We start from the raw sequence: 57671 nt of genomic DNA, 5'->3' as shown, positions 1-57671 counted from the left end.
TGTGATAAATCTTCGATTGAGTAGATGTCGTGATGCGGCGGCGGAGAAATTAATGTCACACCCGGTACTGAGTAACGTAAACGTGCAATTAAGCCATTCACTTTACCGCCCGGCAACTGACCACCTTCACCTGGTTTTGCACCCTGAGCCACTTTAATTTGAAGGACTTCTGCAGAAGTTAGATATGCAGGGGTCACACCAAAACGGCCAGATGCAATTTGTTTGATTTTCGAGTTACGGATAGTGCCGTAACGCGCTGGGTCTTCGCCGCCCTCACCTGAGTTCGAGCGACCACCAATGGTATTCATTGCGATTGCAATAGCTTCGTGTGCTTCAGGTGACAAAGCACCTAAAGACATCCCAGCCGAGTCAAAACGTGGCAGAATTTCTTCAACGGATTCAACTTGATCGAGTGCAATCGATTGATCTGTTTTCAGCTTAAATAAGTCACGAATCGTCGCGATTGGACGGTTATTCACTAGCTCTGCGTATTCTTTAAAGTCCGCATAATTACCAGAACGCACAGATTTATGCAGTGCATTGATCACGTCTGGGTTAAATGCGTGATATTCCTTACCGAATACAAATTTCAGCATACCGCCTTGATCGATTGGCTTACGTGATTTCCACGCCAAATCTGCCAATTTTTTCAAGTCATTTTCTAGATCAGAGAATGTTGCGCCTTTAATACGGCTCGGTACACCAGTAAAGCATTTTGCAACCACTTCATCAGAGAGGCCGACCGCTTCAAACAACTGACCGCCACGGTAAGAGGCAACAGTAGAAATACCCATCTTAGAAAGGACTTTCAATAAGCCTTTTTCAATGCCTTTACGGAAGTTCGCTTGCGCATGGATTGGGTCACCCAACAACTCACCTTTGGCGATCAAGTCATTGATCACGTCATAAGCTAGGTACGGATAAATCGCAGTTGCACCAAAACCAAGAATCACCGCAAACTGATGTGCATCACGCGCCAAACCAGTTTCCACAATGATGTTGGCATCTGTACGTAGACCCACATTGATTAAATAGTGGTGAACCGCGCCTGTTGCCATTAATGCATTTGCAGGTAAGAAGCCTTGACGGATTTTCTTATCAGACAATACAAGTAATGTCTTTCCATCGCGAATCGCTTGCGCAGATTCTTCACAAATACGTGCGATGGCAGCTTCTAAGCCTTCATCTTCTACATAGTTCAGGTCGATATCTGCAATCTCGTAACCTTTACGACCAAGGGTACGGATTTGATGCATTTTCGAATTTGACAGTACTGGGCTTGAAATGATCAGACGATCTGCATGCTCTGGACCTTGTTCAAATACATTTTGTTCACGGCCGAGGCATGTCTCTAACGACATTACGATCGATTCACGCAATGGATCGATTGGCGGATTCGTAACCTGAGCGAACTGCTGACGGAAGTAGTCAGACACATGGCGCACCTGACGAGACAATACTGCCATTGGCGTATCGTCACCCATTGAGCCCACGGCTTCCTGACCGCTTTCAGCGATTGGACGAAGCAATTGGTCACGTTCTTCAAATGTCACCATGAACATTTTTTGTGAAGCTTTCAGGTCATCACCTTTTAAGCCTTGATCACATAAATATTCTTCTAGCTCTGGACTACCTTGCACACGTACTGAGTTTTCACGTAACCACTGACGGTACGGACGCATACGTTTGAGGTGATTACTCACATCTTGAGTATCGAGCATTTTGCCGGTAAAGGTATCGATCACCAAGATTTGACCCGGACCGACACGACCTTTAGATACAACGTCTTCTGGTTCATAACCCCAAACACCAATTTCGGATGCCAAAGTAATGTAACCATTTTTGGTAATCACCCAACGTGCTGGACGTAAACCATTACGGTCAAGCATACAAATCGCATGACGACCATCTTGAATTACCAGACCTGCTGGACCATCCCAAGCTTCCATATGTTTTGAGTTGAATTCATAGAATGCACGTAAATCCGCATCTAAAGTTTCAACGTTTTGCCAAGCTGGTGGAACCAACATGCGCAGCGCACGGAACAAATCCATACCGCCACCAACAAGGATTTCCAGCATATTGTCTAAGCTTGAAGAATCCGAACCTGTACGGTTTACAATTGGATTCAGCTCAGTTAAACCCGGCAATAATGGGTTTTCAAATTTTGGTGTACGCGCCATCGCCCAGTTACGGTTTGCGGTAATGGTGTTAATTTCACCATTGTGCGCCAAGTAACGGAACGGCTGTGCCAAAGGCCAACGCGGCAAGGTATTGGTTGAGAAGCGCTGATGGAATACCACGATGTGTGACTTTAAACGCTCATCAGCAAGATCGGTATAGAAGTCAGCAATGGCTGCTGGCATCATCAAACCTTTATAGCTGATCACAGTTGAGCATAAAGTGGTTACATAGAAGTATGGGTCAGCAGTCAGTTGTTGTTCTGCACGACGACGTGCCATCACCAACTTACGGTTGAATTCAACCTCTGAAACACCCATTGGGCAATTCACGATAATTTGTTCAAAGGCAGGCAATGACTGCATCGCGATTGAACCCAATGCATCGTTATTGGTTGGCACAACACGCCAAGCGATGACTTTACAGCCTTCGTCTTCGATTTCTTTGGTTAAAATTTGTTTTGCATGTGCGGCTAATGCAGGGTCTAGATTTAGAAATACCGTACCCACAGCAAAAATTTCACTCAATGTAATGTCACTGAGTTTTTTCGCTTCTTCACGGAAAAATTCTTTGGGCATAGCAAGGAGTAGACCACAACCGTCACCGGTTTTGCCATCTGCGGCAATACCACCACGGTGGGTCATACAACTTAAACTATGCATTGCGGTTTTGACGAGATCATGGCTTGCATCACCCTGCATATGGGCGATTAAACCGAAACCACAGTTATCTTTAAACTCATCCGGTTGGTATAAACCTTGAGCGGGAGCTACAGTATTAGGCGATGGCATGTGCATAGCGTACCCTTCTTTTCTTTACAGCTCTTTCGAGCACTTAACAAACTAATTTCTTGTTGCGATTCGTCTTAACTTACTCACATGAATTGTTCTGTCGAGCAAAATTATTTCTTATTCACACCCTTAAGATAAACCGAATTCATCTTTGATGCATGAATAAAAAGTCAAATTTTCTGCTTTTGCAGTTCAGATCAGGGATAACGACTGGATTAATGACTTCGCACTTTTATCGAATCATTTTCGCGCCAAAACAGGGAGAAAAGTTCAATTTACGCACCAATTAAGCAATTTATATGCCAACTTGATGCATTTTCTCCTAAGATGGCTGATTACAAGCATTTTTTAGTTATAACAAATAATTCAAATTGTTCTTTTTTTATTTTATGCACTTTTTCTGTGCAGTTTAAGCTTTCCCTAAGACGTCTTGCGCTATTTTAGAACTAATTAAAAGGATCGGTTACTTCTTGTTCTACCGGTGCAGGTTTTGGACGTGGTGCATCTACACTACTTTGTGATTTTTGCACATCAATCACATTTCCTTCAGCATCTCGACGTGTCACCGTAGTACTTGTCGTTGCATTAGTTGGTGTTGTTACCGTCGTTGCAGCCGCTGCTTTTCGTGCGGCGATTTGAGCTTCATCAATTTTCGGTAAAGGTACAGATTTTAATTTAACAGCATATAACTTTTGACTCGACGACATTTCTTCCGTGCCTAAGTCATTCACATATGCTTGATATTGTTTAAATTCAACAACCTCAGGTTTGATTGAAGCAGGCATAGCGATGTTGAGGCTCGACATTGCAGCTTTGGCATCATTTTGCGACGAATATGGTCCTGTTAAAATGACGTATTGCTCAGGATGGTCTTCACCAGAAAGACGTAGATAAATAAATTTGTGACGCTCAGGCTGCTTACGTAAGAAGCTTTTTAAAATATCTTCTTCAGAAACCCGAAATAATTCAACACCATAAAGCTTGGCAGAGTCATTAATAAATTTAGTGCCGCGAAATTCTGGCTCATGTTGAGCTGTAGCAACCACACGGGTCGTCATATCAAGTGGACGTACTTCTTCATTTAATGCACCAAGATGGGACATTGCTGCCACTTTCTCTGGCTGAATTTGCAAATCCACTTCGGTTTCAGCTTGCTTTTCAACTTCAACCAATTCTTTGGTATCTGTAATCGCCCAGAAAACCAATGCAGCGAACAGACACACAGCTCCACCCACCAACCATGCGTAGTGATGAACTTTTTGCCATTGAGACTGCCGCGCTGCCATGATGTACCTACTCTGCCTGATTTGTCAAAATTGCCTGTTTCATTAACTCAACATCAAACTCTTTGGTGATGATGGCCTGACCTAATGATTTCAGTAAAATAAGTCGTAATTGCCCATTCAATACTTTTTTATCATGAGACATATACGCCAAAAAATCCTCTAGCGGAATTTTAGGGCAAACTATCGGTAATTGTGCACGTAAAATGATTTTTTTTGTACGCTCTAAATCTTCAACTGTGATCCAGCCCATGCGCTGCGATAAATCAGCTGCCATCACCATCCCTGTTGCAACTGCTTCACCATGCAGCCAGACACCATAGCCCAGATAAGACTCAATCGCATGACCAAAAGTATGACCCAAGTTCAGTAATGCACGTTCACCTTGTTCTTTTTCATCATTCGCGACAATCCGGGCTTTATGCGCACATGAACGGTAAACTGCCTCAGCCAATAATGTGGCATCGCCTGCAACTAAAGCGTCCATATGCTGTTCAAGCCAAGTTAAAAACTCTACATCGCCTAAAAGTGCATATTTAATCACTTCGGCTAAACCAGCAGAAAGTTCACGTGGAGGTAAGGTTTTTAACTGTGCCATATCCGCCAATACCACTTGGGGTTGTTGGAAAGCGCCAATCATATTTTTACCTAGTGGGTGGTTAATCCCTGTTTTCCCTCCAACGCTCGAATCCACTTGTGAGAGTAAAGTCGTTGGAACTTGAATAAAATACACACCGCGCTGGAAACATGCCGATGCAAAACCGGCCATATCTCCAATCACTCCCCCCCCCAAGGCAAGTACGGTGCAATCTCGGTTAAAACCTGATTCAAGCAACGCATCAAAAATTAGATTTAAGTGTTCACTGTTTTTGAATTTTTCACCATCGGGCAAAATACATGTCGCAACGGTTTTACCCAAACCCTCAATAGCACGTACATAATGCTGTAAATACAAAGGTGCGACTGTTGTATTTGATACGATCATCACCTGCTTACCGTGAATATAAGGTTCAAGTAAGCTTTCTGGGTTTAAATCACTGCCAATAAAAATGGGGTAACGACGTTCACCAAGTTCAACATGTAAGGTTTGCATGAATTTAACCTTTTCTAACGAGATATATTTTGTGAAACAATTAAATTAAAAATTTTTTGCGCAAGATCTCGCGCGGCACCTTGATTGGTTTCAATAATATAGTGCGCGACTTCACGATAAAGTGGATCACGTACAGCCAATAAATCTCGAAGCTTCTGTTCAGGATTTTCGACTTGAAGAAGTGGACGATTTTTGTCGCGGTAGGTTCGTTGTAACTGAATTTCCACCGGAGTATACAGATAAACAACAATACCCCGTTGTTTTAAAAATTCACGATTGGGAGCCTGAGTGACCGCACCACCACCAGTGGCAAGCACCAGCTGCTTTTTTGCAGTTAACTCATCAATTACATTCGTTTCACGACTTCGAAAACCAACTTCCCCTTCTTTTTCAAAAATCCAAGGAATCGTTGCACCTGTTTTACGTTCTATTTCATGATCACTGTCAAGAAATTCACGTCCTAACAACTCTGCTAAATGTCGTCCTACAGTTGTTTTTCCTGCCCCCATTGGCCCTACCAAATAAATATTTGGTAGGGTTTCAAACTCTTTGCTTGGCAAGGAGTCACCTATTTCTTTTGTTAAATTGAAAATATATTAATGATTTCTGGTAACACTGTCATTAACAATTCGTGGTGTAACAAAAATCAGGAGTTCTGTCTGTGCACTAGTTTTCACATTATTTTTAAATAAGTTTCCAACAACTGGCAAATCTCCTAAAAAAGGGACTTTGGTATACTGGTTTTGTTGAATGTCATCAAAAATACCACCAAGGACTACTGTTTCACCATCACCGACTAAAACATTAGTCTCAAGTTTATTGGTATTAATTAAATAGCCAGCTGCTGTTAATCGACCAACAGTATCCTTGTTAACTTTTAGATCCATTTGTACTTTCCCATCAGGTGTAATACTTGGAGTCACTTCCAGTTTCAGATTCGCATCAACAAAACTCGTTGTCGTACCGCCCTCAGCACTCCAGCTTTGATAAGGAATTTGATCTCCCCTCAAAATTGTTGCTTTTTGCTTATCTCCCGTTAAAACTTTAGGCGCTGCTAAAACTTCACCATGACCATCCGTTTGTAAAGCTGTAAGTTGTAGATCAAGCATAAAGTCTGAAATTTTAAGCAACCCAAAACTAAAGTTTCCTGCCGATGCCGTCCCCAAATCTACCGCTAAATCCAACTTTGGAGAATAATCTCCCCCCCAAACATTTGATCCATTAGCACCCGCACTTAAACTTGGATTATTACGCTGTATACCCCAATTAACACCAAGCTCTCTCGAGAACTCTGTTTGAGCAGTCACAATTCTTGTTTCAACCATAACCTGCTTCACAGCAACATCTAATAGATCAATCATCTTACGAACTTTATCAATATTCTCAGATGTATCATTAACAATAAGTGTATTTGTCCTATTATCAGAAACAACACTACCTCTTGGGCTCAGTACACTTTCTAATGCAAGTGATGTACCTCCTGCTGTACCATTTGACTCTGCCCCTTTTCCATCTCGGGAATCTTCTAATAATTTTAAAATATCTGAAGATTTCGCATAACTCAGTTGAATATATTCCGTTTGAATTGGTGCTAATTTTATTCGCTGTGCAATTGCTTTCGCTTCATCATCTTCCGCTTTAATCAGCTCAGAAACTGGTGCAATCCAAATCACATTACCGTTACGACGTTTATCCAAGTTTTTGGTTTTTAACACAATATCCAATGCTTGATCCCAAGGCACATCTTTTAAACGCAGGGTAATATTGCCTTGGACGGTATCAGCCGCAACCATATTGATTTCAGTAAAATCTGCCAATAACTGCAAGACACGACGAACTTCAATATCCTGAAAATCTAAAGAGATTTTTTTACCCGTGTAATGATTGGCTGCTTTTGGACGTAATGGATTTTTATCTTCTGGACGCTTCAGACTAACCGTCAACTTATTGTCCGATTGATACGCCATGTACTCATAGCTGCCTGAAGATTGAATGGTAATAGTCCCATTACCGCCATCATTATGTGCATCTACGGTTGATACAGGCGTTGCAAAGTCATTCACATTTAAACGGCGTGTCAAATGTGTAGGAATTTTATTTCCTAATGTACGAATAACAATTTTACTGCCTTGTTGTTGCACATCAATAGGGGTATTTCCACCCAGTAAATCAACAACCACTTGGCCTTCACCATTCGACCCACGATGGAAACCAATATTTGAAATCCCTTGTTGCTGACGCTGAGCAACTGGTTCAGCAACACTCGCAGCTTGTGCTGAATTGATTTTTAAAATAAAGGTATTGCCTTCAACACGTGTGGTAAATGCACCTGCATTGGCCAAGTTTACAGTCAAACGTGCACGCTGTGCATCTGAAGTTACATCCACTGAACTTGCTTCAGCGGTTGCGACAGCAATTGAACTTTGCTTTAAATTTTGCTGTGCTTTATCAAAATCCAACACCAAACGTGAAGGTTGATCCAACTGGTATGCCTGTGGTTGTGGTGGTAAACCATTAAACATCACCCGAATTTCAGTTCCCTGACCTGGAATCTGCATCGGCACAATATTGGTTACACTGACCTGTGCACTGGCAACTTGCATCATCGCCATTGCAACAGCACCCATCGAAAACTGACGAAACACCTGCTTCATTGTATTGCCATCCCCAAAAATAAAATCTTGTACAGTATTTTTCATTTTTTATTCCTTTAAGCTTATGGCGCTGGCCCAATTAAAATGAGACTTCTCGGACGTTCGACATACCCTTCTCGACCATCTGGAATAATCTCAATCAAATCAATTTGTGTCGGGGTAATATTGACCACTCGACCATGATTGAGCCCCATATAACTGCCACGTTGAATACGCTCAACCTCACCATCTGGTGTTTGAATTAAGGCCAAAGTCTGACCTGATTGATTACGCATGCTGCCTTTCATATTTAAGGTTTCAAGGGCATAGCTTTCCAAAGGTTGTGGCTGACGATTCAAGTTCGGATAAACGCGTTTACCCGCCATAATTTTCAGTTCTGCCGCGAGTGAGCTTGGTAAAAACGGACTCTTTAATGAATGCGCAGCATAATTAAAGGTCTCAACCGGTACAAAATCTGGCGCTGGCTCAATCGCCATCGGTTCCTGATTTCGAATATTGGCCATTTCCTGATTTACGACATCAATACGTGATTCACAACCTGCTAACAACATTACTGCAACAACAGAAAGTACCAATTTATTCATTTTCATTTTGGAGCCTCCCCTGTACTAGCTGCAGCTGTATCAGCAGCTTCAGTATTTCCAACATAGCGATATGTTTTGGCATTCAACACATAGTCAACTTTTGGAATATCTGAATTTTTTTCTTTATTTGCTGTCGCAATAATTGTGAAATTATGCAAAGTCACAATACGCGATAAACCGGCGATACCACTGACAAATGAACCAAAGGCATGATAATCCCCTGTTGCCTCAATACTGATCGGCTGTTCAATAAAGAATTCTTGTTTCACTTCTGGTTCAAGTCGAATAATTTTAAATTTCAACCCTGAATTCACACCAGTCAGGTTAATGTCTTCAACCAAGCCCGGAATTTCAGTTTCTTTCGGTAATTGTTCCAATTGCTGATTAAAACGCGCTTCCATATCTTGCAATTGCATTTCATATTGCTTCAAGTTACGCAGTTTTGAATCTTTTTCACGAAATTCATTTAATAAATTTTGTTCTTGCGCATTGGCATTGGAAATTGCATCAATCTTATTTTTAATCGCTAAAAAATAGCCCAAAATCGCCACAAGAATAATAATAAAGATCCAACAGGTGATTTTGACCGACAATGGCCAACTGCCATAGTTATTTGGATCTAAGGTATTAAACTGCTGCATGAACTTTTCAAGTGTCATTTTCTTTTTAGGCACGACGACAGCATCTTGATTCAATTGTTCAAATTCATCACGACTCATTTTGCAGCCTCCGGAGTTGGTGTTGCTGCAGTTTGTGCGTCAGATGTTTGCGCCGATGAAGCTGACTGTCCTGCATTTGCTGCTGGATCATTAATGGTCGGCTGCGCAATTTGCTCCAAATCAGCAGTCACAGTAAATGCACCATAAGATTCTTCTACGCGAGGAACCACTGACGTCGGCGCTTTGTCTTTTTTCTCTTCAGCCACAAGGAATGAGCTCATGAAGGCATTACGATACCAAGGTGATGCTTCCAAATTACGCAGTAAATCTGCAACAGTATTTGGACTTTCCGCACGCCCTTCGATCATAAATTTGTCGCCATTACGCTCAAATTTTGTGATGTACATATTGGCAGGTGTCACACGAACCAATTCATCTACAAGATGTACCGCGATTGGACGTTGACCTTGTAAGCCTTGAATCAGCTTCATGCGTTCAATAATGGCATTACGTTGTTCTTGCAAACCATCTAAAGACTTTAATTGAACATCTAAATTTTGGTTATGACTGATAATCAATTGGTTCGCTTGTTCTTGATCTTTTAATTTGTGATCAAAGTACAACCATGTTAAACCAACCCCAATTACCCCAATTAAGAAAGCCCCAATACAAAGTGCAATAAATTCTTTTTTTCGTTTCTCTCTTAGCTCATCACGCCAAGGGAGCAAGTTAATTTTTGCCATTAATCAAAACTCCTCAATGCTAGACCGCATGCCACCATGAGTGATGAGGCATCATTTTCAATTTTTTTAATATCAATTTGAGGTGAAAAACCCATTTGTAAGAATGGATTGGCAATCGTGACGCGGTAACCCAATTTTTGTTGAAGTAGTTTTGCAAGCCCCGGAATATTGGCATTCCCCCCTGCCAATAAAATATGGTCAATTTCGTTGAACTGTGAAGATGAGAAGAAGAACTGTAAAGAACGCGCTGCTTGTTGAACGACTGCTTCTAAGAAGGGTTCTAAGACTTCAACATCATAATCATCTGGCAAGGCACGTGTTTTTTTCGCACGACCCGCTTCTTCGAAAGACAATGCATAGCGATTTTGAATTTCCTGTGTCAACTGCTTGCCACCAAACACTTGCTCACGGGTATAAATCACTTTGTTATTCTGCATAACAGATAAGGTCGTCATACTATGACCAATATCTAAAATACCCACGGTATTTACACCCATTGGCAAAGTATCTGAGAAAACTTTAAATGCATTTTCAATTGCAAAGCTTTCTACATCGCCAATTTTTGGTGTCAGACCCGCAAGCTGAATGACTTCCGCACGCGCTTCAACATTTTCAATACGCGTAGCGACAAGTAAAACATTGACACGATTTGGATTAGATAGACGATCCGGCAAGACCTCAAAATCAAGGCTCGCTTCATCCAATGGGAAAGGAATATATTGCTCAGCATCATCACGAATCTGAATTTCACGTTCATCATCGTTCATATCTGCGTCCATTTCGATGATTTTTGTAATCACCATCGATGTTGGAACCGCTAAAGCTGCATTAGTGGTCTGCGTATTGGCCAAATTAATTGCGCGCTCTAAACAGTCACCGACAGCTTCCGGATTCAATATGTTCTTTTCAACAACACTTCCTTCTGGTAATGGGACCAAAGCATAGCTTTCTACCCAATACCGCCCACTCTTTACAGAAAGTTCCAAAACCTTAACAGAAGTCGAACTAATATCTACTCCTATTAACCCCTTATTTGGCTTACGATATAACCTGAGCACAATATAATTCCTATTATTTTTTTATCCCCAAAAAAATTAACCCACTAATTAGCATTGGTCTATAATTTTATACAGATACAATAACTCATCTAACAATCCGTATATCGAAAGGATATACTGACCACCAATTAGTTTGCCATTAGCTCTTATTAAAACTTACTTGTTATGAAAAAGCTATCTTGTTCAGGCCTTGTTCATCCATTTTTTTTGGCCATTATTATTATTTTGGTCGCAATTCCAATGGGTTTCTATGGCATGTATCTCTATATTGCCCCGTCTTTGCCTGAAATGTCCATCTTAAAAAAGGCTCCATTATTAAAACCCTTGCAAGTTTATAGTGCTGATAATGAGCTGATTGCAGAATATGGTGGCAAACTTTCGGTTCCTGTAGAGTACGACCAAATCCCGTCTCATTTCATTCATGGCTTTTTAGCTGCGGAAGATTCTTCGTTTTTTGAGCACAGCGGAATTAGTTTCAAAGGATTGGGACGTGCTGTCAGTGAAAGTATTACGGGTTCAGATGTGCAAACCGGTGGTTCAACCATTACCATGCAGGTTGCAAAAAACTATTATCTGACTCCAGAACGTACTTTAAAACGTAAACTGACTGAAGTTTTCCTTGCTCGAAAAATTGAACAGAATCTAAGCAAAGAAGAAATTTTAACGCTGTATGTCAACAAAATCTTTTTGGGCAAAAATGCTTACGGGATCGCTGCAGCTGCAAAAATTTATTATAACAAGAGCTTGCAAGATTTGAGTTTGGCTCAAATGGCAATGATTTCAGGCTTACCCAAAGCACCATCAAAATATAATCCTGTAGCCAACCCAAAACGTGCTTTAGAGCGTCGTAATTGGATTTTAGGACGTATGTTGCAATTGGGGTATATCAATCAATCTGAATATCAAAAAGCGATTGCTGAACCGATTAATCTCGATATGCCTGACCGCGGGGTCAGCAACAAATTCCCCTACGTCGGGGAAATGGTTCGCTCTGAGCTCGTAGAAAAGTTTGGCGAACAAGCGACAGATTCTGGCTATAAAGTCTATACCACCATCAACAGCCAACGCCAAGCCTATGCTGAGCAAGCTGTGCAAGATGGTCTTGAAGCTTACGATAGACGACATGGTTGGCGTGGTGCAGAAGCACATGATGAGCCATTAAAAAACTTTATTCCATATGCTAACACTTATCCTGCCCAAGTCACTAAAGTCAACAACACCAGTATCGAAGTGTTGATGCAAGATGGCAGTAGTGTGACTGTTCCATGGTCAGGTCTGTCTTGGGCACGTCCCTATCGCAATGCCAATAGTGTAGGCAATGCGCCAAGCAAAGCCTCACAAATTGTTAAAGTAAAAGATATTATTCGCCTACGTCCGAATGCTGATAAAAGCTCATGGGCTTTAGTGCAAATTCCAAAAGCGCAAGGTCAATTGATCGCACTCAACCCCAATAATGGTGGCATTGAAGCCATTGTCGGTGGTTATAATTTTTATCAATCTAAATTTAACCGTGCCTTACAAGGCTGGCGTCAGCCGGGTTCAACCATTAAACCCTTTGTTTATGCTTTAGCACTTGAACGTGGCATGACTCCGTATTCCATGGTCAATGACAATCCAATTACGATTGGCAAGTGGACGCCTAAAAACTCTGACGGTCGCTATTTAGGGATGATACCTCTACGCCGTGCCCTCTATTTATCACGTAACACAGTTTCAGTACGCTTATTACAAGTCGTCGGGATTGAACGTACTCGCCAATTATTTATGGATTTTGGCTTACAAGAAAACCAAATTCCAAGTAACTACACCATTGCTTTAGGTACCCCACAGGTGTTGCCGATTCAAATGGCGACAGGTTATGCGACTTTTGCCAACGGTGGATATCGTATTCAACCCCATTTTATTAGCCGTATTGAAGATGCTTATGGCAAAGTCATTTATCAAGCCAATCCTGAATATGCATGTATTCAATGTATCAATCAAAAGGACGAAGTTGAATCTGCAGATCCGACCACGCCGGATGATGAAGTGATTGAAGTCACCAATCAGGATAACAAGCCCGCTGAATCAAAAATTTCCGATACTGAAGCAGCAAACTATAAACAAGCTCAGCGGATTTTGAAGTCAAGTTCAGCCTTTGATATGGCGAACATCTTGCGTGACGTGATCCAACACGGTACAGGTCGTGCGGCATTAAAAATTGGTCGCGGTGATTTAGGCGGTAAAACCGGTACAACCAATGATGCAAAAGACGCGTGGTTTGCTGGATTTAATGGAAAATTGGTCACTGTGGCTTGGGTCGGTTTTGACCAACCCTCTACTTTAGGTCGCCGTGAATATGGTGGTGTTGCAGCATTGCCTATTTGGTCAGATTTTATGGCGAAATCACTTAAAGGCACACCTGAAGCTTGGGTGCGTTTAGACACCCATGCCAAGAATCCAATCAACCGTAATTCGGCTAAAGCGACTCAAGGTCAACCTGAACAAGATCGTGCAGCAACGCCACCAATGGCTCAACCGCTGTATCGTCCTGCTCCTGTTGCACCGAAGCCTCAGGCTTCGCAAAATGATTTTGACGACCTTCCTGGGTCTACTGAAACCAATCTTGCACCGACTCGAACTGCGCCTCCGCCAATGCAGCCTAAACCACAAGGTGCAGAGCATAAAACGGACGCACTTGATCATCTCATCGATCAAGTTCAGTAAATACTGCATAAAAAAAGCCCTCAAACGAGGGCTTTTTTATCACTTCCAATGCATTATTTCTTTTTAAAGAGATAAATTTGATACTGCGCTTGCAACTCAAATTGTTCATTTTTTTCTAGAGCTTCTCGACGCTCAGCTTTCACTTTATAGGCATAAGGCGTCATTGCAATTAAGTTTTTGAGATCCTGCTGAGAAAGTGACATTTTCGCTTGAACCACTTGTTCACTTTCCAATTCAAAATCATTCGCCAGTTGTTCCACAAATTTATGCGGTTCATGTAGTTTTACTTCTTCAAACAGGGCTTCACGCATTGCATAAAGATGCTCTGGCGCAGGTGTGACCACCATCAAGTGCCCTTCAGGCTTTAACACACGAAGGATTTCTTCTTGAGGAATAGGACTAAATAAACTCGTACACAAGTCAATCGAATGATCTAATACAGGTAAGGTTGCCCCTGTCCCAACCACCCAAGTCACCTCTTTATTCAGTTTAGCGGCCACTTGTACTGCATTTTTAGCGATATCGACACCCACACACTGTAATACTTCAGCTTGCATCGCATTGGTGTAATAGCCTTCACCACAGCCAATATCCAACAAGTTTTCAACCCTTAATTTTTGAATCAAAGCCACTACTGCCTGTTGCAAAGGTGCATAGTGACCTGCACTTAAAAATGCTCGACGCGCCTGTACAGATTCAGGCGTATCACCCGGGTTTTTACTGTGTTTATGTTGAACCACATGTAAATTGACATAACCTTGTTTTGCAACATCATAGCTATGATTATTTTCACAGCGCCATGTCCGCTCTGTGAGTTTCAATGCTTCACGGCATACAGGACACATCAACAGGTTCATCATTTACTCCACTATATTTTTGAAATAAAAAAACCGGCATCTGTGGGAGCAAATGCCGGTTTCGTTTATTTATTTGCTTAACGTAATTTTAAAGTCATTAGACCCAAAACTACCAGCATAATTGTGATAATCCAAAAACGAATCACCACCTGAGTTTCACGCCATCCCTTTTTCTCATAGTGATGGTGCAGCGGTGCCATTAAGAATACACGCTTGTTCCGCATACGCAGTGAGCCAATTTGCAAGAAAACAGAAATAGCTTCAACCACAAAGACACCGCCCATAATGGCAAAAACGATTTCTTGACGAACCATGACTGCGATCGTACCGAGCATCGCACCTAGAGATAAGGCACCGACATCACCCATAAACACTTGAGCTGGATGCGCGTTAAACCATAAGAATGCCAAACCAGCACCGATCATTGCCGCACAGATCACGACAAGTTCAGATGCGTATTTCACATAAGGGATATGTAAATAATCGGCAAAACGAACATCACCAGCCAGATAAGCAAATACACCTAAACCTGCGGCAACCAGAACAATTGGCATAATTGCTAGGCCATCTAAACCATCCGTTAAGTTCACAGCGTTAGATGCGCCGTTAATCACCAAATAAGTAAAGACAATAAAGCCAATACCGAGTGGAATAATAGACAACGGAATGCTAATTTCTTTAAAGAATGGAATCAGCAGATCCAACATATTTGAGGTATGTACTGGGTTTGCTTGCTGTGTCGCAATCACATAGAGCGCAATACCGGCGCCTAACGATGCTACAGAAGTCCAAAAGAATTTCTTCTTCGCAGGTAGACCGGCATTGTCTTTATAACGGATTTTAATCCAGTCATCGGCCCAGCCAACAGCACCAAAGATCACCATAACGCCAAGTACAATCCATACATAAGGGTTTGAAAGATCGGCCCAAAGTAAGGTTGAAATCCCAATAGACAGTAAAATCAACACACCGCCCATAGTCGGTGTGCCCATTTTTTTGGCATGATTTTCAGGTGCAAATGAACTGACTGCCTGACCATATTTGAGAGCTTGCAATTTGCGGATCATCACAGGTCCAAGCAACAGACCAATGGCCAATGCCGTTAAGACACTGAGTAGCGAACGAAGCGTTAAATAACGAACAACCTGAAACGAGCTGTGATAACCCGCAAGCTGCTCAAATAACCATAACAGCATTAAAGTTTCTCCATCAATTCAGCCATCAAAGTTTCCATGTGGGTATAACGAGAACCTTTAAACAGGAAACTCATGGACTGAGGCTGATGTGTTTTGACTAGACTAATTAATAACGGTAAAGCCTGTTCTTGAGTAAGAAAGGCCTGTAATTTTTTACCATATTGTGTACTGCGCGCGCCTTCTTGCACAGCAGGTGAAAACTCACCGACAGCAACGACAAATTGAAGACCAGAGTGTGAGACAAGATCACGTCCCAACATGTAGTGCTGCTGTGCAGCAGATGAACCTAACTCACCAATATCCCCAATGACCATGACTTTGATGCCATCTTGCTGCGCAAGTACATCAGCAGCAGCACGCATTGAGGTTGGATTTGCATTGTAAGTATCATCAATAAACAAATAATCTTTATGTTGAATAAAGTTTAGACGACCTTTGGCACCAGTTGCATGTTCAAGACCCACAACGATGTCATCTAAACTCACGCCAATCGATAACGCGAAAGCTGCGGCTGCAGTGGCATTTTGCACATTATGCTCACCCGCAAATGGCAGTTGAACAGAACGCGAACCTTGTGGCGTATTTAAGATAAAACGTGAAGATTGAGCCTGAAGCTCCGTCTCAGTCGCAAAGACATCCCCACCCTGACCAAAACTCATTACTTGCTCAGTTTGCACAGCTTGACGAATGGCATCTGTAAAATCATCTGCCGCAGGCACAATCGAAGTTCCTGTTTTCGCTATATGTGCATAAATTTCAGACTTGGCACGACAGATGCCATCACGCCCACCAAATTCACCCATATGAGCGGTGCCAATATTTAAAATTCCGGCAACCTGAGGCTGTACCAAATTTGAGGTGTAATCAATTTCACCTTTATGACTGGCACCAAGCTCCATCACGGCATACTGATGTTCTGGACGCAACTCAAGTAACATCATCGGCACACCAAGGTCATTATTTAAATTACCGCGCGTAATTAATGTTGGTGCAAGACGAGAAAGGATACTCCCGAGCATCTCTTTGGTTGTGGTTTTACCACTGCTTCCTGTCAAGGCAATGACTTTTAAAGCTGGGTTTTGGGCACGACGAAATGCACCCAAATGTCCAAGCGCCAAACGTGTATCTGCAACCACCAACTGACAAATATCCACATCGACCGGATGACTCACAATGGCAATTTCACAACCCTTTTCAGCCACTTGAGCAAGGAAGTCATGCGCATCAAAGCGTTCACCTTTCAGGGCAAGAAAAGCATCGCCTTGCTCTGCATGACGTGAATCGGTCAAAATTCGTTTCACAGGACCTGTCGGCGCTTGATTATTATGCCAGTGACCTTGTGTCGCTTGAACCAACTGTTCGGCAGTCCATGGTTCTAATGGAACCGTACTGGTCGTTGAAGTATGCATATCTGTTTCCTATTGCGCTGGATAAGCCGAGTCAGTGTTGTGATGCTGTGAATCAATCGCTGATTTCACTTCCACCACATCATCAAACCAATGTCGAACTCCATCAATTTCTTGATAGTTTTCATGGCCTTTACCAGCAATCACCACAATATCACCCGCTTGCGCATGGTTGACTGCGAATTTAATCGCTTCACGGCGGTCATGGATTTCATGGACAGTTTTTCCAGTGAAATCAATACCAGCCTTCATATCTGCAAAAATTTGTTCTGGGTTTTCAGTACGTGGATTATCTGAGGTAATCAACGCAATATCTGCATGGTTTAATGCCGCTTGTGTCATCAATGGACGCTTACCACGGTCACGATCACCACCACAGCCAAACACCGCCCATAGCTGTTGCGATACATGACGTTTTAAAGTCTGTAACACTTGAACTAAGGCATCTGGTGTATGTGCATAATCCACCACAAACAGGCGCTCATCATCACGGATCACTTGCATACGACCCGGCGCACCTTTTAACTCAGGCGCAGTTGCGATCAAGGCAGATAAGTCAAAACCCGCTTGCTCCGCTGAAATTAAGCTCGCCACAATATTTTCAATATTGAAGTGTCCCAATAATGGACTTTGCACCACAAATTCAGCTTGAGCAGTACGCAATTTAAATTGTGCGCCCGTTAAGCTGTATTGAATATCCGTCACTTGATAATCCGCAGCCTGACGCGTTGAATAAGTCAAAATTTTAGGCTGAGCCGGGTTTTGGCGCGCGGCATTCAGCATCACTTCGGCATGTTTATCATCGAGATTGATGACTGCAACTTTGAGCGATGGAAACTGAAACAAACGTGATTTCGCTTCAGCATAGGCTTCAAGGGTTTTATGATAATCCAAATGGTCACGACTTAAATTGCTATATGCGGCAATTTCAATTGCACAGCCATTTAATCGACCTTGTTCTAATCCGTGCGAACTTGCCTCAATGGCAGCAAACTCTGCCCCCTCAAGTGCATAGGTATGCAACGCATTTTGCATATGCAACGCATCTAAAGTGGTGTGAGAAGAGGCTTCTAAATTCGGTAAAATTCCGTTACCAGTGGTTCCCATCACTGCACATTTTTTGCCTTGCAGCATGAGTAATTCAGCGATTAAACGAGAGATCGTGGTTTTACCATTGGTACCCGTCACTGCCAAAATTCGTGCAGCTTGAGCTGGTTGGGTCGCCTGTAAATATTGCTTTTGCCACTGCCCCATCAATTGACGCACATCCGCGATCACGACACTTTGATCCAAGCCCAAATCAGTTTCTGAAATGACTGCCAACGCGCCATTCTCTAACGCTGCACGTGCAAATTGTGCTGTTTTTTCAGGTTGCGAAAACGAAGTCAGGGCAATAAATATTTGCCCTGCTGTAATTTTGCGACTATCCAGATTGAAGCCCTGAAAGGATTGCGACATCCATTCAGCGGGCTGTTCAACGGTGTATAGATCTTGAAACGTAATTTTCATTCATCACCTATTACTGGATCTTAGGAGTGTCTAAAGGTTTATCTAAAGGTACGTTCATTAAACGTAAAGATTCTTGCATTACACGAGCAAAAACGGGTGCAGCCACCAGGCCACCGTAATACTGACCTGTTGGGTTTTCCACCACAACAATCATGGCCAAACGTGGATCACTCACTGGTGCGACACCAGCAAAGAGTGCACGATATTCTGAAGTCGAATAACCTTTACGGTCTGCACGTAATTTATGTGCTGTACCAGTTTTACCTGCCACGCGATAACCCGGAATATTGGCTTGACGTGCCGTACCACCCGGTAAGGTCACCGCTTCCATCATTAAAAGCACTTGATCAGCAATTTTAGGGTCAACCATCTGCTCACCTTTCGGCTTTTCCTCAAGCTTGTACAAGCTCAGTGGCATTTTGACGCCTTTGTTGGCAATCATGGCATAAGCATCAGCCAGTTGGAGCACTGTAGCGTTCAAACCATAACCATAAGCCATGGTTGCTACTTCTGACACATTCCATTTGCTCTTCGGCAAAATCAGACCAGCACTTTCACCGGGGAATTTCACTGCTGAACGTTGACCAAAGCCAAGACGTTGATAGAAGGTCGGCAATGTTTCATAAGGGAGAGATAAAGCGATTTTTGCCACACCAACGTTAGACGATTTTTGAATAATGCCGCCCAAAGTCAAAGGACCATAGTTATGCGTATCTCGAATAGTATGATTCCCAACGCGCATTGAACCCGGTGTGGTATTTACAACTGTATTTGCCGTGTATTTGCCGCTTTCCAACGCCATTGCCACGGTCATTGGCTTCATGGTTGAACCTGGCTCAAAAGAGTCAATCGCACCACGGTTACGCATGGCATCTTTATTTAAAACGCCTTTTTTATCGTTCGGGTTGTACGACGGCCAAGAGGTCATCGCCAAAATTTCACCTGTTTTGACATCCACGGCAATCGCGGTTGCAGAACGTGCGTTATTGGCTACGCCGGCTGCAGTCAACTCACGATACATAATGTATTGCAAACGTGAATCAATACTCAGCGTGATATTTTCACCCGACTCAACCTCTTTCACGATCTCAGGGTCTTTAACGCGGTTGCCTTTTTTATCTCGGACAATTTGCTGCGCACCATCTACGCCTGCAAGACGTTCATTCAATTGCATCTCTAAACCTTCGATGCCCATACCCTCACTATTGGTTAAACCAATAATTTGTGAGTTTGGCTGAGGCTGTGGATAGTAGCGCTTATAGTTTTTCTCGGTATATACCCCCTGAAAGTCACGTTTCATGATCAATTCAGCTTGTTGTGGTGGCACTTCTTTCTTTAAAACTAAATAACGTGAACGTGGACGCTCATTCATTTTGCGTCTCAATTCAGCACGATCCATCCCTACAGCATCAGCGAGTTCATCTAAATTCAGATTTTTATCTGGTAATTGACGTTTTAACTTACGATTGTTTGGATCTTTAGCCAATTCGGCCGTAATTTCTTCAAAGAGTTTTTTATTGTCAAAATAATCACGTGGATCGATCACGATTTTCATGATCGGAGTACTAATGGCTAAAGGAACGCCGTGACGGTCATAGATTACACCGCGCATGGCTTTTAAGGTTTCAGTTCTTAAAATTTTGGCATTGGCTTTATTTTGTAAAAAGTCTTTATTGATGATTTGTACATAAAAAGCCCGCCCGACCAATGCAATAAAGCACAGTAAAACCACTGCCCACATCAAGTGATAGCGCCACATCTCCACCGAAATGGCTGTACGACCAGTAACAGACTGCTGTTTTTTACGCGGAGTTTGTTTGTTTCTCTTTTCAACCATGTGACCGGCAGCCTATTTTTTCTGTTCTGGAGTTTGTGGCAATGAAATAACAACGGTTTGTGCAATAGGAGGCGAATACATCCGTAATTGGGTAACTGCACGTGTCCCAATTTGGGCTGTTGCACCAAAAGTTTGTTGTTCGATCAGCAAACGTCCCCATTCTGCATTGAGGTCATCCCTTTCACGCATATAGGTACTCAATTGACGATAATCTTGTCGATATTCAAAGACTTGAAATACAACCATAATCGCACTCACAAAAACCAAGAGCAATAAAATGCCGTATGTAATGATTTTCTTCGACTGCGATTGATCAGAGTTTTTTTCGATTGCTTCGGTTTTCATTCTTTGCCTTTTAAGCTAAACGCTCTGCCACACGAAGCCAAGCACTACGAGATCGTGGATTGGCTTTAACTTCTTCTTCACTTGCTTTAATTCGTGACACTTTTTTTAAGCGGCGGGTATCTTCGCGTTTTTGTGGCAAACCCCAGCCTGTGTCTTCTGCAAGTGTAGATTCTTTTTGAATAAATTGTTTAATTAAACGATCCTCTAAAGAATGGAAACTGATCACTGCCAGAGTGCCTTCAGGTTTCAGCATCTCCACCGCTTGAGGTAAGAAGATATCAATATCGTCGAGTTCTTTGTTAATAGCAATACGAATTGCTTGGAAAGTTCGTGTCGCTGCATGTTTATTTTTTTCCCATTTCGGGTGGGCAACTTTTACGATTTCTGCCAATTGAGCTGTAGTTTCAATATACCCTGCCGCTTTAATCGCTTTGGCAATACGGCGGCTATAACGCTCTTCACCATATTTAAAAATAATATTGGCCAAATCTTCTTCTTCAATATCAACCAACCACTCTGCGGCTGTTGGACCTTGTGAATTGTCCATACGCATATCAAGTGGGCCATCTTTCATAAAGCTAAAGCCACGCTCTGCTTGGTCTAGCTGCGGAGATGATACCCCTAAATCCGCCATAATACCGTCTACCAAGTCGATACCACGACTACGCAGTTCCTCTTTTAAATCGGCAAAACTAGCGTGAATGATTTTAAAACGCGCATCTTCTTGTTCTAATTCTGCTGCAACAGCCAACGCTTGCGGATCTTTATCAAAGGCATAAACACGTGCGTTTTCATCTAATTTAGACAGTAATAAACGCGTATGACCACCACGCCCAAATGTGCCATCTACGAAAATTCCTGTATTGCGATCTGCCAGTAAAGCATCAACAGTTTCATGAAGTAATACAGAAATATGCGACATAAGGGTTCGTTCAACACAGCTAAAAATGTAACTGCACATTATTACCTTGTTTTAGCAAAGCTCCAAACGTCTTTTTGTACAGAAATATTACTTTCCATAGAGAAAACCGTTTTTATTTTTTGCCATCCATTAAAAAACCTCCCGAAGGAGGTCCTTGTACATCTCAAATCATAGATTTCGATGCATTAACGCTTGTTATTGTAGATCTGATCGAAGATCGCACCATTCACAAAATGTGTTTTTTGTGCTTTTGCCCAGCCACCAAAGACTTCATCAATAGTAAAAGTTTTTAAAGGTGGGAATTGAGTTTTATATTTTGCTAAAACTGCTGCATTACGTGGACGATAGAAATGACGAGCAGCCATCTCTTGACCTAATGGAGAATAAAGATAATTGATATAGCCTTGAGCTAACCATTTATTACCATTCTTATCGACAGTTTTGTCTACGATCGCCACTGAAGGCTCAGTCAAAATCGACATCGATGGATATACGATATCAAATTTATTTTTACCCAAAGTTTTTTGAGTAACTAAAGCTTCGTTTTCCCAAGTCAATAACACATCACCAATACCACGTTCTGCAAATGTAGTCATCGATGCACGTGCCGCAGAGTCCATTACTTTTACGTTATGGTACATCTTACCCACGAAATCTTTGGCTTTCGCTTCATTACCACCCGGCTGTTTCAAAGCATAACCCCAAGCTGACAAGTAAACCCAACGTGGGAGACCGCCAGTTTTTGGGTTTGGGGTAATAATTTGTACGCCCGGTTTGGTTAAATCAGACCAATCTTTAATATGTTTCGGGTTGCCCTTACGCACCATGAAGACAATCGTTGACGTATATGGCGCTGAGTTATGTGGAAACTCTTTTTGCCAACCCGGCTGAATCTGACCAGACTTTACAATTTCTTCGATGTCATTGGCCAAGGCCAAAGTCACGACATCACCTTTTAAACCATCAACCACGGATCGGGCTTGTTTACCTGAACCACCATGTGATTGTTTAAATGCAACCGTTTTACCGGTACGCTCTTTCCAATATGCACCAAATGACTTATTAAATTCGTCATAAAATTCACGCGTTGCATCATAAGAAACGTTTAAAAATTCACGATCAGCGGCCTGAGCAGACGCTGAGAAAGCAACACCAGTGGCAAGCAACGCGGCACTGAGCCACGCCTTAAATTGAGTTTTCATAACAGCCAGCATAAAGTTATATTCAATACTGCTAAATATATGAAATAAAGTCATAAATCGCAATTGCAGCAAGTTTAGACCCTTTTGCTGAATACAGCTAACGCAGCGAATTTAATTGTCTGTTTTTCATATTAAAATACACAAAAACAATCTACTTATTGCCTATATATAGATTTTTATGCATTACATATGCAAAAAACGGATAATCTAGATTATCCGTTTTTACAGCGCACATTATAGTGGGTCGTTTTACTCTTTATTCTTTTCACTATAGATTTGATCAAAAATCGCACCATTCACAAAATGTGTCTTTTGCGCTTTAGCCCAACCGCCAAACACTTTATCAATGGTAAAGGTTTGAACTTTCGGGAACTGAGCAGCATATTTTGCAGTGGCTTTTGCATCGCGAGGGCGGAAGAAATATTTACCTGCCAGCTTTTGGCCATTAGGTGAATATAGATAGTTCAAATAACCCTTCGCCAAATTTCGATTACCATTTTTGTCGACAGTTTTATCTACTACAGCTACTGAAGGTTCAGCTAAAATTGAAATAGACGGACAAACAATGTCATATTTATCTTTGCCTAAGCCCTGAGTTGCTAACAGTGCCTCATTTTCCCAAGACAGCAAGACATCTCCAATGCCACGCTCAGCAAAGGTCGTGAGTGATCCACGTGCGCCAGAATCCAATACTTTAACATTACTATAGAGTTTTTTCACCAATTCTTTGGCTTTGGCGTCATTGCCACCCGGTTGTTTTAAAGCATATCCCCATGCTGATAAATAGATCCAACGCGGTGCCCCACCAGTTTTTGGATTTGGCGTAATAATTTCAACACCCGGTTTGGTCAGATCATTCCAATCTTTAATTTTTTTCGGGTTGCCCTTACGCACCAAAAATACGATTGTTGAGGTATACGGTGCAGAATTATGTGGAAATTGTTTTTGCCAATTTTTATTGATTTGTCCGGTCGCCACAATTTCATCAATATCATTAGCCAATGCCAAAGTGACAACGTCTGCTTGCAAACCTGTTGCCACTGCACGAGCTTGTTTGCCAGAGCCACCGTGAGATTGTTTAAAATTAATCTCTTGCCCTGTATGTTTTTTCCAATATTGTCCAAATTCTTGGTTATATTCCTGATAAAACTCACGTGTTGGATCATATGAGACTTTTAGAAATCTTTTGCGGCATACACCTGTACCGCTACCCCACCCAACAATGCGAAAATGCCCGATGCTATTATTTTTTTCATCTGCTCAAACTCAAATTGATCTTGAGAGCACTATATAAATCAAAAATAACTTTAACAATCAGCTATCTATAATATAAATTCAAATCTATTTCTTTTTTAAAGATATCTAAAAATAACGTATTTAAAGCTTTAATTCTGCTAATACAGCAACAATCAGAAGCGATCTCCATGCTATCTTCATAGTTGTTTGCTAAAACATCCGAAAATCTGGAGAAAACAGTCTATTTAGGTAATCCCAGTACAGACTTTTTAGTTTTTTTGTAAAAATTGTGACGTAGTTCTACTTTTTAATTACGAAAGATGGTTAAATCGTAGTCTAAATATTAAAACTATTTTGCAAATAAAAAGTTCCATCACCAAAACTAGGGGGAGATTTGGACATGAAATTTTCATACGCGCTATGCCTAGGCTTAAGTTTAAGCGTGACTGCACAGACTGGATTTTGTGCTGCAACCAGCACCGCATCGAATAACAAACTTACGATGCCTGCTGAACGTACCTCATTGATCGAAAAAGCGATTAATCAGCAAAAATCTGAAGGTAAAGGCCGTACAGACGATAATTTAAAAGTACTTACGTCTATTAAAGCTGCACCGACTCAAAGTTTCTTTGCATCACAAAACCAAAGTTTTTCTCGTTTTGTTCAAGCCATTTTTTCTGGTAGCAACTCATAACGACATCAGCATACTGATGCTGTCCAAGCTATTGTTTTAGACGAGTTCCCCTACTGTCGTCTAAAAAATACTAAAAAACGCCTGATCATTCAATGTTGAATTAAGCATTAAGTGATCAGGCTTTTTCGTTATAATAGATCCCAATTTACATTCTGATTAAAAGCTGATTATGACTGTTCGTACTCGTATCGCACCTTCTCCTACTGGTTTCCCGCATGTTGGGACTGCTTATATTGCATTGTTTAACTTATGTTTTGCGAAGCAACATGGCGGTGAATTTATTCTTCGTATTGAAGATACAGACCAACTGCGCTCTACCCCAGAATCTGAGAAAATGATTTTAGATTCATTGCGTTGGTTAGGTTTGAACTGGTCAGAAGGTCCAGATGTAGGTGGCCCTCATGCGCCATACCGTCAATCTGAACGTATGGACATTTATAAACAATATGCTTTGGAACTGGTTGAAAAAGGTCATGCATTCTACTGCTTCGCAACAGCAGAAGAACTCGATCAAATGCGTGCGGAACAACAAGCGCGTGGTGAATCACCGCGTTATGACGGTCGTGGCTTAAAACACACTGCAGAAGAAGTGGCACAGCGTTTGGCTGCTGGTGAACCGCATGTCATTCGTATGAAAGTGCCTGAAGAAGGGATTTGTAAATTTAATGACTTACTGCGTGGTGAAGTCGAAATTCCTTGGGCGCAAGTTGACATGCAAATTCTACTGAAAACCGATGGTTTACCGACGTATCACTTGGCAAACGTGGTTGATGACCATTTAATGGAAATCACTCACGTAATTCGTGGTGAAGAATGGATTCCATCTGCGCCTAAACACCAATTGTTGTACAAATATTTTGGTTGGGACATGCCTGTACTTTGCCACATGCCGCTGTTACGTAACCCAGATAAATCAAAACTGTCTAAGCGTAAAAACCCAACCTCAATTAACTACTACAAAGACATCGGCGTTTTACCTGAAGCATTATTGAACTACTTAGGCCGTATGGGTTGGTCAATGCCAGATGAAAGTGAAAAATTCACTTTGGCTGAAATGATTGAACACTTTGACATTCAACGTGTATCACTAGGCGGTCCAATCTTTGATGTTGAAAAGTTGAACTGGTTAAATGGTCAATGGATTAAAGGTTTAACACCAGGTCAATTGCTCGACACCCTGCTTGCTTGGAAATCAGATCGTAATACCTTGGAAGAAATTGCGGCTGCGATTCAACCGCGTATTAATTTATTGTCTGAAGCAGTGAATTGGGCAGGTTTTTATTTTAACCAATTCCCAACACTCAGCAAAGAACAGTTTGAAAGCAAAAAATTGACCGAAGAACAAGTTCGTCAAAGCCTTCAATTTGCCATTTGGCGTCTAGAAAGCATGTTCACTTGGAACAATGACACCGTCAGCCAAACTTTGATGGATTTGGCGAACCAAATGGACATTAAACTTCGTGACTTCATGCCAACCTTCTTTATTGCTATTGCTGGTTCGACATCTTCGACACCGGTTATGCAATCAATGGTAACCATTGGTCCTGATTTAACCTTTGCTCGCTTACGTCATGCACTTGAAATTGTGGGCAGCCCGAGTAAAAAAGAAACAAAAGCATGGGAAAAACTCAATGAAAGCTTAAAACTGCCGAAAAATGATGCAGTTGATGAAGCTTAATTGATTTTTTAGTTGACGGATGGGCGTTATCCCCCTAATATAGCGCCCATACCGAGAGATGGTGTCAACCAACTCTAAGTTGCCTCAAATTGTCCCTATCGTCTAGAGGCCTAGGACATCGCCCTTTCACGGCGGTAACCGGGGTTCGAATCCCCGTAGGGACGCCATATTCAAGGTGATGCAAATCATCTTATAAAAAACCCAAGCATTATGACTTGGGTTTTTTATTGCCTAAATTTTATCTGATTTAAATTTACGGTATTTTTGCTTTCTGCGTCATTCTGATTAAAATAAACCATAGATTAAAATTATGGAGTTGCAATGCAATACCGTTGCCCTAAATGTCAAAGCCCTAAAATTATGCCTCTTGCGCAAGCAGGCCAGCCTGTTGCTCGTCCTGTCGTGCCTAAAAGCCTGATTATCCTCATCCCTGCGGTATTTATTCTTTTACTGTTGGTGATTATCAGCATCGCAATGTGGATTTTTGGTGACGGTGCAGGTACTACATTACAAACTGCGACTGTTGTTGTATTTATTGCTTGCTTGATTGCTGGCTTCATGTTCTATCGCGACCTGCCAGATTTCAAAATTTCAATGCAAGGTTTTATGCAATCACAGAAAAAATGGAAATGCCGCGAATGTAATCATGAGTGGGAAATCTAAGCCGGCCATTTAAATTACATCAGCATTAGTGCTGATGTGATTCATCATGAGAATGCGCGTGATCATCTTGATGATGCCCATGTGCATGATCAGACTTTTGGGTATGTTGGTGTACCACACATTCATCTTCTTCGATTTGTAATGTCATCTCCGTGATTCCATGTTCATGTTGCAACATTTCAATCGCCTCAAAATACAAGGCATTACGATCGGCTTCAGGTGCAAAGAGATGAACTGTCAAATGCACATTCTTTGATGTTATTGCCCAGACCTTTAACTGGTGAATACTCTCTACCCCATTGAGTGCCAATAAATCATTGCGTAACTTTTCTATGTCAATTTCTTCAGGCACGCCTTCTAATAAAATATTGATACTTTGTTTGAGTAAAATCCAAGTCCTTGGTAAAACCCAAAAGCCAATGAGCACCGCAATTAGTGTATCGACCCACATCCAGCCCGTAAAATAAATAATCGCTGCACCAATAATTACACCAACCGAACCTAGGGCATCACTCAACACTTCTAGATACGCCCCCTTCACATTCAAGCTTTCTTGTGAACTGGAAAATAAAATACGCATCGAGATTAAGTTAATGATCAAACCAATAACGGCGACCATCATCATGCCCATACTTTGAATTTCTGGCGGTGTTGAAAAGCGCTGATAGGCCTCATACAAAATATAAATCGCCACCACAAATAGCATCAAGGCATTAAACAAGGCTGCCAAAATTTCAAAACGCTGATAGCCAAAGGTGCGTTTGTTGTCAGCAGGAAGCTTGCCAATTTTGATCGCGACCAATGCTATGGCAAGGGCTGCGGCATCGGTGAACATATGTGCCGCATCTGACAATAGCGCCAAACTTTGCGTCATAAATCCTGCAATGACTTCAATAATCAAAAACGTCGTGGTCAGTGCTAAGGCAAAACTTAATTTTTTGACATTCCCTTCCGTCACAACGGCATGGCTGTGGTCATGCCCATGATGCTCACTCATTATTTTCTGACCTTTATAAATTATATATTCTTCAGTCTTGAGCTTAACAGGTGCAGTAAACGTAATAAAATTACATTATTCAACCTTCAGTACTACGTTTTACCTTCAAACTTTAAAACTGCTTTTTTCAGCATCTACTTTCAATTTATTAAAAATAATTTTTCGCGATCTAGATGACTGAAATCACTTATAAATATTTTTCAATACCTATTCACATATCATGACAAGCATGCTAATTTTCATCTTAAGTGTGATCTGTTTAAAACAATTAAATCATTCATCGCAGCGCACGAATGACTGCAATTAATATTTTTATTAATCAAGTGGTTATATTTAGAAACAAGGAGTTTAACAATGATGATACAAGCTCTGAAAAAAATCTATGCACTGTTGTCACAACAGATGAATCCAAAGTTGCAAGGAATGCATCTTTCGATTCCAGAAGCCGAAGGTGATTACGCCCAAGGGACTTATTTTGAAATTCTTGCGGCTCAACACCATCAAGACTTTCTCAGTCACCATACTATGGATTCAGCAGACCAATCCCCTACTGACTATCGCAATGCCATGTGGAATTTTTTAAGTGCCGCATTAAAAGGTCATAAAGATGCCCAATATCGCTTAGGTCTCGGTTATTTACGTGGAGAACTCGGCTTAGACCGCAATTATGAACTTGCAGAGCTTTGGCTCAGTAAAGCGGCTGCACAAGGCCATGAACAAGCAGACTACGTCTTACATCATGCCTATGAAGACATTGTCGTATAGTCATTGCATTCTAAGTAATAAAAAACCAGCCCGCAGGCTGGTTTTTTTATTTTAAAACTGGAACTTAGTTGCCAATTTTGCGGTATTTTTGACGCTTTGCAACTAGGTCATCACCATCACGTTTACGACGGTATTCTTCAAATTCATGGTAGTTACCTGTGAAGAATTCAGGGGTTTCACCTTCAAATGACAAGATGTGCGTTGCAATACGGTCGAGGAACCAACGGTCATGCGAGATCACCATTACAGTCCCTGGGAATACCAGAATGGCATCTTCAAGCGCACGTAAAGTTTCGATATCCAAGTCGTTTGATGGTTCATCGAGTAAGATAACGTTTGCGCCCATTTGCAGGATTTTCGCAAGTTGTAAACGGTTACGTTCACCACCTGACAATTGACCTACACGTTTTTGCTGATCTTGACCTTTGAAGTTAAAGCGACCGATATACGCACGAGATGCGATTTCGTATTCACCAATTTTCAAGATATCTAAACCGCCAGAAACTTCTTCCCAAACAGTTTTGTTGTCATCTAAGGTGTCACGAATCTGACCAACATAAGCCACTTTAACAGACTCACCCAGTGTAACTGTACCTGTATCTGGTTGTTGTTCGCCTGTCATCATACGGAATAATGTGGTTTTACCCGCACCGTTTTCGCCCACAATACCTACAATTGCAGCAGGTGGTACAACGAACGATAAATCTTTATAAAGTGTACGGTCACCAAAGGATTTACTAATACCTTCAACTTCTACAACCTTGTTACCTAAACGTGGACCAGGTGGAATGTAGATTTCAGACGTTTCGTTACGCTGTTGGAATTCGCGTGAGTTAAGCTCTTCAAAACGCTCCATACGCGCTTTGTTTTTCTTTTGCTGACCTTTGGCATTTGAACGAACCCATTCAAGTTCTTTTTTCAATGCTTTAGCAAAAGATTCTTCTTGCTTCTGTTCTTGCTCTAAACGAGCATTTTTCTGCTCTAACCAAGAAGAGTAGTTGCCTTGGTATGGAATACCCATGCCGCGGTCAAGCTCAAGAATCCACTCTGCCACATTATCCAAGAAGTAACGGTCATGGGTAATCGCAACGATCGTACCTGGGAAATCTTTCAAGAAACGTTCTAACCAAGATACTGATGAAGCATCCAAATGGTTCGTCGGTTCATCTAGAAGTAGCATGTCTGGTTTAGACAATAACAAACGGCAAAGTGCAACACGACGGCGCTCACCACCAGACAACTTAGATACATCTGCATCCCAAGCTGGAAGATTCAACGCTGCAGCAGCCTGATCCATTTGGTTGACAATGTTATGTGCATCCCATGAATGGATAATCGCTTCTAACTTCTCTTGTTCTTTTGCAAGTGCATCAAAGTCAGCATCTTCTGCTGCATATTCTGCAAACACTTCATCAAGACGCGCCAAAGCATCCAACGGTTCACGTAAACCGTCTTCAACGTTACCACGAACGTCTTTGCTTTCATCCAATGGCGGCTCTTGTTCAAGGTAACCAATTTTGATACCCGGTTGAGCACGTGCTTCACCTGAGAAATCTTTATCTACGCCCGCCATAATACGAAGCAAGGTAGATTTACCTGCACCGTTTAGACCAAGCACACCAATTTTTGCGCCTGGGAAAAATGATAAAGAGATGTCTTTCAGGATTTCGCGCTTAGGCGGAACCATCTTCGACACACGGTTCATCGTGTAAATATATTGGGCCACTTAGGACTCCTCAATAGTCAAAACATATACGGAACAACACAAAGTTGCCCCTGCTCAATTGAGCGAAAAAATAATCGGCTATTATACGCATAAAGTCGTGAAAAAATAAGGTTTCGCACACGCCTTCAATGCATTGTTACAAGTTTAATGGCGAACAAAATTTAAACATGCGTTTTTAAGCATGATTTCGCTCATCTTTAGCTGAAAATTTTTCAACAATATGAATAATTATGATATTAATTTTAGAAATAAAGCACTTTTATTCATATATAAAAATGATAGACTGTTTAAAAAACTAGCTCACTTAGATGAAGTAATCATGACCTATAAAGACGAAACTTTAGCAATTCACGCGGGGTATACACCGGAGCCAACCACCAAAGCGGTTGCGGTGCCAATTTATCAAACCACCTCATATTCATTTGATAACACGCAGCATGGTGCTGATTTATTTGACTTAAAAGTTCAGGGTAATATTTATACCCGCATTATGAATCCAACCACCGCGGTACTTGAACAGCGTGTTGCAGCGCTCGAAGGCGGTATCGGCGCATTAGCTTTAGCCTCTGGTATGGCGGCCATTACATATGCGATTCAAACCATTGCTGAAGCAGGCGACAATATCGCTTCAGTTTCGACCCTATATGGCGGCACATATAACCTGTTTGCCCACACCCTGCCGAAACAAGGCATTGAAGTTCGCTTCTTTGATTATCAAAACCCCGAAGCGCTGCGTAGCCTCATCGATGACAAAACCAAGTTGGTCTTTGTCGAATCTATTGGTAACCCATTGGGCAATATTATTGACCTCGAAGCAATTTCGAAAATTGCGCACGAATATGGCATACCTGTGGTGGTCGACAATACCGTTGCTACTCCTGTCCTGCAAAAATCATTTGAATTTGGTGCCGACATTGTGGTGCATTCATTGACCAAATATATTGGTGGTCATGGTAATTCGATCGGCGGCATCATCGTCGATAGCGGCAAGTTCCCTTGGGGCAAATATCCTGAACGCTTTAAATCACTGAATACCGCTGATCCAAGCTACCACGGGGTGAATTATGTCGAAGCCTTAGGTGAAGCAGCCTACATTGCTCGTGCGCGCGTGGTACCACTGCGTAATACGGGCGCTGCGATCAGCCCGCACAATGTGTTTTTGATCTTACAAGGTTTGGAAACCTTAAGCCTGCGCATGGAACGTCATACAGAAAATGCGCAAAAAGTGGCTGAATATTTACAAGCGCATCCAAAAGTAAAATGGGTTAACTACGCTGGCCTAAAAGACCACCCACAACATGCTTTGGCGCAAAAATATGTCAAAGGCAAACCATCTGCGATTCTTTCCTTTGGGGTCCAAGATGGCCTTGCAGGTGGCACACGTTTCATCGATGCCTTGCAGTTGTTTACTCGCCTTGTGAATATTGGTGATGCCAAAAGTTTAGCCTGCCATCCCGCGACCACGACACATCGTCAGCTCAATGAAGATGAACTCAAAGCAGCCGGTGTCAGCATTGATATGGTTCGTTTATCGATTGGGATTGAACATGCAGATGACTTGATTGCCGACTTAGAACAAGCCTTAGCTGCTGTTTAAAGCATAATTGCACAATCCACAGGTCTTATTTTTAAGACCTGTTTTTATTTCCATTTCATTTAAATAACCACTCCCACATAATCCGCCTTCCAACTTTGGGTATCTATGGCCCTGCTTCTATATTTATTTACAATTTTATTTATCTTGAAAATCGACTTTTTTAGGTTGCAACGATGTTGATAAAAGCACTTCTCTTTCACATATTTATGTGTTAAAAATTGAGTAAATAGGGATTTTAATTTAGAGTAAAAACTCTAAATATTATTTTATTATCAATTACTTATCATATGGCTTTTTTTGAATAAAACGCTATCATACCGCTGACTTAAAACAGCCCTGCACATAGCGTTGTCGGGCCGATAAATGAATACAATAAAACTGATTTAACAGGGAACCTCATCGTGAATTCAAGACTTGAGAAACGTTTCGTTGACCGTGTCAACGGTAAGACCATTTTAATCACCGGTGCATCAAGTGGTATCGGTTTAACCACAGCGCATCGCCTTGCCAACGCAGGCGCACATGTTCTACTGGTTGCACGTACCAAAGAAACTCTTGATGCCGTAAAAGCTGAAATTGAAGCCACTGGCGGTAAAGCCGATGTTTTCCCATGTGACCTCAATGATATGGACTCCATTGATGCTGTGGCACAACAAATCCTCGCTTCCGTCGATCATATTGATATCTTAATTAATAACGCTGGCCGTTCTATTCGTCGTGCCGTACATGAATCAACCGATCGTTTCCATGATTTTGAACGTACTATGCAGTTGAACTATTTTGGCGCGGTACGTTTGGTGATGAATTTACTGCCGAAAATGATGATTCGTCGTGAAGGTCATATCATCAACATCAGTTCGATTGGTGTATTGGCCAATGCAACACGCTTCTCTGCCTATGTTGCGTCTAAAGCCGCATTAGATGCTTTTAGCCGTTGCCTGAGCGCTGAAGTTCACTCGCATAATATTGCCATCACGTCGGTCTACATGCCATTGGTGCGCACGCCAATGATCGCTCCAACCAAAATTTATAAATACGTTCCAACGCTTTCTCCAGAACAAGCGACTGACCTGATTGCCTATGCCATCGTGAAACGTCCAAAGAAAGTGGCGACCAATTTGGGCCGTTTGGCTTCGATCACTTACTCCATTGCTCCTGACATTAATAACAAACTCATGTCGATTGGTTATAACCTGTTCCCAAGTTCTTCAGCGTCTATTGGGAAGCAAGAAAAACTCAATTGGGTACAAAAAGCATATGCTCGCCTATTCCCTGGTGAACACTGGTAAGACCTGATGCACCCCTAAAAAAGCCCTTTTAAGGGCTTTTTTATTGGGTTTTATGCAGCATCTTTGCTACATTGGGCTGAGATAAAATCAACTTTTATAACAATGAAAACTCAAAACATTGCCATCATCGGTGCAGGTACGGCAGGATTAGCTGCTGCAGCAATGCTTGCTGCTCAAGGCCATCAGATCTGCTTATATGAAAAAGTCTCACAACTTGAACCTGTGGGCGCAGGATTATTATTACAACCTGCCGGACTGGCAGTTTTCGAACATTTAGGCATTTTGGAACATGCCTTAAGCCTTGGCGCTGTGGTAACCGGTCTTGAAGGTCAACTGGCAGGCGGCGACTTGCTGATAAACAGTCATTATCGACAAGCCGATGAACGTTCATATGGACTCGGCATTCACCGTGCCACGCTCTGTCATGTCCTCGCATCCAAAGTCCGTGAGTATCCTCAACACGTTGAGTGGTGCATGGCGCATGAGGTACATGAACTTCAAGAATCCAGTGACGGTATAAACGTGATTGGGCAGTCCGCAGATCAATCCTTTCAACGTCAGTTTGATCTCGTGCTGATCGCCAATGGCGCACGCAGCCATTTACGCCCTAAAGCATGGGAAAAGCTCAACCAAGCCTATCCTTGGGGTGCGAAGTGGATCATCGTGCCTGAATGCGAAGTACTCAATCCGCAGATCTTGCACCAATTCTATGACCGCTCCAACATCATGATGGGTGTGATGCCTACGGGAGCAATTCCAACGCAGCCTGAACAGCGCCTTTCGAGCATTTTCTGGAGTCTACCTACAGCAGATTTAGAAGGATTCTTAAAAACCAAAAGCGCACAGCAGCAATGGTTGCTTGAAGTTTCGAAACGCTGGCCGAGTGTTGCAGAATGGTTAGCGCATGTGATTCCACATCCAGATGATCCGCAGCAATGGCTGTCTGCCAACTATCGTGATGTGGTGCTGAGCAAACTCGGTGAAGGTCGTATCGGTATCTTAGGAGATGCGGCTCATGCCATGAGTCCACAACTTGGACAAGGTGCCAATATGGCGCTGCTCGATGCATGGGCCATCAGTCATGCCCTGCTCCAATATCAACAGGATTCCTCACTGCAAAACCTCTGGCAGCAGTATCATCAACTGCGGTTGCCGTCCGTACGGTTTTACCAATTTTTCAGCCGCCTGCTGACTCCTTTTTATCAATCACATCATCGCTGGACAGGGCCGCTGCGTGATATTTCATTTCGCGCCATGTACCAGCTGCCGTTTTTCCGCAAAGAAATGGCCATCACGATTTCCGGCTTAAAAACCGGTGCATTTGGACAAATGAATTATGCCGACATTGCCCGCAAGCCTGCGGCTGAACTGCGCAATTTAAAATTTGATTAAGAATTAACTCCCCATCATTCTCTTGATGGCTTACACTATGATGCTGCTCAAATGCTGCGGCATTTATTTTTTGATTTTTGAATTGGTGAAATCCTCATGAACAACCTGCAATGGCTCGATGAAGTAAAATTTAACGAACAAGGCTTAGTGCCTGCTATTGCACAGCATCATCAAAGCGGACGCGTATTGATGGTGGCATGGATGAACCGTGAAGCGTTGGCGCAAACTGCAGAAAAAAATCAAGCGGTATACTTTTCACGTTCACGCAATAAGTTATGGCATAAAGGTGAAGAATCTGGCCATTTCCAAACCGTGCATGAAATCCGTTTGGACTGTGATGCTGACGTGATTGTGCTACAAATTGAACAACATGGCGGCATTGCCTGCCATACTGGCCGTGAGTCGTGTTTCTACCGTAAACTTACTGCCAATGGCTGGGAAATTGTCGATGCGCAATTAAAAGATCCGGCTGCAATTTATGGTGCAAAATCAGCAAATCCACATACCCTTGCGATGAATGCGTCCAATGCGCAATCTGAGCAAGTCGAAGTACTCGACTACTTAGGTAAAATGATGGCTGAACGCAAACAAGCTGATCCTGAGTCCTCTTATGTGGCAAAGCTTTACCATAAAGGCCTGAATAAAATTTTAGAAAAAATCGGTGAAGAAAGTGTTGAAACCATCATTGCCGCTAAAGATTTTAAAATCGAAGCCAATGAAGACAACAAAAACGATTTGATTTACGAAGTGGCAGACCTTTGGTTCCATACCATTGTGATGTTGGGTTATTTCGATATTGATCCTCAATTGGTACTTAACGAACTCGCTCGTCGTCAAGGCCTTTCCGGTTTGGTTGAAAAAGCCAACCGTCAGCACTAAGACGCAACCGTGCCAGATCTTAAAAAACCGACCGCGACCTATGAGCAGGCCACCGCCATAGATAACGCACGTCTTGGTAAATCATTTAAAGTGATTGCCTATGCTGGCACAGGTAAAACCACCACACTGCAAATGATCAGTGATGCCATGCCTCAGCGGCGTGGCATGTACTTGGCCTTTAACAAAGCCATTGCGACTGAAGCACAGAATCGTTTTCATCAAAATGTCGACTGTCGAACCTTCCACTCATTGGCTTATCGTAGTGTTCCACGTGGAGTGACTGACAAACTGCGTCTACCGCGTTTAAGTCCGAGTTTTATTGCCAAAGAGTATCGACTAGAACCGATCACCTTACGTCGTATGATGGGCGGTCGTTATGAAAAATATGTACTCATGCCTTCGCGTTTGGCAAGTCTGGTGGCAAACGCTGTCAGTTATTTCTGTTCGACCAGTTCACAGTACCCTGCCCCACGACATCTACAAGCACCGAGTTGGTTGCATCCAGACGATATCGAAAGCTTACAAAAGCACTTATATCCTGCGATTGAACGTCGTTGGTTAGAGTCGATTGATCCGAACCATGCAGCAGGGATTGGACACGATATTTATTTAAAACTTTGGGCTTTGTCTGAACCGAATATTCCTGCGGATTATGTGCTGTTCGATGAAGCTCAAGATGCTGACCCACTAATGCTAGGGATTTTACTGAAACAGCGGAATACCCAAGTCATCTATGTTGGCGATGCGCATCAACAAATTTATGCATGGCGTGGCGCAGTCAATGCCATGCAGCAACTCCCTTTACCCGAATCACGTTTAACCACTTCGTTCCGTTTTGGTGAAGAAATTGCCTTGAACGCCAATGCTCTGCTGGGCGCATTGAATGAAACCGTGCCGTTATTGGGTAATCCGCAGCTCAACTCTAAAGTGGTCAATAAACCGCATACCAAGATGCGCGATGCCATTTTATGTCGTACCAATGCACGTGCGATGGAACTGTTATTGGCAGGTTTGGTCAAAGGTGAAAAAGTCAGCCTGCAAGCAGATCATGCACGACTCAATCGTTTTGTCGATGCTGCAGCCATGCTCAAGCAAGGTAAACGCGTGGTCGATGTCCCAGAGCTTGCATGGTTTAACTCATGGCATGATGTGCATGAATATTGTGAAACCAATGACGGCAGCGATATTAAACCGCTAGTGAAGTTGGTCGATGACCACGGTACTGACCCACTGAAAAAGGCGCTGGCGAAAATCACCCCGATTGATCAAGCTGACTACATCATCTCGACCGCCCATAAAGCCAAAGGTTTAGAATGGGATCGGGTACATATTGAAGATGACTACCAATTTAAGCTTAACGATAAAGATTATAAAATTAGTGACGAAGAGTTACGGTTACTTTACGTGGCTTGCACACGTGCTAAAGTAAGTTTAAATATCCATCATATTTATGACTTGATGCAGCACTTAAAACGTCAAATGCCCAAATCTTTGGCACAAGCGGTCAGCTAGTATGATGAAAAAGGTGAATAAACAATAAATCAGTAAAAGGTGCACCATGAAATTACAATCGATCCAACTCAAGCACACCCTTCATTTTACTGATATCACCCTCAATTTTAATTACCACGATCTGCCGATCACCTTAATTTTGGGTGATCAAAGCTCCGGAAAAACCTCCCTACTGCGCTTTAGTTATCAGGCCCTCACTTGGTTTGCTGCACGCTATAAAGATTTGCGTACTGCAGGCGTGGTGATGCTCGATCAAGACATCATGTTAAATCGCTTACAGTCGAAACTTGATATTCAGGTCAGTTTTCCCGAAGACATTGGCGCATTTCAGCTCTCAAGTGATCAACAAGACCAAGACCCGCAATGTTGTTCATGGCAATTGTATAAAACTTTAAACAGTCAAGGTGTCGGCCTCAGTAAGGCCGAAACACAGCAATTAGAATCCATGGTTGCACTATATCAAAAAGCCCTCAAAGCTGATCCGTTACAAGGGTTGCCACTCATTGCCTATTACCCTGCTGAACGCTTCGTCAACGACGTAAATATTCTCAATAAAAACAATCCTGCTATTTTTCAGCCTTCACATGCCTATGAAATCTCGGCCATTCCCTTTACCACGTTTATTCGTTTTTTTGAGTGGTTTCGTGAAATATCCGACATCGAAAATGCACAAAGTGCCGAATTAATTCAAAATTTATTACATCCAAAAAACCCAACTGACGCATCCAACACATCTGACACGCCACTTTTTGGACAAAAACTGGCGCAAGCTCAGGCCGATCTACACGCGCCGTCACTCAGATCATTAAAACAAGCTTTAGAGACCGTGTTGCCCGATGTGACCAATATTTATCTGCAATATCACCCCAAATTACAGTTAATGGTCTGCTATCAAGGCAAAGACATGTTGTTTCAACAGTTGTCGAATAGTGTGCGCAACCTTGTGGCCTTAATTGGTGATATTGTGCGTCGCCTCTGTCTACTCAATCCTCATAGCTTATATCCGTGCCAAGAAGGTGACGGCATTTTATTGATCGACGCCATAGACCACCAACTCGATCAAAACATGACTCAAGTGATTTTGACCCGTTTAAATCAAGCGTTTCCACGACTCCAAATTATTGCCAGCGGAAACCGTCCTGAACTATTGGAACATGCTTCTCGTTTTCAGTGCTTACAACTACAGAATAAAAAGCTCAGTGAGATTCAGCCTGAAAAATTACAAGAAACCTATGATCAGATTTATCAGCAGTTGCAACTCGGATCAAAGCCATCGCTTCCAGCCAAAACTGAAGAGACTGAATTAAATGAGCCACTGAACAGCCCAGACACCATCCAGCACATGTTGCAATTAATCCAGACGCAACTGACCGAGCAACAGCAACAAGAATTGGTTAGGGCTTTATCACAGCGGGGTGATCAGGACGTTACGATCCAACCGCTAAGTTAAAAAAACTGAGGCTGATTAAGTGAGCGTAATCCATAGCCTCGATGTTTAAATATTCAGCAACAAGGCCGCAATAGATGTCTAGACAGTTTCGTCAGGCGTATAATGTGTAAGTGGTTCATAAAAAAGATTGATGTTGTTTTACGCATGTAATATGATCGGTTTTATTTGCAATTTTCATAGTAACATCGGAAATTGCTATCGCTTTACGAGTTGCGCAACACAGCTTGTTTTTAATTTTTTTGACACACACGGCTTTCAAGATTGAATTTTTGGACTGCTCTTTGCTGTCCTGTAATCCTTGAAAGATGAAATACACCTAGGTTTCACCGCCTAATCATGACAATGGATACGAGTGTGCTACCGATTATTATATTGTTACCGTTAATACTAGGCACAACACTTGTCTCGTGGTTGAAGCAATTCTCTCGCGGGGTAACAGCTTTAGGGGCGATTGGCGTCAGCCTCAGCAGTTTAGTTTTATTATTGAGTCAGGCTCAAGATGTCTTTAATGGCAAAACCATCATTCAAACTTGGCCGTGGCTCACTCAAGTTGGCATAGATTTCAGTTTCCGTCTCGATGCACTGGGCTTATTGTTTTCCCTGCTCATTACCGGGATCGGCACCTTAATTTATATCTATGCCTACTATTATTTAAGTCCAAAGAACTCGCTCAGTAAACTGTATGTTTTATTGATGCTGTTCATGGCTGCCATGCTCGGCATTTCATTGTCTAATAATTTAATTTTATTACTCATTTTCTGGGAACTCACCAGTATTTCATCATTCCTTTTGGTCGGTTATTGGAGCAATTACGACGCAGCTCAGCGTGGCTCTCGAATGGCTTTGACCATTACAGGCATGGGTGGTCTATGTATGTTGGGTGGTTTTGTTCTGTTGGCGCAAATCACGGGCACCTATCAGATTGACCAAATCCTGACGATGAGTAGCCAAATTCAGCAGCATTCGCTTTTTGTGCCCACACTCTTATTGATTTTAATGGGGGCATTTACCAAAAGTGCACAGTTCCCTTTCCATTTTTGGTTGCCAAATGCCATGGCGGCACCGACCCCCGTCTCGGCTTATCTACACTCTGCCACGATGGTGAAAGCCGGAATTTTCTTGCTTGCACGCTTATTGCCAATCTTTGCAGGCGCGGCGTTGTATCACAACTTGGTCACCTTTATTGGTTTGTTTACCTTATGTATGGCGGCCTTCTTTGCCATTTTCAAAGAAGATTTAAAAGGGCTGTTGGCCTATTCCACCATCAGCCATTTAGGTCTGATCGTTTGTTTACTCGGGATCGGTTCTCCCCTCGCAGTTGCCGCTGCTATTTTCCATATCATTAACCATGCAACCTTCAAAGCAGCCCTATTTATGATCGCGGGGATTATTGACCACGAATCAGGTACACGTGATTTACGAAAACTCTCTGGTTTATGGCAATTACTTCCGTTTACAGCAACGCTGACCATGATCACTGCGGCCTCTATGGCAGGTGTACCATTAACCAATGGTTTCCTTTCTAAAGAGATGTTCTTTACTGAACTTTTGGCCAACCTGACTGGGCCAGTGATGATCGTGTCAGCCATCATTGCCACCTTTGCCGGTATCTTTGCTGTCGCGTATTCGGTACGTTTGGTTCATGGGGTATTTTTTGATGGTCCACTAGGGAAAGATGTTCCCAATAAAGAAGCGCATGAACCACCGTTTGGCATGCGCGCACCAGCAACCTTACTGGCTGCTTTATGTATTTTAGTTGGACTCTTCCCTGCGTTATTGGTTGAGCATATTGTCAATAGTACCGCGCGTGCGAGTATTCAAAATACTGCGTTTGAAGGTACACATTTAGCGATTTGGCATGGTTTAAATGCACCCCTTTTGATGAGTGTAATAGCACTATTGGGTGGTTTAGTTTTCTATTTCGCATTGGCAAAGGGCGGCAAATTACGCCGTATCGATTTGGATCCTCTTTTGGGCCGTTTGCAAGGCAAAATCCTGTTCGACTTATTTTTAAAGCATCTTTTACTCAGCTCAAGAAAGTTCCGTCGCTTTACTGAAAATGGCAAATTACAAAGCTATTTATTGTGGATTTTAATCTTTAGTGTAGCCATCGTCATTGTTCCATTTTGGCTGCAAGGTATCGGCACAGGCAGCCGTGAACTGATACATGCACCAATCATCGCAATCGTTCTGTGGCTATTATTATTCTCTGCATGTTGGATGATGCTTTGGTTCCACCATGAACGGATTAAAGCCGTCCTCATCAGTGGTGCAGTCGGTCTGGTTGTGACTATGGTGTTTATCTGTTTCTCCGCTCCAGATTTGGCGCTCACGCAGATTACTGTTGACGTGGTGACCACCGTGCTCTTACTCATGAGCTTATCATTATTACCACAGCTCACACCTTATGAGTCGAGTGTGTCTCGTCGTTGGCGAGATGCAATAATTGCGATTATTGCAGGTTTAGGGATCGCATGGATTTCATGGCTGATCATGACCCGCGATCATAATTCCATCTCATGGTTCTTTATGCAGCAATCCATCCCACTTGGTGGTGGTACCAATGTGGTCAACGTGATCTTGGTCGACTTCCGTGGCTTCGATACCTTTGGTGAAATTACCGTACTGGGAATTGCCGCAATTGGTACGCTGTGCATGATGGATGGTATGCGTGCTCATGGTACCACCATTACGCAAGGTCTGACCTATCGTTTTAATCCGTCACCACTGATGTTCCGTATTACATCATCATGGATTTTGCCTTTAGCACTCGTCATCAGCTTATATATTTTCCTACGGGGTCATAATTTACCAGGCGGTGGCTTTATTGCAGGCTTAATTACCTCTTTAGCCTTAGTGATTCAATATATTGCGCTCGGCCAAGACCGTGCTGAACAACTGATTGGTGCAAAATCAGGTCGCTTATATGAAGTTTGGATTGGTATTGGTTTAACCATTGCGGGGCTGACAGGTATCGCGGCTTGGCTATGGGGGCGTCCATTCCTGACCAGTGCTCATATCTATGTATCGCCACCCATTTTAGGTGAAATGCACCTTGCCTCCGCTGCCCTCTTCGACACAGGTGTCTACATCACCGTTGTGGGCGCGACGATGTTAATGATTTCCGTCTTAGGCGACTCGCGTCACTCGAGTATGTCTGGTCCAGTTCCAAGAGGCGAATAAGATGATTAGTTTAGAATTTTTACTCGCTTCAGCCATTGGCTTACTGACTGCAACAGGGGTCTACCTGATTTTGCGGGCACGTACCTTTCCTGTCGTACTGGGTTTAGCCATGATTGGCTATGCCGTGAACTTATTTTTATTTGTCATGGGGCGTATTCATGTCAACGCACCTGCCGTGTTAACTGAAACCACCAAAGCGACCGATCCTTTACCACAAGCCTTGGTCCTGACCGCCATTGTGATTGGCTTTGCGACCACTGCCTTTATCGTACAATTGGCTCTGCGTAGCCGCTATGAAACTGGAACAGATCATGTGGACTCCAAAGAAGAAATACCGCAAATTGACCCGCGGGAGGATGAGCCATAATGCATGATTTCATCCAATTTTGGACTACGCATAGCCCGATTTTCAGTATTTTAATTCCTGCAATTACTGCATTTATTTTAGTCCTGTTGGGCAACCCCGGCTCTGGCTCGCTGGCACATGACTGGCGACAACCTTGGCGTCGTGGAATCAGCTATGTTTCTGGCATCCTTGGGCTGATCACATCTATCAGTTATTTGATGATCGCCAGCTCTGGCCAAGTCTTGGTTTATAACCTGAGTGAATGGGCCGCACCGTTTGGTATTGTCTTAGTTCTAGATCGACTCTCAGCATTCATGTTGGTGCTGACTTATGGTCTTGCTGTGCCAGTGATGTGGTTTGCCAGCAAAGAATGGGATGAGCGTGGTCGTTATTTCCATGCCATGTGCCATTTCTTACTAATGGGTTTATGTGGTGCATTCCTGACAGGCGATTTATTTAACCTATTTGTGTTCTTTGAAATCCTGTTGATGGCATCATATGTTTTGCTCTTACATGGTCAAGGCAAAGCACGTTTTCAGCTTGGTATTCATTACGTCACCATTAACCTATTTGCCTCTGCCCTCTTCCTGATTGGACTCGGGATGATTTACGGCAGTGTAGGTAGCTTAAATATGGCTGATGTTGCACGACTTATGCCTTTGCTTGAAGCGGATCAGCATCGTATTGCTGTAGCTGGTGCATTGTTACTGTTTACCGTCTTTGGCATCAAGGCAGCAATGCTGCCTGTAGGGTTCTGGTTACCAAAGACCTATGCTGTGGCAACCACGCCTGTCGCAGCCTTATTCACCATTATGACCAAGGTCGGCATCTATGCCATTCTCCGTGTCAATGGTACTGTGTTTGACGATGGGATTAGCCGTGAAATCTTACAACAGTGGTTGTTACCGATTGGCTTAGTAACCTCGCTCTATGGTGCCTATAGTGCTATCGGAACGGATCGCTTACGTCGTTTTGTCGGTTTTATGATTTTGTCTTCTATCGGGACAATATTGGTTGCGATTTCACTCTTTAATACGGATGCATGGGCTGCGGGGCTTTATTACCTGATTCACAGTACCATCATTGGTGCAGCTTTTTATATTCTCTCGGGTTGGATTACCTCACAACGTGGCGAATTTAAAGATCATTTTAAAATTGCGCCCCGTATGAAACAGCATAATACCGTTGCTGTTTGCTATTTCATCATTGCGTTGATGATGGCTGGTCTACCGCCATTTAGTGGATTTTTGGGTAAAGTATTTCTCTTGCAAGCAACGGCCAATTCACCTTACCAAATTATGATTATTTTGATCGTATTGTTGGTGAGTTTACTCAGTATTATCGCATTCACTCGAGTTGGTTTTGTGCTTTTCTGGCGTTCATCTCGCCCAGAAGATGATATTGATACTGAAGAATATCAGCGTTATCAGGCTTTGCCGAATAAGGCACCGCTTCGTAATGACAAAACCATTTATCTGCTGTTAACAGCGCTTGTGGGATATATGGTTTTTGCTGCGCCGATCTATGACTATACCTACAAAACTGCACAGCAAATTCAAGACAATCCATTATATGAATCATTGCTGCTAAAAAAGGATGAAAAAGGTCAAATCATCAGTGTTCAACCTTATGATCCTGAAAATTTACCTGAAACTAAATATGGTGGTGAATCAGCCGATCCAAATGCACACCTCATTCCTGCATTGATTGCACCTGAAACTCTACATGGCGAGCATATTTCTGAGTATAAGCAACGCCAAATTCAAGGACAGCAACAAGAAGAAAAACTACCTGAAGAGACCCAACTAAAACCGATGGAGGCACCTTAACATGGCGAAAACATCTGTATTAAATCGCTGGTTTCCGCATCCATTGGTATCAGTCATGGTTGGTCTGAGCTGGGTGATGTTAGCGCACAGTCTAGATGCGGCCACACTCTGCATGGCCTTGGTTTTAGCCATTGTTATTCCACGATTGGTTCGCCCTTTTATTGACCGAACGCCGAATATCAACTGGCTGGCAGCATGTAAATTATTCTTTGTGGTGCTGTGGGATATTATTGTCAGTAATATCCATGTTGCAAAATTAGTCCTTGGGCCAACACATAAACTGCACCCGAAATGGTTCCGTGTTCCTCTCGATACACAGCATGAGGAAGTCAATTCTTTACTTGCGATGATCATCACCACCACACCCGGTACAGTGTCTGCTGGGATTGACCAAGACCGTGGTGATATTTTGGTCCATGCGCTGAGCACGGATGACCCTGAAGCGGAAATTCAAACCATTAAAGAGCGCTATGAACGCCCTCTCATCCTCATTTTTGGCGCTGATACAGGAGAATCCACATGACAATTTTACCGTATGCGCTTGGCATCTGTTTAGTTGCGGTGACGATCTCGATGTTACTGTGCCTCATCCGCTTGGTGATGGGACCCTCAATCGTAGACCGACTACTTGCTTTAGATACCTTATTTTTAAATGCCACCTGTTTAATTGTCATTTTAGGTATTTATTGGGCAAGTACATCGATGTTTGAGGGGGCATTATTGGTTGCCATGCTTGGGTTTGTGTCTACAGCCGCTTTAGCACGCTATTTCACCACTGGCCACGTCATCGACTAGGAGTACATTAATATGCAATTAGTCATGGAAATTTTGGTCTCGATTTTTTTGGTTATTGGCGCTTTTTTCATGTTGGTCGGCGGTATTGGCATGGTTCGCCTACCCGACTTATTTATGCGTCTGCACGCACCGACCAAATCGAGCACCTTAGGCTTAGGAAGTTTTCTAATAGCTGCAATTATTTATGCGGCATTTCAAGGCCGTTTTGGTTTTGCAGAGATTTTGATCACGCTCTTTGCCTTTATTACAGCACCGGTTTCTGCAAACCTTATGGCGCAAGCGGCATTACATTTACGACTTCGCTCGATGAGTGGTGATGCACCAGAAGCTCTCAATCGCCCTCTTCCTTGGCAACGAACTCGCCGCCGTGCCTTTCACTCTAAAGTCCATTCAAAACCGGAAGATCTGGATTAATTCCAGATCCAGTTTTGTTTATGTCTTCGAGCTAAAAAAATCTTTGATTCGCATCCACATTTTTTCAAATACGCTACTTTGAGCCATATATTGCAAACGCTTTTGGTTATATGGCGTCGTTTTTAAACCATATTTTTCAGCTAAATCAATCAGCATATTTGTTTCATAACGACTTTGAAAATGATCAGACCATTTAGGCTGATATTGACTCATCTCAAGATTCGCCAATTCATAAAACAGCTGTGCCATCACGGCATCCTATCTTGAAACAAAATTCTTCCGCTCACTGATTTGTAAGCTGACCTGTTCTCGTATGGCATCGTATTCCGCTGTTGTGGGTTTGCGCTGATCACTCCAATGTCCATCAGGAACATAGCCTGTTCCATAATGTACATTTAACAATGGATATTCATGAAAATATTTTGCTGTCGCACGTTTTTCTTTGGCTGTTAAAATATTCAGATGAATCCATTCACTGCCAAGATGTATCGATGGATCACGCTTCATACCTTCTGCAATCCAATTTTTGGCCAGTTTAATATTACCGATCAACTCATAAGCTGTGCCTAAATTCACTGCCATCTTCGGTAAACCTGGATGCTCTTTTTCAATTTCACTTAAAACCATAATGGCTAAATCGTATTTACCTGCATAAATCTGATGTACGGCATAATCATTTTCTGCCTGATAGTCTATTGGGCTAGGATGCCTTGATACAAAGTTATTCAATTTCTCGTCATGATGTTCTTCGCGTTGATTTTCTTTTTGTGAATCAGATGTATAAAAATCTTATACATAGGTATTTAAACATGCCCAACTTGGCATAGTAATAAATAATGCGCTACTCAAAAGGATTATTTTTTTCAATTCATTATTTTTACAGATTGGCGGATTAAATATCATGTTCGACCTGTCTTTCATTGGCATATTATAATTTTAAAGTGATTGAGTTTTTAAATTACCGTTATTCAAACATAAAAAAGCCACCCAAAGGTGGCTTTTTTCATTCAGCGAACTGAATTATTCATCATCTTTTTTTGCTTCGTCAGTAGGAGGTAAGTCCTTGACCGCTTCCGCAATTAGACCAAACATATAGTTGCCATAAGCATTTGTTTTGTCGTAATGGAAACGCAAACGTGGCGTAATACGTGTTTTGATACGACGGCTTAGTTCATGACGCAAGAAACCAGATGCTTTATTCAAGACATCTAAAGTCTCTTTATTTGCGGCTTCACTTTGCTCATCGCCTAGCTCACGACCCATTACAGTCACATAAACTTCGGCATATCCTAAGTCTGGGCTCACCTTCACGGCAGAGATGGTCACGAGACCACCTAAGCGTGGATCTTTCAGCTCCTGACGGATCAGTTCTGACAACTCACGTTGTACTGTATCCGCCATACGCTTCAGACGTTGACTACCCGCCATTAAAGACTCCGTTTAATTAATTGAACATCGTACACTTCAATCTTATCTTGTGCTTTGATGTCTTTATAGCCTTTCACCGCAAGACCACATTCCATACCGGCACGAACTTCTTCAACCACATCTTTGTAGCGACGAAGAGATTCAAGCTCACCTTGGAATACCACCACGTCATCACGTAATACGCGAATCGGTTTATTACGGTGTAATGTACCTTCAAGTACCATACAACCTGCAGCAGCACCGAATTTACTTGAGTGGAACACTTCACGTACTTCAGCCACACCCAGAATTGTTTCACGGTGTTCAGGCGCCAATTTACCGCTCATCGCATCTTTCACATCATCAATTAATTGATAGATGATCGAGTAGTAACGAATGTCGATACCATCAGCATCAGCTTTTTGACGTGCAGTATTATCAGCACGTACGTTAAAGCCAAGAAGAACCGCTTCTGATGATTCAGCAAGTGTTACGTCAGACTCAGTGATCGCACCAACACCTGAACCAATAATACGTACTTTCACTTCATCAGTTGCAAGTTCAGTAAGTGCAACGTGTAATGCTTCCAAAGTACCACGTACGTCTGTTTTCAATACCACGTTGACAATAGGCACATCTTTCTTGCCCATAGACGCCATGATATTTTCAAGACGCATCGCAGATTGACGCTCAAGACGTTTTTGACGTTCACGATCCATACGCGCATCAGCAACTTCACGTGCTTTTTTCTCGTCATTTACAACAAGAACTTCATCACCTGCCATTGGCGCTTCTGGTAGACCCAAGATTTCCACAGGAATCGAAGGACCAGCAGATTTAATACGTTGACCATTTTCATCTGTCATCGCACGTACACGACCGTATGACGAACCTGCAAGAACAAGGTCACCCACTTTCAATGTACCGTTTTGAACAAGAATCGATGTTACCGCACCACGTCCTTTGTCTACACGTGCTTCAATTACAACACCTTGTGCCGCACCCTCTTCAGATGCTTTAAGCTCAAGAAGTTCGGCTTGAATTGAGATCAAGTCAAGAAGTTCGTCGATACCTGCACCGCTGTGCGCAGAAACCATTGCCACTGGAACGTCACCGCCCCATTGCTCAGGTACGATTTCTTTCGTCGTCAACTCATTCAATACGCGATCTGGATCAGCAGACTCTTTATCCATTTTGTTGATAGCAACAATAATTGGCGTACCTGCTGCACGTGCATGGTCAATCGCTTCAGCAGTTTGTGGCATAACACCATCATCTGCTGCAACAACCAACACTACGATATCTGTAGATTTCGCACCACGTGAACGCATTGCAGTAAATGCTGCGTGTCCCGGTGTATCTAAGAAAGTAATAATACCTTTTTCAGTTTTCACATGGTATGCACCGATGTGCTGTGTGATACCACCTGCTTCACCTGCAGCCACTTTAGAGCGACGAATACGATCAAGAAGTGATGTTTTACCATGGTCAACGTGACCCATGATGGTTACCACTGGCGGACGAGTGGTTTGGACACCACGCGCTTCTTCAGCTGCTTCAAGTAAGTTATCTTCTGCTTGTGTATCCGAAACAAGTACTGGATTGTGACCCATTTCTTCAACAACAAGTACTGCGATTTCTTGATCAATCGCTTGGTTTTGAGTAACCAATTCGCCCATTTTCATGAGTGATTTGATAACTTCGCGAACTTTAACCGCCATTTTCGCAGCCAAGTCAGCAACAACAATTGTTTCACCAATTTCAACATCATAAACTTGTTTTTTAACTGGTTTTTCAAAGCCATGCTTGTTCGCTTGACTTGTTTTTAAACCACGTTTATGTGAGTTATCACGGAAAGATTGCTCTTCACCACGACGACCACCTTTTTTAGGTGAACGTGAATTGTTGGTATTGGTACCACGTTTAATTTCACGGTCTTCTTTCGCAAATGAATCTTCATATGCCTGGCCTACAAGGCCAGCAGCAAGTGGAGAATCATCTACAACACGAATGGTCGCTGTAGTGTCTTCGTTAGAATACTTAGACGCCATTTGACGCATTTGTTCAAGCGTACGTTGTTGCGCTTCTTCAGCTGCTTTACGACGTGCCGCTTCTTCTACAGCTTTCAATTGTGCTGCTTGAGCTTCACGTGCTTTTTTCTGTTCTGGTGTTTCAACAGGTTTTGTAATTGGCTTGTTGTTTGACTTACGTTTTACAACAACCGCAGCTTTCGGTGTTTCTTGCTTCGCATGTTCTTGCTTCGCAGCAGCGCGCATTGCTTCTAAAGCTTGTTTCGCTTTAGATACAGGTTGTTGCTTCGGTTCATCAGCTTTCGCTTCAGCCTTAGATTCCTGTGTACGCGCTTGTTGGTCAGCTTGTGCTTTCGCTAATGCTTCAGCTTTAATTTGCTCAGGATCCGGTTTAACAAATGTATGTTTCTTACGAACTTCTACATTAATCGTTTTTGCCTTGCCCGATGTACTCGCCACTTTAGCAGTACTGGTAGTTTTACGTTTCAACGTGATTTGTCCTGCATTGCCCGCATCCTGACCATGAACTTTTTTCAAATGGTTAACGAGGGCATTTTGTTGTTCAGTGGAGATAATATCGTCAGGTTTAGTTTGTGGTAAACCCGCATCACGAACCTGTTCCAGCAGCTTCTCAACTGGACGACCCACGCTGAGAGCTAACTCCTTAATCGACTTGTCCGTCATATATTACCTCCTAGTTAAACCATGATTCGCGCGCTTTCATAATAAGTTGACCTGCTTTTTCAGCACCTAAACCTTCGATATCAGAGATATCGTCAGTGGCTTGATCTGCAAGATCATCTACAGTTACCACACCGCGAGCGGCAAGCGCATATGCGATTTCTTTAGTCACGCCTTCCATTGCAGCAAGCTCTTCGCTTGGCTCTTGGATGTTTTCTTGTTGCTTCAATGCATCAGCCAATGCAACTTCTTTTGCACGACCTTGTAGCATTTCAACAGTTTCAGCATCAAGTTCGATCTCATCGAATGTTTCCGCAGGAACATACGCGATTTCTTCTAATGATGTGAAACCCATTTCAACTAACGCCATCGCTAAGTCTTCATCAATATCTAGACGTGTAACAAACATATCTAAATATTGTTGCGCTTCGTTTTGTTGGCGTGCGTGATATTCTTCTTCAAGCATCATATTGAGCTTGTAACCAGTCAATTCAGATGCTAAGCGTACGTTTTGACCTTGAGAGCCAATTGCACGTGCTAACTGATCACTCGTTGCAAAAATAATATCTGCAGTACGTTCTTCTTCATCAATCACGATACCTGATACATCAGCAGGCTCTAGAGCACTTGCAATGTACTGTGCCGCGTCATCAGACCAAACGACTACATCAATACGCTCACCATTTAACTCTGATTGAACTGCTTGGATACGTGTACCACGCATACCAATACATGCACCTACAGGATCAATACGGTGATCGTTTGTTTTCACAGCGATTTTAGCACGAACGCCAGGTTGGCGTGCAGCAGCCTTAATCTCAATGATTTCTTCAGCAATTTCAGGAATTTCTTTCTTCATCAATGCAATGAGCATTTCTGGTTTAGAACGAGAAAGTAATAACTGAGCACCACGGCCTTCACGGTTTACGTTAAACAAAATCGCGTTCACACGTTGTTTAGGACGTAGAATTTCTTTAGCGATCATTTCTTCACGCGCAAGATATGCTTCTGCATTGTCACCTAAATCAATGATAAAGCCATCTTTGGTTTGTTTTTTCACTTCACCGTAGATGAGTTCACCAACTTTAGATTCGTAAGCATCTGCAATTAGTGCACGCTCTGCTTCACGAATTTTTTGAACAATCACTTGTTTCGCAATTTGTGCCGCAATTCGACCGAAATCAATCGATTCAACTTCAAGTTCACGAATATCACCAATTGCCCATTTTGCAGGATCTACATCAGAGATCGCATCTTGGCATGCTGGCATTTCGTGATCTTCGTCGGCAACCACTTCCCATTGACGGAAAGTACGGTAATCACCAGTACGACGGTCGATTTCTACACGTAGACGAGCTTCTTCCGAGTGAGTTCCCTCGTAGAATTTCTTCTTAGTCGCTGCAACTAAAGCTTGTTCAAGCGCTTCAAAAATTGCATCACGACTTACACCTTTTTCGTTACTAACCGTTTCTACTACGGTAAGAATTTCACGAGCCATAAGTCACCTATTCGTTCAGATTCTTATTTATTAAATTAATCTTGGAAAACCAGATTTGCTTTATCAATATTGTGGCTGTCAATATCCAACACTTGTTGCTTTTCAACTTCAACCTGAATCATTTCGCTTTCAAGGTCTACGCTTACAAGTTTGGCTTGGAATTTACGACGATTATCCACAGCACTGATCAAACGCAAAGCGACTTGCTGACCAATGTATGCCGTCATTTGTTCCAATTTAAAGAACTGACGATCCCAACCTGGAGATGACACTTCCAATGCATATTCGCCTGAAATTGGATCATGTACATCCAACATCGCCCCCACTTGCTGAGTGACACGAACACAGTCCTGCACGCCGATACCACGGCCTTGCTCAACTTCGCCATCTTCATTGATGACAGGTTCTGCATTTTCATCAACTTCACGGTCGATATAAATACGTAACAGTGAACGCTTACCTTGAGGTTGGAAATCAATCCCCCAAAGTTCTACATCACATGCTTGCACCGCTGGGGCAATTAAGTCCTGAAGTGCTTGAGTTTTATTTGATAGCTTCATTTACTCTCGTCAAATTTGTGCGATTCGATGGTCGAAATGACCACTACAGACCAATGCAAAACTATAGTAGTAGTGAAACATGACGGTTTGACCAAAATACTGTCGACACTACACGATAGCCAATAAAAAAGGGCGTAAATCGCCCCATTATTACACAGAAAACCATAGTCCACTGTGCAAAAAGGCCCACCTAGTTGTGAGCCTCTTTTAGAAACTTGGTAGCGGGAGCTGGATTTGAACCAACGACCTTCGGGTTATGAGCCCGACGAGCTACCAGACTGCTCCATCCCGCATCAACATGCAAAAATTATATACAATTTCTTGGTCATTTTCAATCTAAAACAACCTGAAGAATTGCCCTACTGAGTTGCATCTCAGAGGATTGGTAGCGGGAGCTGGATTTGAACCAACGACCTTCGGGTTATGAGCCCGACGAGCTACCAGACTGCTCCATCCCGCATCAACATCACAATGACTTTCAGATAAACTGCTTATATAGATTGTGCACTATATAAGATTGGTAGCGGGGGCTGGATTTGAACCAACGACCTTCGGGTTATGAGCCCGACGAGCTACCAGACTGCTCCACCCCGCATCAATATGCAAATAGTTCTCTCAGCTTTAAAAGCTGTCCATTTAAAAGTTTGCATCTTAAAAATAGAATTGATTGGTAGCGGGAGCTGGATTTGAACCAACGACCTTCGGGTTATGAGCCCGACGAGCTACCAGACTGCTCCATCCCGCATCAACAGAGTTTTGCTGCATACACCAACTTATGTTCTGGATTATAAGTTGGTGCGGAAGGGGGGACTTGAACCCCCACGCCCGAAAGCACTACCACCTCAAGGTAGCGTGTCTACCAATTCCACCACCACCGCAGCTGTGACGCATTCTAGTCGCAACACGTCAAAAAAGAAAGCGCTAAATAAATTATTCAGAGCTTTTTGGTGCAGTTGGCGAAGTTTCAGCCGATTTTACTGGCGCAGTCGGTACTGAAGAAATCGCATTCAGACTATAAGCATCTGTCGTTTGTTTCTTTGCAAATACAGCAAGTGTCAAGCTCGTAACAAAGAACAAAGCCGTTAAAATTGCAGTCAAACGGGTCATAAAGTTACCCGAACCAGACGCACCAAAGACAGTTGCAGCACCGCCGCCACCAAAAGATGCACCCGCATCTGCGCCTTTACCATGCTGAACTAAAATCAGCACGATCATTAAAATCGCTAAGATAATATGTACCACCAGCACAAACGTATGCATGCTGAACTCCTAATTATTTTGTATTTGCAAATGCTTGAGCAATTTTATAAAACGACTCTGCATTTAATGATGCACCACCGACCAGCGCACCATTGATATCCGGACAGGCTGCCAACTCTACTGCATTTTCAGGTTTTACACTACCACCATAAAGAATCGCAGTATGAAGTCCCATTGGGGTGATTTGGCTTAAACCTTCACGAATTTTAGCATGCATCGCTTGTGCATCTTCAGGTGACGCTGTTTTACCTGTACCAATGGCCCAAATTGGCTCATAAGCCACCACAATTTGTTTCCACTGCTCTGCTTGTACGACAGCAGCGATATCACATATTTGTTGTAACACAACCTGTTCTGCTTGACCGCTTTCACGTTGTTCTAAGCTTTCACCCACACAATAAATCACAGTCAAACCTGCGTTTAATGCATTTTTTACTTTTTCATTAATGATATGCGGTTGATCAGCAAAAATTTCACGGCGTTCTGAATGACCAATCAGTACAAATTCAACACCATAATCTTTTAATAGCTCAGCACTGAGCTCACCCGTATATGCACCTGTACCTGCAACGCGAGAAACGTCTTGTGCAACAGTCATGATGTTACGGCTAGCTTGTGCTAATTCATTTTGCACCGTGGTCAGAGCAATAGCTGTTGGTGCAACCCCAATATGGCATGCCGCTTCAGCAATATTTTGTTCATTTAATAATTGCTTAAAATTCTTAAGAAGTGCGCCAGCATCGGCTTGCAATGGGTTCATTTTCCAGTTACCCACTACCCAAGGCGTAATCGTCGAACCCGACATATTTATCCCACATGACAAAGATGAAATCGGGCACATTCTACACGTAATTCATAATTTTGAAGATAAATTTCAACACATTTGCATCTTCGAACCACACCAGTCATTCCAAGATCTTCACTTTTCTGTAAAAAAATTAAGCAGATTTAAGGACTGGTTCATGCTTTTTACCAATTCTTAGCTAGTGACAACACTTTAAGATATGGTATTTTTGTGCAACAAAAGTATAATTTTGCTATACCAATTATAAACAGACTGAAGCATAGGCAAGTAAAAGCATGACAGCAGTTCAAGGTTCTTCAAGATTTACGGGGTTTATTCGTCGCTTAGTTGACGAAGGGCATCTGTCTGCCGAAAAAATGCAAACAGCGCTGCAAAATTCAAAAAAGGCTCATCAAGATATCGTGCCGCATTTGATTCAGGAATATCAACTTTCAGCACGCCTGATCGCTGAAACCATCTCGATAGAGTTCGGTGAACCGGTTTTTGATATTTCGACTTATGACACCTCCTTAATTATTCGTGATGAATTTGAAGATAAGTTAATTACCAAGCATCGTATTTTGCCCATTTTTAAACATGGCAATTTATTATTCGTTGCGATCAGTAATCCCACCAATATTGAAGCAGTGGATGCCATTCGGTTTGGTAGTAAGCTGAATACCGAAACCATTATTGTTGAACATGACAAACTTGAAAAGTTAATTGAACAGAACTTCGCTGAAGAAAGTACTTTTGACTTTGATGATGACTTTGATCTTGATTTAGATAGTGAAACACCCGATCCATCTCAAGAAGATGAAGATGAGGCAACGGGTGATGAAGCGCCGATTGTTAAGTACATCAATAAACTACTAGTCGACGCAATTCGCATGGGTGCATCTGACTTACATTTCGAACCCTACGAAAAGACCTATCGCGTCCGCTACCGTGTCGATGGCGTGTTAAGAACAATTACAAATCCGCCCTTGCAGCTCGCTACTCGACTCGCTTCACGTTTAAAAGTCATGTCACAAATGGACATCTCGGAAAAGCGTATACCTCAAGACGGTCGTATCAAGTTAAAGCTTTCAAAGAACAAAGCTATCGACTTCCGTGTGAACTCTTTACCGACATTGTTTGGTGAAAAACTTGTTCTACGTATCCTTGATCCATCTAGTGCGATGCTAGGGATTGATGCGTTGGGTTATGAACCGGATCAAAAAGAACTGTTCATGCAGGCTTTAGAAAAACCACAAGGCATGCTACTCATTACCGGTCCAACGGGTTCCGGTAAAACCGTATCTCTATATACAGGTTTAAATATTCTCAACCGTGAAGATACCAATATTTCAACGGCCGAAGACCCTGTGGAAATTAACTTAGAAGGGATCAATCAGGTCAACGTAAATAATAAAGTCGGCCTCACCTTCTCTGCAGCCTTAAAATCATTCTTACGTCAAGACCCTGATATTGTGATGGTCGGTGAGATTCGAGATTTAGAAACGGCTGAAATTGCAATTAAAGCGGCTCAAACAGGTCACATGGTGATGTCTACACTGCATACCAATAGTGCACCTGAAACACTGACACGCTTACGCAATATGGGCGTGCCTTCATTTAACATCGCGACATCCGTGAACCTTGTCATTGCGCAGCGACTTGCACGTCGCCTATGTTCACAATGTAAAGAAACAGTAGACGTACCAAAACAAAGTCTATTGGAGCTTGGTTTTACCGAAGATGATTTAAATACACCAGAATTCCAAATATACCAGCCTGTGGGTTGTGCCGAATGCCGTGAAGGCTATAAAGGCCGTGTCGGTATTTACGAAGTCATGAAAGTGACACCTGAAATTTCAAGAATTATTATGGAAGACGGCAATGCCTTACAAATTGCCGAAGCTTCAAATCAAGCAGGTTTCAACAATTTACGCCGTTCAGGCTTAATTAAGGTCATGCAGGGGGTGACTTCACTTCAAGAAGTCAATCGTGTGACCAGTGAGTAAGTGAATTAGTATTTAAAAATAAGGATAAATTCATGGCTGTAAAAAAAGCGCAGATGATGCCAACCTTCAGTTATGAAGGCGTGGATCGCAAAGGGGCGAAAATCAAAGGGGAAATGCCTTCGCGTAATATGGCTTTAGCTAAAGTCACTTTACGTAAGCAAGGCATCACCATTAAAACCATTCGAGAAAAACGTAAAAACATTCTCGAAGGCTTGATGAAAAAGAAAGTATCCACTTTGGATATCACGGTATTCACGCGCCAACTTGCAACCATGATGAAAGCCGGCGTACCGCTCGTTCAAGGGTTCGAAATCGTGGCGGAAGGCTTAGAAAACCCAGCCATGCGTGAAGTGGTCTTGGGGATTAAAGGTGAAGTTGAAGGCGGCAATACCTTTGCAGGTGCACTCCGTAAATATCCGCAGTATTTCGACAACCTATTTTGCTCTTTGGTTGAATCAGGCGAACAATCGGGTGCACTTGAAACCATGCTGGATCGTGTTGCCATTTATAAAGAAAAAAGTGAATTGCTTAAGCAAAAAATCAAAAAGGCCATGAAGTACCCAGCCACAGTTATTGTGGTCGCGATAATTGTGACGATTATTTTGATGGTGAAAGTTGTACCCGTATTTGAAGGCCTTTTCAGTTCATTTGGTGCAGAACTGCCAGCTTTTACTAAGATGGTTGTCAATATGTCAAATTGGACTAAAGATTATTGGTTTATCATGCTTGTGGTTATTGCAATATTAATTGGTGGGTTTCTAGAAGCAAAAAAACGTAGCAAAGCTTTCCGAGACTTCTTAGACAAAGCTGCACTAAAAGCACCAATTTTTGGTGATTTGGTTTATAAAGCGATTATTGCCCGCTATAGCCGTACCTTGGCAACCACCTTTGCCGCAGGTGTACCTTTAATCGATGCACTAGAATCAACTGCAGGTGCAACCAACAACGTGGTCTATGAAACAGCGGTCATGAAAATTCGTGAAGATGTCGCGACTGGTCAGCAATTGCAATTCGCCATGCGTGTTACCGATAAATTTCCACCTATGGCAGTCCAAATGGTCGCTATTGGTGAAGAGTCTGGTGCTTTAGATGCCATGCTAGATAAAGTGGCGACACATTATGAGAATGAAGTAGATAATGCCGTTGATGGCTTAACCTCGATGATGGAACCCTTAATTATGGCTATTCTCGGGATTTTAGTAGGGGGGCTTGTTGTCGCAATGTACCTCCCAATCTTCCAAATGGGTTCAGTGGTTGGTTAAAACCAAGAAAAGGAAATATTTTGTTTACTGATTTTTTTAGCTACTTAATCAACAACCCAACTGCGATGTATATCGCAGTTGGGATTTTTAGTCTTTGCATCGGCAGTTTTTTGAATGTGGCGATTTACCGCACGCCGAAGATGATGGAACAAGAATGGCGCACGGATTGCCAACTGTTTTTACATCCAGACCAACCGATTATTGATGAAACAAAGATTACCCTAAGTACTCCTGCTTCAACCTGCCCAAAATGTAAAACGCCAATTCGTTGGTATCAAAACATTCCGGTTATCAGTTGGATTGTTTTACGCGGAAAATGTGGAAGTTGCCAAAACCCGATCAGTAGCCGTTATCCACTGATTGAGCTACTCACCATGATCTGTGCGCTGATTGTTGTTGCAGTTTTTGGTCCAACCATCCAGATGCTGTTTGGTTTGGTGCTGACTTATGTATTGATTGCATTAACCTTTATTGACTTTGACACCCAACTTTTACCTGACCGTTATACACTTCCTTTGGCTGCACTCGGGCTTGGCGTGAATAGCTATGCCATTTATACCTCTGCAACCTCAGCCATTTGGGGATATATCATCGGCTTCTTATGCCTATGGATTGTTTACTATTTATTTAAAATCATCACTGGCAAAGAAGGTATGGGCTATGGTGACTTTAAGCTTTTAGCTGCCTTGGGTGCATGGATGGGCCCTTTCCT

General features: G+C 42.5%; 47 protein-coding genes, 6 tRNA genes and 1 pseudogene (2 of these 54 cut by a window edge). 21 read left to right on the top strand and 33 right to left on the bottom strand.

Annotation, left to right across the window (positions count from 1 at the left end; genetic code table 11):
- The 9 genes from gltB to FTU65_RS00505 all read right to left on the bottom strand — a co-directional run.
- On the bottom strand, positions 1-2972 hold the 5' portion of the coding sequence (gene gltB / locus FTU65_RS00545; protein ID WP_180064906.1) for a glutamate synthase large subunit. The gene continues 1504 nt to the left of window position 1, outside the view; 2972 of the gene's 4476 nt are visible here — the first part of the coding sequence; the start codon lies at positions 2970-2972; its stop codon lies beyond the left edge, outside the window.
- A gap of 446 nt (positions 2973-3418) precedes the next feature.
- Positions 3419-4258 (bottom strand): hypothetical protein, encoded by an 840-nt coding sequence (locus FTU65_RS00540; protein ID WP_180064857.1) that lies wholly within the window; start codon positions 4256-4258, stop codon positions 3419-3421.
- Positions 4259-4265: 7 nt separating this feature from the next.
- Complete coding sequence (aroB, locus tag FTU65_RS00535; protein ID WP_180064858.1) at positions 4266-5348, bottom strand: 3-dehydroquinate synthase; 1083 nt, start codon at positions 5346-5348, stop codon at positions 4266-4268.
- Positions 5349-5362: 14 nt separating this feature from the next.
- The gene (gene aroK / locus FTU65_RS00530; protein WP_180064859.1) at positions 5363-5908 is read right to left on the bottom strand and encodes a shikimate kinase AroK; all 546 of its coding nucleotides are present in this window, start codon (positions 5906-5908) and stop codon (positions 5363-5365) included.
- Positions 5909-5944: 36 nt separating this feature from the next.
- The gene (gene pilQ / locus FTU65_RS00525) at positions 5945-8047 is read right to left on the bottom strand and encodes a type IV pilus secretin PilQ (RefSeq protein ID WP_180064860.1); all 2103 of its coding nucleotides are present in this window, start codon (positions 8045-8047) and stop codon (positions 5945-5947) included.
- 17 nt (positions 8048-8064) lie between these two features.
- Positions 8065-8592 (bottom strand): pilus assembly protein PilP, encoded by a 528-nt coding sequence (locus FTU65_RS00520; RefSeq protein WP_180064861.1) that lies wholly within the window; start codon positions 8590-8592, stop codon positions 8065-8067.
- A complete protein-coding gene (locus FTU65_RS00515) occupies positions 8589-9305 on the bottom strand; it encodes a type 4a pilus biogenesis protein PilO (protein ID WP_180064862.1) in 717 nt (238 codons plus the stop codon). The genes FTU65_RS00520 and FTU65_RS00515 overlap by 4 nt, the downstream gene beginning before the upstream one ends.
- The gene (locus FTU65_RS00510) at positions 9302-9988 is read right to left on the bottom strand and encodes a PilN domain-containing protein (RefSeq protein ID WP_078189382.1); all 687 of its coding nucleotides are present in this window, start codon (positions 9986-9988) and stop codon (positions 9302-9304) included. Before FTU65_RS00510 ends, FTU65_RS00515 begins: the two co-directional genes overlap by 4 nt.
- The gene (locus FTU65_RS00505) at positions 9988-11046 is read right to left on the bottom strand and encodes a pilus assembly protein PilM (RefSeq protein ID WP_078189383.1); all 1059 of its coding nucleotides are present in this window, start codon (positions 11044-11046) and stop codon (positions 9988-9990) included. The genes FTU65_RS00510 and FTU65_RS00505 overlap by 1 nt, the downstream gene beginning before the upstream one ends.
- A gap of 165 nt (positions 11047-11211) precedes the next feature.
- Here FTU65_RS00505 and ponA point away from each other — a divergent pair, with 165 nt between their 5' ends.
- Positions 11212-13752, top strand: a complete 2541-nt coding sequence (gene ponA / locus FTU65_RS00500; RefSeq protein WP_180064863.1) for a penicillin-binding protein PBP1a — start codon at positions 11212-11214, stop codon at positions 13750-13752.
- 53 nt (positions 13753-13805) lie between these two features.
- Here ponA and FTU65_RS00495 read toward each other — a convergent pair whose 3' ends face one another.
- The 9 genes and pseudogenes from FTU65_RS00495 to FTU65_RS00455 form a co-directional block, all read right to left on the bottom strand.
- Complete coding sequence (locus FTU65_RS00495) at positions 13806-14609, bottom strand: putative RNA methyltransferase (RefSeq protein WP_180021660.1); 804 nt, start codon at positions 14607-14609, stop codon at positions 13806-13808.
- A gap of 77 nt (positions 14610-14686) precedes the next feature.
- Positions 14687-15805: a phospho-N-acetylmuramoyl-pentapeptide-transferase gene (gene mraY, locus FTU65_RS00490; protein WP_078189386.1), complete on the bottom strand. Its 1119-nt coding sequence runs from the start codon at positions 15803-15805 to the stop codon at positions 14687-14689.
- Positions 15805-17214: a UDP-N-acetylmuramoyl-tripeptide--D-alanyl-D-alanine ligase gene (gene murF / locus FTU65_RS00485; protein ID WP_180064864.1), complete on the bottom strand. Its 1410-nt coding sequence runs from the start codon at positions 17212-17214 to the stop codon at positions 15805-15807. Before murF ends, mraY begins: the two co-directional genes overlap by 1 nt.
- Before the next feature lie 9 nt (positions 17215-17223).
- Entirely contained in the window at positions 17224-18720 is a 1497-nt protein-coding gene (locus tag FTU65_RS00480) for a UDP-N-acetylmuramoyl-L-alanyl-D-glutamate--2,6-diaminopimelate ligase (RefSeq protein WP_180064865.1), read from the bottom strand.
- 10 nt (positions 18721-18730) lie between these two features.
- Positions 18731-20557 (bottom strand): penicillin-binding protein PBP3, encoded by a 1827-nt coding sequence (gene ftsI / locus FTU65_RS00475; RefSeq protein ID WP_168378186.1) that lies wholly within the window; start codon positions 20555-20557, stop codon positions 18731-18733.
- Between the two features lie 12 nt (positions 20558-20569).
- Entirely contained in the window at positions 20570-20902 is a 333-nt protein-coding gene (gene ftsL, locus FTU65_RS00470; RefSeq protein ID WP_078189390.1) for a cell division protein FtsL, read from the bottom strand.
- Positions 20903-20912: 10 nt separating this feature from the next.
- A complete protein-coding gene (gene rsmH, locus FTU65_RS00465; RefSeq protein WP_180011304.1) occupies positions 20913-21824 on the bottom strand; it encodes a 16S rRNA (cytosine(1402)-N(4))-methyltransferase RsmH in 912 nt (303 codons plus the stop codon).
- A 185-nt stretch (positions 21825-22009) separates the two neighbouring features.
- The gene (locus FTU65_RS00460; RefSeq protein WP_180064866.1) at positions 22010-23026 is read right to left on the bottom strand and encodes a sulfate ABC transporter substrate-binding protein; all 1017 of its coding nucleotides are present in this window, start codon (positions 23024-23026) and stop codon (positions 22010-22012) included.
- A 249-nt stretch (positions 23027-23275) separates the two neighbouring features.
- A pseudogene (locus FTU65_RS00455) lies at positions 23276-24282 on the bottom strand (sulfate ABC transporter substrate-binding protein).
- A gap of 380 nt (positions 24283-24662) precedes the next feature.
- Between FTU65_RS00455 and FTU65_RS00450 the strand changes: the two are divergent.
- The 4 genes from FTU65_RS00450 to FTU65_RS00435 all read left to right on the top strand — a co-directional run bounded on the left by FTU65_RS00450 (position 24663) and on the right by FTU65_RS00435 (position 27297).
- Positions 24663-24956: a hypothetical protein gene (locus tag FTU65_RS00450; RefSeq protein ID WP_078192541.1), complete on the top strand. Its 294-nt coding sequence runs from the start codon at positions 24663-24665 to the stop codon at positions 24954-24956.
- Positions 24957-25125: 169 nt separating this feature from the next.
- The gene (gltX, locus tag FTU65_RS00445) at positions 25126-26634 is read left to right on the top strand and encodes a glutamate--tRNA ligase (protein ID WP_180064867.1); all 1509 of its coding nucleotides are present in this window, start codon (positions 25126-25128) and stop codon (positions 26632-26634) included.
- Positions 26635-26725: 91 nt separating this feature from the next.
- Positions 26726-26801: transfer RNA gene (locus FTU65_RS00440), tRNA-Glu, on the top strand.
- 154 nt (positions 26802-26955) lie between these two features.
- Complete coding sequence (locus FTU65_RS00435; protein WP_078189395.1) at positions 26956-27297, top strand: hypothetical protein; 342 nt, start codon at positions 26956-26958, stop codon at positions 27295-27297.
- 25 nt (positions 27298-27322) lie between these two features.
- Here the strand turns inward: FTU65_RS00435 and FTU65_RS00430 are convergent, their stop codons facing one another.
- Complete coding sequence (locus tag FTU65_RS00430) at positions 27323-28294, bottom strand: zinc transporter (protein WP_180042170.1); 972 nt, start codon at positions 28292-28294, stop codon at positions 27323-27325.
- A gap of 354 nt (positions 28295-28648) precedes the next feature.
- Here FTU65_RS00430 and FTU65_RS00425 point away from each other — a divergent pair, with 354 nt between their 5' ends.
- Positions 28649-29059: an SEL1-like repeat protein gene (locus FTU65_RS00425; protein ID WP_180024277.1), complete on the top strand. Its 411-nt coding sequence runs from the start codon at positions 28649-28651 to the stop codon at positions 29057-29059.
- Between the two features lie 64 nt (positions 29060-29123).
- Here FTU65_RS00425 and ettA read toward each other — a convergent pair whose 3' ends face one another.
- Positions 29124-30785, bottom strand: coding sequence for an energy-dependent translational throttle protein EttA (gene ettA, locus FTU65_RS00420; protein ID WP_180042172.1), 1662 nt, complete (start codon positions 30783-30785; stop codon positions 29124-29126).
- Between the two features lie 319 nt (positions 30786-31104).
- On the opposite strand from ettA, the gene FTU65_RS00415 reads away from it, so the two are divergent.
- From FTU65_RS00415 to FTU65_RS00360, 12 genes are all read left to right on the top strand, one after another.
- The gene (locus FTU65_RS00415; RefSeq protein ID WP_180005477.1) at positions 31105-32382 is read left to right on the top strand and encodes an O-acetylhomoserine aminocarboxypropyltransferase/cysteine synthase family protein; all 1278 of its coding nucleotides are present in this window, start codon (positions 31105-31107) and stop codon (positions 32380-32382) included.
- Positions 32383-32783: 401 nt separating this feature from the next.
- On the top strand, positions 32784-33671 hold the full coding sequence (locus tag FTU65_RS00410; protein ID WP_078189400.1) for an SDR family NAD(P)-dependent oxidoreductase: 888 nt from the start codon (positions 32784-32786) through the stop codon (positions 33669-33671).
- A 102-nt stretch (positions 33672-33773) separates the two neighbouring features.
- Entirely contained in the window at positions 33774-35063 is a 1290-nt protein-coding gene (locus FTU65_RS00405) for an NAD(P)/FAD-dependent oxidoreductase (RefSeq protein ID WP_180064869.1), read from the top strand.
- Between the two features lie 96 nt (positions 35064-35159).
- A complete protein-coding gene (hisIE, locus tag FTU65_RS00400; RefSeq protein WP_078189402.1) occupies positions 35160-35942 on the top strand; it encodes a bifunctional phosphoribosyl-AMP cyclohydrolase/phosphoribosyl-ATP diphosphatase HisIE in 783 nt (260 codons plus the stop codon).
- A gap of 9 nt (positions 35943-35951) precedes the next feature.
- Complete coding sequence (locus FTU65_RS00395; protein WP_111884125.1) at positions 35952-37454, top strand: UvrD-helicase domain-containing protein; 1503 nt, start codon at positions 35952-35954, stop codon at positions 37452-37454.
- A 46-nt stretch (positions 37455-37500) separates the two neighbouring features.
- Positions 37501-38904 (top strand): AAA family ATPase, encoded by a 1404-nt coding sequence (locus tag FTU65_RS00390; protein WP_180066127.1) that lies wholly within the window; start codon positions 37501-37503, stop codon positions 38902-38904.
- Between the two features lie 342 nt (positions 38905-39246).
- A complete protein-coding gene (locus FTU65_RS00385) occupies positions 39247-42087 on the top strand; it encodes a monovalent cation/H+ antiporter subunit A (protein ID WP_180066168.1) in 2841 nt (946 codons plus the stop codon).
- A 1-nt stretch (position 42088) separates the two neighbouring features.
- A complete protein-coding gene (locus tag FTU65_RS00380) occupies positions 42089-42454 on the top strand; it encodes a Na+/H+ antiporter subunit C (RefSeq protein WP_078189407.1) in 366 nt (121 codons plus the stop codon).
- Positions 42454-44262, top strand: coding sequence for a monovalent cation/H+ antiporter subunit D (locus FTU65_RS00375; RefSeq protein ID WP_180066124.1), 1809 nt, complete (start codon positions 42454-42456; stop codon positions 44260-44262). Before FTU65_RS00380 ends, FTU65_RS00375 begins: the two co-directional genes overlap by 1 nt.
- A gap of 1 nt (position 44263) precedes the next feature.
- Entirely contained in the window at positions 44264-44785 is a 522-nt protein-coding gene (locus FTU65_RS00370; protein WP_180012108.1) for a Na+/H+ antiporter subunit E, read from the top strand.
- A complete protein-coding gene (locus tag FTU65_RS00365) occupies positions 44782-45057 on the top strand; it encodes a monovalent cation/H+ antiporter subunit F (RefSeq protein ID WP_078189410.1) in 276 nt (91 codons plus the stop codon). Before FTU65_RS00370 ends, FTU65_RS00365 begins: the two co-directional genes overlap by 4 nt.
- Positions 45058-45069: 12 nt before the next feature.
- The gene (locus tag FTU65_RS00360; RefSeq protein WP_168378199.1) at positions 45070-45471 is read left to right on the top strand and encodes a Na+/H+ antiporter subunit G; all 402 of its coding nucleotides are present in this window, start codon (positions 45070-45072) and stop codon (positions 45469-45471) included.
- Positions 45472-45489: 18 nt separating this feature from the next.
- Here FTU65_RS00360 and FTU65_RS00355 read toward each other — a convergent pair whose 3' ends face one another.
- The 13 genes from FTU65_RS00355 to tpiA all read right to left on the bottom strand — a co-directional run bounded on the left by FTU65_RS00355 (position 45490) and on the right by tpiA (position 53712).
- Entirely contained in the window at positions 45490-45720 is a 231-nt protein-coding gene (locus FTU65_RS00355; RefSeq protein ID WP_180064872.1) for a hypothetical protein, read from the bottom strand.
- A gap of 9 nt (positions 45721-45729) precedes the next feature.
- The gene (locus FTU65_RS00350; RefSeq protein WP_180064873.1) at positions 45730-46200 is read right to left on the bottom strand and encodes a M48 family metallopeptidase; all 471 of its coding nucleotides are present in this window, start codon (positions 46198-46200) and stop codon (positions 45730-45732) included.
- Between the two features lie 291 nt (positions 46201-46491).
- Entirely contained in the window at positions 46492-46899 is a 408-nt protein-coding gene (locus FTU65_RS00345) for a ribosome-binding factor A (RefSeq protein ID WP_078189413.1), read from the bottom strand.
- Positions 46899-49592: a translation initiation factor IF-2 gene (infB, locus tag FTU65_RS00340; protein ID WP_180064874.1), complete on the bottom strand. Its 2694-nt coding sequence runs from the start codon at positions 49590-49592 to the stop codon at positions 46899-46901. Before infB ends, FTU65_RS00345 begins: the two co-directional genes overlap by 1 nt.
- Before the next feature lie 10 nt (positions 49593-49602).
- Entirely contained in the window at positions 49603-51087 is a 1485-nt protein-coding gene (nusA, locus tag FTU65_RS00335) for a transcription termination factor NusA (protein ID WP_180010651.1), read from the bottom strand.
- Positions 51088-51122: 35 nt separating this feature from the next.
- Positions 51123-51647: a ribosome maturation factor RimP gene (gene rimP, locus FTU65_RS00330; protein ID WP_078189416.1), complete on the bottom strand. Its 525-nt coding sequence runs from the start codon at positions 51645-51647 to the stop codon at positions 51123-51125.
- A 216-nt stretch (positions 51648-51863) separates the two neighbouring features.
- Positions 51864-51940 (bottom strand) — tRNA-Met (locus tag FTU65_RS00325).
- Between the two features lie 90 nt (positions 51941-52030).
- Positions 52031-52107: transfer RNA gene (locus FTU65_RS00320), tRNA-Met, on the bottom strand.
- Between the two features lie 58 nt (positions 52108-52165).
- Positions 52166-52242 (bottom strand) — tRNA-Met (locus FTU65_RS00315).
- 73 nt (positions 52243-52315) lie between these two features.
- Positions 52316-52392 (bottom strand) — tRNA-Met (locus tag FTU65_RS00310).
- A gap of 48 nt (positions 52393-52440) precedes the next feature.
- A tRNA-Leu gene (locus FTU65_RS00305) sits at positions 52441-52525 on the bottom strand.
- A gap of 52 nt (positions 52526-52577) precedes the next feature.
- Positions 52578-52907 (bottom strand): preprotein translocase subunit SecG, encoded by a 330-nt coding sequence (gene secG, locus FTU65_RS00300; RefSeq protein ID WP_180064875.1) that lies wholly within the window; start codon positions 52905-52907, stop codon positions 52578-52580.
- Positions 52908-52920: 13 nt separating this feature from the next.
- Entirely contained in the window at positions 52921-53712 is a 792-nt protein-coding gene (gene tpiA, locus FTU65_RS00295; protein WP_180039974.1) for a triose-phosphate isomerase, read from the bottom strand.
- Positions 53713-53987: 275 nt separating this feature from the next.
- Between tpiA and pilB the strand changes: the two genes are divergently transcribed.
- The 3 genes from pilB to FTU65_RS00280 all read left to right on the top strand — a co-directional run.
- On the top strand, positions 53988-55697 hold the full coding sequence (pilB, locus tag FTU65_RS00290) for a type IV-A pilus assembly ATPase PilB (protein WP_180064876.1): 1710 nt from the start codon (positions 53988-53990) through the stop codon (positions 55695-55697).
- A 32-nt stretch (positions 55698-55729) separates the two neighbouring features.
- On the top strand, positions 55730-56959 hold the full coding sequence (locus FTU65_RS00285; RefSeq protein WP_180059132.1) for a type II secretion system F family protein: 1230 nt from the start codon (positions 55730-55732) through the stop codon (positions 56957-56959).
- A gap of 65 nt (positions 56960-57024) precedes the next feature.
- A protein-coding gene (locus FTU65_RS00280) for an A24 family peptidase (RefSeq protein WP_180064909.1) crosses the window boundary here: on the top strand, positions 57025-57671 show its 5' portion. 172 nt of this gene lie beyond the right edge of the window; only the first 647 of its 819 coding nucleotides appear in the window; it begins with the start codon at positions 57025-57027; its stop codon lies beyond the right edge, outside the window.

The organism is Acinetobacter sp. YH12129, from assembly GCF_013418685.1.
GTDB lineage: Bacteria > Pseudomonadota > Gammaproteobacteria > Pseudomonadales > Moraxellaceae > Acinetobacter > Acinetobacter amyesii.
This window is presented reverse-complemented; position numbering and strand designations above follow the sequence as displayed.

Excerpts from the sequence above, each read along its gene's own strand:
- ftsI (WP_168378186.1), bottom strand. The coding sequence starts at position 20,557 with ATGGTTGAAAAGAGAAACAAACAAACTCCGCGTAAAAAACAGCAGTCT.
- FTU65_RS00345 (WP_078189413.1), bottom strand. The coding sequence starts at position 46,899 with ATGGCGGGTAGTCAACGTCTGAAGCGTATGGCGGATACAGTACAACGT.
- FTU65_RS00430 (WP_180042170.1), bottom strand. The coding sequence starts at position 28,294 with ATGAGTGAGCATCATGGGCATGACCACAGCCATGCCGTTGTGACGGAA.
- infB (WP_180064874.1), bottom strand. The coding sequence starts at position 49,592 with ATGACGGACAAGTCGATTAAGGAGTTAGCTCTCAGCGTGGGTCGTCCA.
- pilB (WP_180064876.1), top strand. The coding sequence starts at position 53,988 with ATGACAGCAGTTCAAGGTTCTTCAAGATTTACGGGGTTTATTCGTCGC.
- secG (WP_180064875.1), bottom strand. The coding sequence starts at position 52,907 with ATGCATACGTTTGTGCTGGTGGTACATATTATCTTAGCGATTTTAATG.
- FTU65_RS00540 (WP_180064857.1), bottom strand. The coding sequence starts at position 4,258 with ATGGCAGCGCGGCAGTCTCAATGGCAAAAAGTTCATCACTACGCATGG.
- nusA (WP_180010651.1), bottom strand. The coding sequence starts at position 51,087 with ATGGCTCGTGAAATTCTTACCGTAGTAGAAACGGTTAGTAACGAAAAA.
- FTU65_RS00450 (WP_078192541.1), top strand. The coding sequence starts at position 24,663 with ATGAAATTTTCATACGCGCTATGCCTAGGCTTAAGTTTAAGCGTGACT.
- FTU65_RS00285 (WP_180059132.1), top strand. The coding sequence starts at position 55,730 with ATGGCTGTAAAAAAAGCGCAGATGATGCCAACCTTCAGTTATGAAGGC.
- ftsL (WP_078189390.1), bottom strand. The coding sequence starts at position 20,902 with ATGAAAACCGAAGCAATCGAAAAAAACTCTGATCAATCGCAGTCGAAG.
- FTU65_RS00425 (WP_180024277.1), top strand. The coding sequence starts at position 28,649 with ATGATGATACAAGCTCTGAAAAAAATCTATGCACTGTTGTCACAACAG.
- pilQ (WP_180064860.1), bottom strand. The coding sequence starts at position 8,047 with ATGAAAAATACTGTACAAGATTTTATTTTTGGGGATGGCAATACAATG.
- gltX (WP_180064867.1), top strand. The coding sequence starts at position 25,126 with ATGACTGTTCGTACTCGTATCGCACCTTCTCCTACTGGTTTCCCGCAT.
- FTU65_RS00435 (WP_078189395.1), top strand. The coding sequence starts at position 26,956 with ATGCAATACCGTTGCCCTAAATGTCAAAGCCCTAAAATTATGCCTCTT.
- FTU65_RS00370 (WP_180012108.1), top strand. The coding sequence starts at position 44,264 with ATGGCGAAAACATCTGTATTAAATCGCTGGTTTCCGCATCCATTGGTA.
- FTU65_RS00360 (WP_168378199.1), top strand. The coding sequence starts at position 45,070 with ATGCAATTAGTCATGGAAATTTTGGTCTCGATTTTTTTGGTTATTGGC.
- FTU65_RS00515 (WP_180064862.1), bottom strand. The coding sequence starts at position 9,305 with ATGAGTCGTGATGAATTTGAACAATTGAATCAAGATGCTGTCGTCGTG.
- murF (WP_180064864.1), bottom strand. The coding sequence starts at position 17,214 with ATGCATACTTCAACGACCAGTACGGTTCCATTAGAACCATGGACTGCC.
- FTU65_RS00460 (WP_180064866.1), bottom strand. The coding sequence starts at position 23,026 with ATGAAAACTCAATTTAAGGCGTGGCTCAGTGCCGCGTTGCTTGCCACT.
- rsmH (WP_180011304.1), bottom strand. The coding sequence starts at position 21,824 with ATGTCGCATATTTCTGTATTACTTCATGAAACTGTTGATGCTTTACTG.
- FTU65_RS00510 (WP_078189382.1), bottom strand. The coding sequence starts at position 9,988 with ATGGCAAAAATTAACTTGCTCCCTTGGCGTGATGAGCTAAGAGAGAAA.
- mraY (WP_078189386.1), bottom strand. The coding sequence starts at position 15,805 with ATGCTGTTATGGTTATTTGAGCAGCTTGCGGGTTATCACAGCTCGTTT.
- FTU65_RS00355 (WP_180064872.1), bottom strand. The coding sequence starts at position 45,720 with ATGGCACAGCTGTTTTATGAATTGGCGAATCTTGAGATGAGTCAATAT.
- FTU65_RS00365 (WP_078189410.1), top strand. The coding sequence starts at position 44,782 with ATGACAATTTTACCGTATGCGCTTGGCATCTGTTTAGTTGCGGTGACG.
- FTU65_RS00415 (WP_180005477.1), top strand. The coding sequence starts at position 31,105 with ATGACCTATAAAGACGAAACTTTAGCAATTCACGCGGGGTATACACCG.
- tpiA (WP_180039974.1), bottom strand. The coding sequence starts at position 53,712 with ATGTCGGGTTCGACGATTACGCCTTGGGTAGTGGGTAACTGGAAAATG.
- ponA (WP_180064863.1), top strand. The coding sequence starts at position 11,212 with ATGAAAAAGCTATCTTGTTCAGGCCTTGTTCATCCATTTTTTTTGGCC.
- FTU65_RS00390 (WP_180066127.1), top strand. The coding sequence starts at position 37,501 with ATGAAATTACAATCGATCCAACTCAAGCACACCCTTCATTTTACTGAT.
- FTU65_RS00375 (WP_180066124.1), top strand. The coding sequence starts at position 42,454 with ATGCATGATTTCATCCAATTTTGGACTACGCATAGCCCGATTTTCAGT.
- FTU65_RS00480 (WP_180064865.1), bottom strand. The coding sequence starts at position 18,720 with ATGAAAATTACGTTTCAAGATCTATACACCGTTGAACAGCCCGCTGAA.
- FTU65_RS00520 (WP_180064861.1), bottom strand. The coding sequence starts at position 8,592 with ATGAAAATGAATAAATTGGTACTTTCTGTTGTTGCAGTAATGTTGTTA.
- rimP (WP_078189416.1), bottom strand. The coding sequence starts at position 51,647 with ATGAAGCTATCAAATAAAACTCAAGCACTTCAGGACTTAATTGCCCCA.
- FTU65_RS00495 (WP_180021660.1), bottom strand. The coding sequence starts at position 14,609 with ATGAACCTGTTGATGTGTCCTGTATGCCGTGAAGCATTGAAACTCACA.
- hisIE (WP_078189402.1), top strand. The coding sequence starts at position 35,160 with ATGAACAACCTGCAATGGCTCGATGAAGTAAAATTTAACGAACAAGGC.
- aroB (WP_180064858.1), bottom strand. The coding sequence starts at position 5,348 with ATGCAAACCTTACATGTTGAACTTGGTGAACGTCGTTACCCCATTTTT.
- FTU65_RS00405 (WP_180064869.1), top strand. The coding sequence starts at position 33,774 with ATGAAAACTCAAAACATTGCCATCATCGGTGCAGGTACGGCAGGATTA.
- FTU65_RS00385 (WP_180066168.1), top strand. The coding sequence starts at position 39,247 with ATGGATACGAGTGTGCTACCGATTATTATATTGTTACCGTTAATACTA.
- FTU65_RS00380 (WP_078189407.1), top strand. The coding sequence starts at position 42,089 with ATGATTAGTTTAGAATTTTTACTCGCTTCAGCCATTGGCTTACTGACT.